The organism is Sphingomonas sp. Root720, assembly GCF_001428605.1.
Lineage (GTDB): Bacteria > Pseudomonadota > Alphaproteobacteria > Sphingomonadales > Sphingomonadaceae > Rhizorhabdus.
The window spans coordinates 290,001-344,529 of record NZ_LMID01000015.1; the positions used below are offsets into that span (position 1 = coordinate 290,001).

The 54,529-nt window shown below is 67.2% G+C and carries 60 protein-coding genes, 3 tRNA genes and 1 pseudogene; 37 read left to right on the forward strand and 27 right to left on the reverse strand.

The genetic code is table 11. From position 1 onward, the window contains the following. Positions 1-36 precede the first annotated feature (36 nt). The 4 genes from ASE22_RS23525 to hisS form a co-directional block, all read right to left on the reverse strand. Entirely contained in the window at positions 37-846 is an 810-nt protein-coding gene (locus tag ASE22_RS23525) for a DUF4167 domain-containing protein (RefSeq protein WP_056365478.1), read from the reverse strand. Positions 847-1,144: 298 nt separating this feature from the next. Beyond that, positions 1,145-1,969, reverse strand: coding sequence for a peptide chain release factor N(5)-glutamine methyltransferase (gene prmC / locus ASE22_RS23530; protein ID WP_056365480.1), 825 nt, complete (start codon positions 1,967-1,969; stop codon positions 1,145-1,147). Further along, the gene (gene prfA / locus ASE22_RS23535) at positions 1,962-3,047 is read right to left on the reverse strand and encodes a peptide chain release factor 1 (protein ID WP_056365483.1); all 1,086 of its coding nucleotides are present in this window, start codon (positions 3,045-3,047) and stop codon (positions 1,962-1,964) included. Before prfA ends, prmC begins: the two co-directional genes overlap by 8 nt. A gap of 5 nt (positions 3,048-3,052) precedes the next feature. After that, positions 3,053-4,300: a histidine--tRNA ligase gene (hisS, locus tag ASE22_RS23540; protein WP_056365486.1), complete on the reverse strand. Its 1,248-nt coding sequence runs from the start codon at positions 4,298-4,300 to the stop codon at positions 3,053-3,055. Between the two features lie 208 nt (positions 4,301-4,508). Between hisS and ppa the strand changes: the two genes are divergently transcribed. The 6 genes from ppa to ASE22_RS27000 all read left to right on the forward strand — a co-directional run bounded on the left by ppa (position 4,509) and on the right by ASE22_RS27000 (position 8,805). Further along, positions 4,509-5,048 carry an inorganic diphosphatase gene (ppa, locus tag ASE22_RS23545; protein WP_056365490.1) on the forward strand — a complete coding sequence of 180 codons (540 nt, stop codon included), beginning with the start codon at positions 4,509-4,511 and terminating at the stop codon, positions 5,046-5,048. A gap of 184 nt (positions 5,049-5,232) precedes the next feature. Next, positions 5,233-6,489, forward strand: coding sequence for an MFS transporter (locus tag ASE22_RS23550; RefSeq protein WP_056365493.1), 1,257 nt, complete (start codon positions 5,233-5,235; stop codon positions 6,487-6,489). A gap of 141 nt (positions 6,490-6,630) precedes the next feature. Beyond that, a tRNA-Pro gene (locus ASE22_RS23555) sits at positions 6,631-6,707 on the forward strand. A 71-nt stretch (positions 6,708-6,778) separates the two neighbouring features. Beyond that, positions 6,779-7,561 (forward strand): DUF4145 domain-containing protein, encoded by a 783-nt coding sequence (locus tag ASE22_RS23560; protein WP_235536008.1) that lies wholly within the window; start codon positions 6,779-6,781, stop codon positions 7,559-7,561. A 30-nt stretch (positions 7,562-7,591) separates the two neighbouring features. Next, the gene (locus ASE22_RS23565; protein WP_156397273.1) at positions 7,592-8,560 is read left to right on the forward strand and encodes a hypothetical protein; all 969 of its coding nucleotides are present in this window, start codon (positions 7,592-7,594) and stop codon (positions 8,558-8,560) included. A gap of 41 nt (positions 8,561-8,601) precedes the next feature. Continuing rightward, on the forward strand, positions 8,602-8,805 hold the full coding sequence (locus ASE22_RS27000) for a hypothetical protein (RefSeq protein ID WP_056550173.1): 204 nt from the start codon (positions 8,602-8,604) through the stop codon (positions 8,803-8,805). Positions 8,806-8,823: 18 nt separating this feature from the next. On the opposite strand, the gene ASE22_RS27005 is transcribed toward ASE22_RS27000, so the two are convergent. After that, positions 8,824-8,967, reverse strand: coding sequence for a hypothetical protein (locus ASE22_RS27005; RefSeq protein WP_156397272.1), 144 nt, complete (start codon positions 8,965-8,967; stop codon positions 8,824-8,826). A 46-nt stretch (positions 8,968-9,013) separates the two neighbouring features. Between ASE22_RS27005 and ASE22_RS27010 the strand changes: the two genes are divergently transcribed. Beyond that, entirely contained in the window at positions 9,014-9,181 is a 168-nt protein-coding gene (locus ASE22_RS27010; protein ID WP_156397271.1) for a hypothetical protein, read from the forward strand. Positions 9,182-9,220: 39 nt separating this feature from the next. Here the strand turns inward: ASE22_RS27010 and ASE22_RS23570 are convergent, their stop codons facing one another. Together ASE22_RS23570 and ASE22_RS23575 are read right to left on the reverse strand one after the other, a co-directional pair. Beyond that, positions 9,221-9,646: a hypothetical protein gene (locus tag ASE22_RS23570; protein WP_056365500.1), complete on the reverse strand. Its 426-nt coding sequence runs from the start codon at positions 9,644-9,646 to the stop codon at positions 9,221-9,223. 1 nt (position 9,647) lies between these two features. Then, positions 9,648-9,947, reverse strand: a complete 300-nt coding sequence (locus ASE22_RS23575) for a PadR family transcriptional regulator (protein ID WP_162248239.1) — start codon at positions 9,945-9,947, stop codon at positions 9,648-9,650. Positions 9,948-10,129: 182 nt separating this feature from the next. Between ASE22_RS23575 and ASE22_RS23580 the strand changes: the two genes are divergently transcribed. Then, positions 10,130-10,846: an AraC family transcriptional regulator gene (locus ASE22_RS23580; protein WP_235536007.1), complete on the forward strand. Its 717-nt coding sequence runs from the start codon at positions 10,130-10,132 to the stop codon at positions 10,844-10,846. Between the two features lie 21 nt (positions 10,847-10,867). On the opposite strand, the gene ASE22_RS23585 is transcribed toward ASE22_RS23580, so the two are convergent. Together ASE22_RS23585 and maiA are read right to left on the reverse strand one after the other, a co-directional pair. Beyond that, positions 10,868-11,788 carry a DNA-methyltransferase gene (locus ASE22_RS23585; RefSeq protein ID WP_082545571.1) on the reverse strand — a complete coding sequence of 307 codons (921 nt, stop codon included), beginning with the start codon at positions 11,786-11,788 and terminating at the stop codon, positions 10,868-10,870. Further along, entirely contained in the window at positions 11,785-12,423 is a 639-nt protein-coding gene (gene maiA / locus ASE22_RS23590; RefSeq protein ID WP_056365507.1) for a maleylacetoacetate isomerase, read from the reverse strand. The genes ASE22_RS23585 and maiA overlap by 4 nt, the downstream gene beginning before the upstream one ends. 144 nt (positions 12,424-12,567) lie before the next feature. Here maiA and ASE22_RS23595 point away from each other — a divergent pair. Together ASE22_RS23595 and ASE22_RS23600 are read left to right on the forward strand one after the other, a co-directional pair. After that, positions 12,568-12,644 (forward strand) — tRNA-Pro (locus ASE22_RS23595). A gap of 194 nt (positions 12,645-12,838) precedes the next feature. Further along, positions 12,839-13,186, forward strand: a complete 348-nt coding sequence (locus ASE22_RS23600) for a response regulator (RefSeq protein WP_056365511.1) — start codon at positions 12,839-12,841, stop codon at positions 13,184-13,186. 67 nt (positions 13,187-13,253) lie between these two features. Here ASE22_RS23600 and ASE22_RS23605 read toward each other — a convergent pair whose 3' ends face one another. The 8 genes from ASE22_RS23605 to ASE22_RS23640 form a co-directional block, all read right to left on the reverse strand. Next, positions 13,254-14,177 (reverse strand): HNH endonuclease, encoded by a 924-nt coding sequence (locus ASE22_RS23605; protein ID WP_056365514.1) that lies wholly within the window; start codon positions 14,175-14,177, stop codon positions 13,254-13,256. Between the two features lie 74 nt (positions 14,178-14,251). Continuing rightward, positions 14,252-15,583: an alkaline phosphatase family protein gene (locus ASE22_RS23610; RefSeq protein WP_056365516.1), complete on the reverse strand. Its 1,332-nt coding sequence runs from the start codon at positions 15,581-15,583 to the stop codon at positions 14,252-14,254. Positions 15,584-15,585: 2 nt separating this feature from the next. Beyond that, entirely contained in the window at positions 15,586-17,853 is a 2,268-nt protein-coding gene (locus ASE22_RS23615; protein WP_056365521.1) for a TonB-dependent receptor, read from the reverse strand. 381 nt (positions 17,854-18,234) lie between these two features. Beyond that, positions 18,235-18,843, reverse strand: coding sequence for a LolA family protein (locus ASE22_RS23620; protein ID WP_056365524.1), 609 nt, complete (start codon positions 18,841-18,843; stop codon positions 18,235-18,237). 115 nt (positions 18,844-18,958) lie between these two features. Continuing rightward, complete coding sequence (locus ASE22_RS23625; protein WP_162248238.1) at positions 18,959-20,233, reverse strand: FG-GAP repeat domain-containing protein; 1,275 nt, start codon at positions 20,231-20,233, stop codon at positions 18,959-18,961. Positions 20,234-20,326: 93 nt separating this feature from the next. Further along, positions 20,327-23,356 (reverse strand): TonB-dependent receptor, encoded by a 3,030-nt coding sequence (locus tag ASE22_RS23630; RefSeq protein WP_082545570.1) that lies wholly within the window; start codon positions 23,354-23,356, stop codon positions 20,327-20,329. A 92-nt stretch (positions 23,357-23,448) separates the two neighbouring features. Then, entirely contained in the window at positions 23,449-24,498 is a 1,050-nt protein-coding gene (locus ASE22_RS23635; protein ID WP_056365529.1) for a FecR family protein, read from the reverse strand. After that, entirely contained in the window at positions 24,476-25,069 is a 594-nt protein-coding gene (locus tag ASE22_RS23640; protein ID WP_056365532.1) for an RNA polymerase sigma factor, read from the reverse strand. The genes ASE22_RS23635 and ASE22_RS23640 overlap by 23 nt, the downstream gene beginning before the upstream one ends. A 121-nt stretch (positions 25,070-25,190) precedes the next feature. On the opposite strand from ASE22_RS23640, the gene ASE22_RS23645 reads away from it, so the two are divergent. From ASE22_RS23645 to aat, 11 genes are all read left to right on the forward strand, one after another. Then, positions 25,191-25,673, forward strand: coding sequence for a hypothetical protein (locus tag ASE22_RS23645; RefSeq protein WP_056365535.1), 483 nt, complete (start codon positions 25,191-25,193; stop codon positions 25,671-25,673). Positions 25,674-26,027: 354 nt separating this feature from the next. After that, the gene (locus tag ASE22_RS23650; RefSeq protein ID WP_056365538.1) at positions 26,028-26,657 is read left to right on the forward strand and encodes a nicotinate-nucleotide adenylyltransferase; all 630 of its coding nucleotides are present in this window, start codon (positions 26,028-26,030) and stop codon (positions 26,655-26,657) included. A 26-nt stretch (positions 26,658-26,683) separates the two neighbouring features. Next, a complete protein-coding gene (gene rsfS, locus ASE22_RS23655) occupies positions 26,684-27,076 on the forward strand; it encodes a ribosome silencing factor (RefSeq protein ID WP_414885954.1) in 393 nt (130 codons plus the stop codon). Positions 27,077-27,169: 93 nt separating this feature from the next. After that, positions 27,170-27,592 (forward strand): 23S rRNA (pseudouridine(1915)-N(3))-methyltransferase RlmH, encoded by a 423-nt coding sequence (locus ASE22_RS23660; RefSeq protein ID WP_056365543.1) that lies wholly within the window; start codon positions 27,170-27,172, stop codon positions 27,590-27,592. Continuing rightward, positions 27,592-28,821: a murein hydrolase activator EnvC family protein gene (locus tag ASE22_RS23665; protein WP_082545569.1), complete on the forward strand. Its 1,230-nt coding sequence runs from the start codon at positions 27,592-27,594 to the stop codon at positions 28,819-28,821. Before ASE22_RS23660 ends, ASE22_RS23665 begins: the two co-directional genes overlap by 1 nt. Positions 28,822-29,003: 182 nt before the next feature. Further along, the gene (locus tag ASE22_RS23670) at positions 29,004-30,308 is read left to right on the forward strand and encodes a S41 family peptidase (RefSeq protein ID WP_235536013.1); all 1,305 of its coding nucleotides are present in this window, start codon (positions 29,004-29,006) and stop codon (positions 30,306-30,308) included. Positions 30,309-30,395: 87 nt separating this feature from the next. After that, positions 30,396-30,869, forward strand: a complete 474-nt coding sequence (locus ASE22_RS23675) for a disulfide bond formation protein B (protein ID WP_056365550.1) — start codon at positions 30,396-30,398, stop codon at positions 30,867-30,869. A 134-nt stretch (positions 30,870-31,003) separates the two neighbouring features. Next, positions 31,004-31,495, forward strand: a complete 492-nt coding sequence (locus tag ASE22_RS23680) for a demethoxyubiquinone hydroxylase family protein (protein ID WP_056366166.1) — start codon at positions 31,004-31,006, stop codon at positions 31,493-31,495. Positions 31,496-31,523: 28 nt separating this feature from the next. After that, positions 31,524-31,922, forward strand: a complete 399-nt coding sequence (locus tag ASE22_RS23685) for a hypothetical protein (protein ID WP_056365553.1) — start codon at positions 31,524-31,526, stop codon at positions 31,920-31,922. A gap of 168 nt (positions 31,923-32,090) precedes the next feature. Continuing rightward, positions 32,091-32,477 (forward strand): hypothetical protein, encoded by a 387-nt coding sequence (locus tag ASE22_RS23690; RefSeq protein WP_056365556.1) that lies wholly within the window; start codon positions 32,091-32,093, stop codon positions 32,475-32,477. A gap of 61 nt (positions 32,478-32,538) precedes the next feature. Continuing rightward, positions 32,539-33,282 carry a leucyl/phenylalanyl-tRNA--protein transferase gene (aat, locus tag ASE22_RS23695; RefSeq protein WP_056365559.1) on the forward strand — a complete coding sequence of 248 codons (744 nt, stop codon included), beginning with the start codon at positions 32,539-32,541 and terminating at the stop codon, positions 33,280-33,282. A 35-nt stretch (positions 33,283-33,317) separates the two neighbouring features. Here aat and ASE22_RS27790 read toward each other — a convergent pair. The 6 genes and pseudogenes from ASE22_RS27790 to ASE22_RS23720 form a co-directional block, all read right to left on the reverse strand. Continuing rightward, positions 33,318-33,551: pseudogene (locus tag ASE22_RS27790) on the reverse strand (DUF2155 domain-containing protein); the annotation flags it as partial. Between the two features lie 248 nt (positions 33,552-33,799). After that, on the reverse strand, positions 33,800-34,297 hold the full coding sequence (mlaD, locus tag ASE22_RS23700; protein ID WP_056365561.1) for an outer membrane lipid asymmetry maintenance protein MlaD: 498 nt from the start codon (positions 34,295-34,297) through the stop codon (positions 33,800-33,802). A gap of 3 nt (positions 34,298-34,300) precedes the next feature. After that, the gene (locus ASE22_RS23705) at positions 34,301-34,684 is read right to left on the reverse strand and encodes an NADH:ubiquinone oxidoreductase subunit NDUFA12 (RefSeq protein ID WP_056365564.1); all 384 of its coding nucleotides are present in this window, start codon (positions 34,682-34,684) and stop codon (positions 34,301-34,303) included. Between the two features lie 357 nt (positions 34,685-35,041). Further along, entirely contained in the window at positions 35,042-35,518 is a 477-nt protein-coding gene (locus ASE22_RS23710) for a DUF192 domain-containing protein (protein ID WP_056365567.1), read from the reverse strand. A gap of 2 nt (positions 35,519-35,520) precedes the next feature. Then, on the reverse strand, positions 35,521-36,045 hold the full coding sequence (locus ASE22_RS23715) for a cold-shock protein (protein ID WP_200933200.1): 525 nt from the start codon (positions 36,043-36,045) through the stop codon (positions 35,521-35,523). A 308-nt stretch (positions 36,046-36,353) separates the two neighbouring features. After that, a complete protein-coding gene (locus tag ASE22_RS23720) occupies positions 36,354-36,899 on the reverse strand; it encodes a regulatory protein RecX (RefSeq protein ID WP_056365573.1) in 546 nt (181 codons plus the stop codon). 156 nt (positions 36,900-37,055) lie between these two features. Between ASE22_RS23720 and ASE22_RS23725 the strand changes: the two genes are divergently transcribed. From ASE22_RS23725 to ASE22_RS23770, 10 genes are all read left to right on the forward strand, one after another. Continuing rightward, entirely contained in the window at positions 37,056-38,780 is a 1,725-nt protein-coding gene (locus tag ASE22_RS23725; RefSeq protein WP_056365576.1) for a fatty acyl-AMP ligase, read from the forward strand. 37 nt (positions 38,781-38,817) lie between these two features. Continuing rightward, entirely contained in the window at positions 38,818-39,537 is a 720-nt protein-coding gene (locus ASE22_RS23730; RefSeq protein ID WP_056365579.1) for a hypothetical protein, read from the forward strand. Positions 39,538-39,619: 82 nt separating this feature from the next. Next, positions 39,620-39,695: transfer RNA gene (locus tag ASE22_RS23735), tRNA-Trp, on the forward strand. Between the two features lie 145 nt (positions 39,696-39,840). Beyond that, positions 39,841-40,038: a preprotein translocase subunit SecE gene (gene secE, locus ASE22_RS23740; RefSeq protein ID WP_056365583.1), complete on the forward strand. Its 198-nt coding sequence runs from the start codon at positions 39,841-39,843 to the stop codon at positions 40,036-40,038. 20 nt (positions 40,039-40,058) lie between these two features. Then, entirely contained in the window at positions 40,059-40,598 is a 540-nt protein-coding gene (nusG, locus tag ASE22_RS23745) for a transcription termination/antitermination protein NusG (protein WP_056365586.1), read from the forward strand. A gap of 247 nt (positions 40,599-40,845) precedes the next feature. Then, positions 40,846-41,277, forward strand: a complete 432-nt coding sequence (rplK, locus tag ASE22_RS23750; protein ID WP_056365589.1) for a 50S ribosomal protein L11 — start codon at positions 40,846-40,848, stop codon at positions 41,275-41,277. Between the two features lie 4 nt (positions 41,278-41,281). Continuing rightward, positions 41,282-41,980 carry a 50S ribosomal protein L1 gene (rplA, locus tag ASE22_RS23755; RefSeq protein WP_056365591.1) on the forward strand — a complete coding sequence of 233 codons (699 nt, stop codon included), beginning with the start codon at positions 41,282-41,284 and terminating at the stop codon, positions 41,978-41,980. Between the two features lie 280 nt (positions 41,981-42,260). After that, positions 42,261-42,458: a PEP-CTERM sorting domain-containing protein gene (locus tag ASE22_RS23760; RefSeq protein ID WP_056365593.1), complete on the forward strand. Its 198-nt coding sequence runs from the start codon at positions 42,261-42,263 to the stop codon at positions 42,456-42,458. Between the two features lie 186 nt (positions 42,459-42,644). Further along, complete coding sequence (locus ASE22_RS23765) at positions 42,645-42,959, forward strand: phosphoribosyl-ATP diphosphatase (RefSeq protein ID WP_056365594.1); 315 nt, start codon at positions 42,645-42,647, stop codon at positions 42,957-42,959. A 114-nt stretch (positions 42,960-43,073) separates the two neighbouring features. Beyond that, a complete protein-coding gene (locus ASE22_RS23770; protein ID WP_056365596.1) occupies positions 43,074-43,460 on the forward strand; it encodes a histidine triad nucleotide-binding protein in 387 nt (128 codons plus the stop codon). A gap of 15 nt (positions 43,461-43,475) precedes the next feature. On the opposite strand, the gene ASE22_RS23775 is transcribed toward ASE22_RS23770, so the two are convergent. Continuing rightward, the gene (locus ASE22_RS23775) at positions 43,476-44,174 is read right to left on the reverse strand and encodes a hypothetical protein (RefSeq protein ID WP_156397270.1); all 699 of its coding nucleotides are present in this window, start codon (positions 44,172-44,174) and stop codon (positions 43,476-43,478) included. A gap of 167 nt (positions 44,175-44,341) precedes the next feature. On the opposite strand from ASE22_RS23775, the gene ASE22_RS23780 reads away from it, so the two are divergent. After that, positions 44,342-45,865, forward strand: a complete 1,524-nt coding sequence (locus ASE22_RS23780; RefSeq protein ID WP_056365603.1) for an amino acid permease — start codon at positions 44,342-44,344, stop codon at positions 45,863-45,865. 67 nt (positions 45,866-45,932) lie between these two features. Here the strand turns inward: ASE22_RS23780 and ASE22_RS23785 are convergent, their stop codons facing one another. Further along, entirely contained in the window at positions 45,933-46,934 is a 1,002-nt protein-coding gene (locus tag ASE22_RS23785) for an adenosine kinase (RefSeq protein WP_056365606.1), read from the reverse strand. A gap of 90 nt (positions 46,935-47,024) precedes the next feature. Between ASE22_RS23785 and ASE22_RS23790 the strand changes: the two genes are divergently transcribed. After that, complete coding sequence (locus tag ASE22_RS23790; protein WP_056366169.1) at positions 47,025-47,405, forward strand: hypothetical protein; 381 nt, start codon at positions 47,025-47,027, stop codon at positions 47,403-47,405. Between the two features lie 48 nt (positions 47,406-47,453). On the opposite strand, the gene ASE22_RS23795 is transcribed toward ASE22_RS23790, so the two are convergent. Beyond that, the gene (locus tag ASE22_RS23795; RefSeq protein ID WP_414885939.1) at positions 47,454-48,101 is read right to left on the reverse strand and encodes a glutathione S-transferase family protein; all 648 of its coding nucleotides are present in this window, start codon (positions 48,099-48,101) and stop codon (positions 47,454-47,456) included. A 10-nt stretch (positions 48,102-48,111) separates the two neighbouring features. After that, on the reverse strand, positions 48,112-48,756 hold the full coding sequence (locus tag ASE22_RS23800; protein WP_056365612.1) for a dihydrofolate reductase family protein: 645 nt from the start codon (positions 48,754-48,756) through the stop codon (positions 48,112-48,114). Between the two features lie 74 nt (positions 48,757-48,830). Here ASE22_RS23800 and ASE22_RS23805 point away from each other — a divergent pair, with 74 nt between their 5' ends. The 4 genes from ASE22_RS23805 to ASE22_RS23820 all read left to right on the forward strand — a co-directional run bounded on the left by ASE22_RS23805 (position 48,831) and on the right by ASE22_RS23820 (position 54,519). Next, positions 48,831-49,349 (forward strand): winged helix-turn-helix transcriptional regulator, encoded by a 519-nt coding sequence (locus ASE22_RS23805; protein ID WP_082545568.1) that lies wholly within the window; start codon positions 48,831-48,833, stop codon positions 49,347-49,349. 92 nt (positions 49,350-49,441) lie between these two features. After that, the gene (locus tag ASE22_RS23810; RefSeq protein ID WP_056365615.1) at positions 49,442-50,080 is read left to right on the forward strand and encodes a prolyl hydroxylase family protein; all 639 of its coding nucleotides are present in this window, start codon (positions 49,442-49,444) and stop codon (positions 50,078-50,080) included. Between the two features lie 127 nt (positions 50,081-50,207). Continuing rightward, positions 50,208-51,737 carry a hypothetical protein gene (locus tag ASE22_RS23815; RefSeq protein ID WP_056365618.1) on the forward strand — a complete coding sequence of 510 codons (1,530 nt, stop codon included), beginning with the start codon at positions 50,208-50,210 and terminating at the stop codon, positions 51,735-51,737. Between the two features lie 79 nt (positions 51,738-51,816). Continuing rightward, a complete protein-coding gene (locus tag ASE22_RS23820; RefSeq protein WP_056365620.1) occupies positions 51,817-54,519 on the forward strand; it encodes a TonB-dependent receptor domain-containing protein in 2,703 nt (900 codons plus the stop codon). The last annotated feature ends 10 nt before the right edge of the window (positions 54,520-54,529 follow it).

Below are 54,529 nucleotides of genomic sequence, written 5' to 3' on the forward strand. Positions count from 1 at the left end.
ACCGCCCTTTCCTCGTTTCTTCGCGAACGCCGGCGATCAGGCCGCCGCGCTCTCTCCGCGCGGCTTGCGGGTTCGCGTGCGCGGGCGGGGTGCTTCCTCGTCGCCGTCATTGACCGGCGCCTGCAGGGTCAGCGCCGGCGGCAGGCGATCGGCCTCGATCTGCTCGGCCTGTTCGACGGGCTTGGCCTTGGGCGGGCGGCCACGGCGCCGAGCCGGGGCGGCTTCCTCCTGGACCGGAGCGGCCACCGGTGCCGGGCTTTCGGCCAGCGGCAGCTCGGGAGTCGCGGCGGCCGGCGCCTCATAGCGACGGTCGGTCCGCGGCGGACGTCCGCGGCGCGGACGCTGCTCCTCGGCTTCGCTGGCCTGCGCCTCGGCAGGTGGTTCGGGCGCATAATCGCGCTCGCGGCGCGGTTCCTGCTCGCGGCGGGATTCCTGCTCGCGGCGGGGTTCGCGCTCGCGACGATTGTAATTCTGCTCGGGGGCGGAGGGCTGGTCGTCGCTCCCGCTCCGCTCGCCCTCGTCGCCATAGTCCTCGTCGGACTGGCCGGAGAACTCGTCGCGGCGCGGACGCGGTTGCTGGTCCTCGAAGCGCGACCTGCTTTCGCTCAGCACCCGGAAATAATGGTCCGCGAACTGCAGATAATATTCGGTGTTGACCCGATCGCCCTGCATCTGGGCGTCGCGTGCCAGCGCCTTGTACTTCTCGAGAAGCTGGGCCGCGTTGCCGCGCGCGCGATTGTCGATGCGGTTGCCGCGATCCTGACCACCGCTGGAACCGTTCGGCCGGGGCGCACCCGACCCACCGCCACGACCGCGACGGCGGCCGTTCTGCCGATTATTTATCAACTTTCCGATGTCCTCGTCACTGGTGGTATCGGTTCACCACTCCCACTTCCGGGACCACCCCGGAAACCGTCGGGGCCATGGCCCCAAAGCGTTAAAGATGCACGCCGCCCCAAGGCGCGGGTGCCGAAGAACCCGCATCCGCCATGTGACATGGCCGCCGACTTCAAAGGCGCCCGTGACATTGGAGGTCGTAGCATCGGGCCGGTGCGCAATGGCATCCAGAACCCTGTCTATATCCGAGATGTAAGGGCTTGCGCGGCATTTTCCAAGCGGAATATGCCGGCTTTCGACAAAAGGTTCAGCCCCGGACGAGGATCGCCCGGTCGCGACCCGCCAGATCGCGGCGCACCGATCCGGCCAGGCCATGGCGGGCGAACAGCGCGATCACCGCATCCGCTTGATCCGCACCGATTTCCACAGCCGCGAGGCCGCCGGGGGCGAGCAGCCCGCCGATCCGGGGCGCCAGCCGCCGATAGTCGTCGAGGCCGTCGGGACCCGCGAACAGTGCCGAAGCCGGCTCGTGCCCGACGACATCGGGCGCCAGGATCGCCCCGCTTTCGACATAGGGCGGGTTGCACAGCAGCAGGTCGAACCGCTCCGCGATTCCCGCCGCCCAGTCGCCCGGACGGATCTCGGCACGGTCGGCCAGCCCGAGCCGCGCGGCATTGTCCCGCGCGATCGAGACGGCAGCCTCCGAGGCATCGACCCCGATCCCGCTCGCGTCCGGCCAATGGGCGAGCGCCGCCAGCAGCAGCGCCCCCGATCCGACCCCGAGGTCGAGGATGCGGCGCGGTCCCCGAGCGCCGAAATGCTCGACCGCCGCCTCGATCAGCGTCTCGCTGTCGGGACGCGGGATGAGGACGCCGGGGGCGACGGCGAGGGCGATCGTCCAGAAATCGCGCTCGCCGACGATGTAGGCGACCGGCTCGCGCGCCAGGCGCCGCGCCAGCAGCGGTTCGAACGCCGCCGGGGCCGGCGCGTCGAGCCGCCCGAGCAGCATCGCGTCGCGGCTCGTCCCCAGCGCATGCGCCATCAGCAGCTCGGCATCGAGCCGGGCGGTATCGCTCGTCGCGGACAGGCCGGCCGCCGCCCGGACGAGCGCCGCCCGGACCGCCTCAGCCATCCAGCTGCGCCAGCCGCTCGGCCTCGTCCTCGGCGATCAGCGCGCCGATCAGCTCGTCGAGGCCCGGTCCCTCGAGGATCTCGGACAGGCGGTGGAGGGTCAGGTTGATGCGGTGATCGGTCACCCGCCCCTGCGGGAAATTATAGGTGCGGATGCGTTCGGAGCGATCGCCCGACCCGACCATCGACTTGCGCGCGCCCGCGCGCGCGCTCGCCAGCCGCTCGCGCTCGATCTCGTAGAGGCGGGTACGCAATACCTTGAGCGCCTTGGCCTTGTTCTTGTGCTGCGACTTCTCGTCCTGCTGGATCACCACCAGCCCCGAGGGGAGGTGGGTTATCCGCACCGCGCTGTCGGTGGTGTTGACCGACTGCCCGCCCGGCCCCGACGACCGGTAGACGTCGATCCGCAGGTCCTTCGCCTCGTCGATATGGACGTCGACGTCCTCGGCCTCGGGCAGCACCGCGACGGTCGCCGCCGAGGTGTGGATGCGCCCGCCCGATTCGGTGACGGGCACGCGCTGCACCCGGTGGACGCCGCTCTCGAACTTCAGCCGCGCGAACACGCCCGCGCCGGTGACGCCCGCCACCACCTCCTTGTAACCGCCCATGTCGGCGGTGCTGGCCGAGATCAGCTCGACCCGCCAGCCGCGATCCTCGGCATAGCGCTGGTACATGCGGAACAGGTCGCCCGCGAACAGCGCCGCCTCGTCGCCGCCGGTGCCCGCGCGAATCTCGAGCATCGCCGAGCGTTCGTCGGCCGCGTCGCGCGGCAGCAGCTTGAGCGCCAGCGCGCGCTCGGCCTCGGGCAGCTTGCCGCGGATCTCCTCGGCTTCCTCGACCGCCATGGCGCGTAGCTCGGCATCGCCCGCCTCGTCCTCGGCCATGCCCTTGAGCACGTCGAGCTCGGCACGCAGCCGCCGCACCTCGCCCGCCGCCTGCGCGACCGGCTCGATCTCGGCATAGTCCTTCGACAATTGGACGAACTGGTCGGACGGCAGGTCGCCGCGCGACATCAGCGCCTGCAGCTCGTCGCGACGAGCCTCGATCTGCGCGATCCGCGCCGAAGTGATCCCTGCCACCGCCGTCAGCCCCGGATCGCCGCCACGAGCCCGTCGATCGCCACCGGCGCCTGGCTCTGCTCGGCCAGGTTCTTGAGCGCCACCTCGCCGCGTGCGACCTCGTCGTCGCCGATGATCGCCGCGAAGCGGGCGCCGCTCGCATCGGCCTTCTGCATCCGGCGCTTCATATTGCCCTTATAGGCCATGTCGGCGGCGATCCCCGCGCGGCGCAGATCGGCCAGCACCCGGGCGGCGAAGGCCTGTGCGCCCTCGCCCATCGGCACCACCGCGACCTCGATCCGCTCGGGCGCGGGCAGCTCGATCAGCATCGCCAGCCGTTCGATCCCCGCCGCCCAGCCGACCGCCGGGGTGGGCGGGCCGCCCAGCGCCTCGATCAGCCCGTCATAGCGGCCGCCGCCGAGCACGGTGCCCTGCGCGCCGAGCCGGTCGGTGACGAACTCGAACGCGGTGTGGCGATAATAATCGAGCCCGCGCACCAGCCGCGCGTTGCGCGTCCAGGCGACTCCGGCGGCGTCGAGCCCCTTGGTCACCGCCGCGAAGAAGGCGCCCGCCTCGGCCGACAGATAGGCGTCGATCTCAGGGGCGGCATCGGCGATCGGGCGATCGCGCGGATCCTTCGAATCGAGGATGCGCAGCGGATTCTTGTCGAGCCGGGCGATGCTGTCCTCTGACAGTTCGCCGCGATATTTGTCGAAATGCGCGATCAGCGCGGCGCGCCACGCCTCGCGCGTCTCGCCGTCGCCCAGCGTGTTGAGCGTCAGGACGACCCCGTCCGACACGCCCAGCTCGCGCAGCAGCTGGTCGGCCAGGCACAGCAGCTCGATGTCGGCCTGCGGCTCGCCCGCGCCGATCACCTCGGCGTCGAGCTGGTGGAACTGGCGGTAGCGGCCCTTCTGCGGACGCTCGTAGCGGAACAGCGGCCCATGGGTCGCGACCTTGAGCGGCGCGTGCTGCTGCCAGCCCTCGGTCAGATAGGCGCGGGCGATGCCGGCGGTGAACTCGGGCCGCAGGGTCACCGAATCGCCGCCGCGATCCTCGAAGCTGTACATCTCCTTGGAGACGACGTCGGTGGTCTCGCCCAGCGAGCGCGCGAACACGGCGGTCGGCTCGAACACCGGCACCTCGACCCGGCCGAAGCCGTAGAGGCGGCGCACCCGGTCGAAGGTCTCGACGACATGGCCGAAGCGCAGCGCCTGTTCGCCCAGCATGTCCTGCGTGCCCCGGATCGGGCGCGGTGTTTCGATCCTGCTCATGCCGCGCCCTTATCGTCACATCGCGCGGGGTGGAAGCGCTTTGCGCTTTGGGGTGCCCGCCGGGATCGGCAGGCGGGGTGCCGAAAACCACGGCAAAAGCGGGTCTTGCGGGGGCTCGGCGCACGCGAGCCGGCTTCCGTCGCGGAAAACCGCCATATCGCCCCCATTGCCGCTTGGAATTCGATGCGGTGCAGCATAAAGGCGCGCCATGAACATCGACCTCATCCCCGTGGGCGACGATCCGCCCAACAGCCTCAACGTCGTCATCGAAGTGCCGGTGGGCGGTGAACCCGTGAAATATGAGTTCGACAAGAAGTCGGGCGCATTGTTCGTCGACCGCATCCTGCACACGCCGATGCGCTATCCGGCGAATTACGGCTTCGTGCCGCACACGCTTTCGCCCGACGGCGATCCGCTCGACGCGCTGGTCGTCGCGCGCTCGCCCTTCGTGCCGGGCTGCGTGGTGCGCGCCCGCCCGATCGCGGTGCTGAACCTCGAGGACGAACATGGCGGCGACGAAAAGCTCGTCTGCGTGCCCGTCAACAGCACCTTCCCTTATTATACCGACGTCAACGAGCGCGAGGATCTGCCGCAGATCGTGCTCCAGCAGATCGAGCATTTCTTCACCCACTACAAGGATCTCGAAGCCGAGAAGTGGGTGCGGGTGGGCACCTGGGGCGGCGCCGACGATGCGCGCCAGATCGTGCTGGAAGCGATCGAACGGGCGAAGCAGGCCAAGGCGGCCTGAGCTTCCCCAGCGGAATTGACGTCATGCCGGCGATGGCCGGTGTCCGGGAGATCGGCGACAGGCCCCTCCCGGATGCCAGCCACCGCCGGCATGATGCGTCTTGGGGACCGCCGATCCGACCCGACCGTTGGAAGAAGCCCACTTCCCGCTTGCACCATATCGTACCGATCGGTACGCTCCCGCTATGCTCCACCGTCGCGCCACCGGACAGCGCTATGCCTTCGTCGTCATAGCGGTCACCTTCGTCACGCTGCTCGTCGCGGCGGCGCTGCGATCGGCGCCGAGCGTGCTGATCCTGCCGCTCGAGGCGCAGTTCGGCTGGGACCGGGCGACGATCTCCTTCGCCGCCGCGGTCGGCATCTTCCTCTATGGCCTGACCGGCCCCTTCGCGGCGGCGCTCATGCAGTCGATCGGCATCCGCCGGACGATGATCGGCGGCCTGGCGCTGATGGCGGCCTCCAGCCTCGCCAGCCTGTGGATGACCGAGAGCTGGCATTATGTGCTGAGCTGGGGAGTGGTTTCGGGCATCGGCACCGGCGCGATCGCCCCTGTCCTCGGCGCGACCGTGGTCAACCGATGGTTCGCGGTGCGGCGCGGTCTGATGATGGGACTGCTGACCGCCAGCACCGCGACGGGGGCGCTGCTGTTCCTGCCGGCCATGGCGTGGCTCACCCGCAACGGCGCCTGGACGCCGGTGGCGATCGCGGTCGGGCTGGGCGCCGCCGCGCTGATCCCGCTGGTCTGGCTGCTGATGCCCGACGGCCCCGCGGCGATCGGCACCGAACGCTATGGCGAGGCGCCGGGCACAGCGCCCCCGCCCGAGAACCGGCGCGGGGCGATGCTGGCGTTCACCGCCCTGGTCGACGGCGCGCGCAACCCGGTCTTCTGGCTGCTGTTCGGCACCTTCTTCGTCTGCGGGCTGACGACCAACGGCCTCGTCGGCACCCATCTGATCGCCTATTGCGGCGACAACGGCATCTCCCCCGTCCAGGCGGCCGGGCTGCTGTCGCTGATGGGGCTGTTCGATCTGGTCGGCACCACCGCCTCGGGCTGGCTCACCGACCGCTACGACCCGCGCAAGCTGCTGTTCGTCTATTATGCCCTGCGCGGCCTGTCGCTGATGGCGCTGCCGGCGATCGACTTCCAGCCGACCGGCCTGCTGCTGTTCGCGGTCTTCTACGGGCTCGACTGGATCGCGACGGTGCCGCCGACGGTGGCGCTGGCCAACCGCCATTTCGGCGAGGCGAAGGCGCCGATCATCTTCGGCTGGGTAATGACCGGCCACCAGATCGGCGCCGCGACCGCCGCGTTCGGCGCGGGCCTGATCCGCGAGCAGACGGGCAGCTACCTGCTCGCCTTCACCATCGCCGGCGCCTTCGGCGTGCTGGCCGCCTTCGCCGCGATGGGCTTCGCCCGCAAGGCCCCCGTCTTCGCGCATTGAGGGCGCGCATCGCGGTGGTTGGCGCCAAGCCGAAAAACTCGAAATCTGCCCCTTGCATGGAATCGGGGCGCCCCGTATAGCGCCCCGACTTGGCTCAATCCGGTCGGCTCCCGAGGCCGAAAAAAACGACCGGATCTCCGTCGGGGAGTAGCTCAGCCTGGTAGAGCACTGTCTTCGGGAGGCAGGGGCCGGAGGTTCGAATCCTCTCTCCCCGACCATTACTTTTACGGACTTTTCAAAGCACCGCGCCTCCCCTTATTCCGGTGCCAGTCCGGTGAAGGGGGAAAATATGGCGATAAAGCCGTTTAATTGGACCTGCCCGCATTGCGATCGAGCGCAGGTAGTCACATCCATAAACTTCAGTACGGGCGAATCTAAGATTTGGGCCGGGACTATCGTTGAAGGCGACCTTGCCGTTTGTCACATGGCGGTCGGCTGCTCTAACTTTGAATGCAACAAGGTTAGCGTGCAGCTGTCTATTCGGCCCGAGCGTAATCGAGGCCTTCACGGCAGTTATATTGATTTGGTCGCTCCTCCCTTGTTCGAACGCTGGGTCCTGCCGAATAGCATCGCTAAGTCGCAGCCGGACTACATTCCCGCCGCACTTCGCGAGGACTACTTTGAGGCCTGCCTTATTAAAGATGACAGTCCAAAAGCTGCTGCGACACTGGCTCGGCGATGCATTCAAGGAATGATCCGCGATTTCGCCGAGATTAGCAAAGGCCGCCTGATAGACGAAATCGTCGCACTCCGAGCGGCAGTGGAAGCTGGAACTGCCCCGAGAGGAGTAACGGCGGAATCTGTTGAGGCCATCGACCATGTGCGCTCGATCGGGAACATTGGCGCGCACATGGAGAAAGACATCGACCTGATCGTGCCTGTCGATCCTGATGAAGCGCAGACTTTAATAGAACTCATCGAAATGCTGTTTGAGGAATGGTATGTCGCCCGCGACGCGCGCCAGAAGCGGCTCGACAGGGTGTCGGCAATCGGCGCTGATAAGAAGCAGCTGATAGCCGATGGTCGGTCGAGGGCCGCCCTGCCAGCGCCTGAAGTCAAGGCTGCGAGCTAAGGGCCCTTTGGTAGGATGATGGAGGGCCGATTGTCGTTCGATGAACTAAAGAACCGCCTGTCGAATGCGAGGGTAAAAAACGCCCGTTCGGTCGCTCGGGCAAGTTGGTGGATCAAAGGCGCCGCGGTACTGGGCGGGGCAGCGATTGCGGGTATATGCCAGTTCACCACATGGGGGTCAGGCACTCCGTCATCCAGCAGTATTCTGGGTATCGCGGCGTGCGTGGTCGTATTTGCTGGCGGCATCTACGTGCTGGCTACCGAGCAGGATGCTGCTCAAGCCATCGAAGTTGCCGACTCGGCCGTCGAAGAGGTGCGAGCGGCCTCAGCTCGGTTTGATGAACTGGATGAATTTTTTGAAGCCTATGGCCGGCTGATTGAGATTTATCAAATTTGTCTGAGCATGCGCGGCGGCATTGAGCAGGCCGTGATCGGCTCACCAAATATCGATCAACTCGTCGTCACGTTGTTCGACTTGGTGTCTCGACAAATCTCGATCGCGGCGGGGTTCCAACAGGCAGACCGTTGGACCATCGGCGTTTATAAGGCCGTTCCCTCGGCCAACCCCGACCGCGCGGATCTTAAATGCATCGCGCAAGAGCGCGCCCTCAAATGTGAGTTGTACGAGGCCAGGATGTGGCCAGAGGGAGTTGGCATCGCGGGTATTGCGTATTCCAACGCGCGAGAGATCGTCCTACCCGATTTGCAGGCAGAAGGGATGCAGGGCGTGTTCGGACCGAAAGGGCATCAGCGGACCTACGACGCGGAACGCTACGTTTCCATGGTCGCAGTTCCTATTCAAGTCGCCGGACATGCAAAGCCTTGGGGTGTTGTAACGGCGACGAGCGATAGAGCGGGTCACTTTGCCGCAGCGAGTAACCCAGGTATCAAGACGGATGAGCCCATTCGGGCCGTTGCCGCGTTCATCGGGCTGGCCGTCGCAATGTGGGACGGAATCCAACGAACTCATACTCCAGTTGCATTGGTAGGTAGACCGTGATTCATTATAGGTTCAAAGGGCGCGAGGTAGGGGTGCGCACTATGGATGCTATTCAATCGCCGGAAGCCGATCTCGATCGTGAGTTGGAAGAGCTGATTGGTGAGAAGGTGCGAGGCACCATCACACCGATCCAGTCCGTGCGCATCGTTGAGCTTCAAAACCAACGGTCAAAGCTCATGCGGCCAGCGACGCTCTTGGGGCGTCCAGGTGGCATTTACAGTCGGCGGTTTTCCTTCTCGAAGTGATCCAAGGCCTCCGGCTGATCAGATTGCCTCTTTCACGTAGGCTGGGCTGAACGCGCCCGGCTTCAGCTTCTCGATCGCGTCGATGATCTCCTCGGTGACGCGCAGCGCCCGGCCCGTGACCTTCAGGAAATCGCCCGACTGATTCGCGTCATCGCTTCTCAAGCGAAATGATCAGAACCGCGGCGCCCGATGCCGGTTGCCGCCGGTCATGTCGAAAAAGCACCCCGATCTCTATGAGAATGTCACCCCGCTGCCGCCGGTCTGGCTGGTCGCGCCGTTCCTCCGCCCCAAGATCGAAGCCATGAATGAGCAACGTCAGCGAGAGGCGTTCGTCGCAACCCGCGACATCGACGCCTTGCTGCCCGCTCGGGACTGATCGGAAGGTGGGCTGCCGCACTAAGTCGCGGCAGGTCGCTCAAATGAACTTTCGGACCTGCTCCCACAACACCAGAACTGGCGTCATCAGGTGTAGCAATACGGCAACGACGATCTCGCGCCTGCGAAGCCATTCAGCCTTGCGCCGTCCGTGGGCGCGCTTCCAGATCGGCGCGATCTCGTCCAGATTGGCGTGAAAGTCGCGCGACTTCTTCGTGGACAGCAGCAGATCGACCATAAACGACCGGCGATTGACCTTACCCTTTGGTTGACTTTTCATCTTCGCAATCAACCAATCAAGGACCGACGGCGTCAGGCCGCCATCACCCCGCTGTACCGATGTGATCGCCAGCAAGAAGATGAAGATTCCCGCGAGGAATAGTCCCGCACTAGCCCATCCGCTTGCAGCAGCCTCTACCACAGCGCCGATCGGCGGATGAGGCGGGGGAGTACTGCCGCCGCTCATCTTAAACCCCCGCCCAGGCAATGCCCGCAATGCGGGTCGACGCACCTACCGACTCGTTGAGAGCTGCGCGACCACTCACGGTGATCGAAAAGCTTCGCCGTTCCCTGCCCTGCGCATCCGTCACCGATCGTTCGCGAAGGAGCCCCTTTTTCGCAAGCCGACCGAGTGTCGTATAAACTGCACCAAATCCGGCAATCGGCTGCCCGACCACCATCATCACCTCGTAGATCGCGCTGGGCACAGCATCTTCGCCCGCGCGTATGCAGGCGAGGAGCGTCAGTTCTTCGAGCTTACCAATCATGTCTACGCTGTAGACGTCTACAATGTAGACGTCAACCTTCCCTCCCATGGCGAACTGGCGAGCTCGAAGTGGAAGACGATGGGCTGATCGCTAACGGTGATGATGCCGAATCGCTCACCAGCTCGGAACGTCGAGGTCTGCTTCCGAATGATCTCGGCCGAGCGTTGCAGGTAGGCCCGCCATTGCTCGATCGCGTCCTGCGCTACGACCCGGCCTGTTCCTTCATCGCCTCGCTCGACCTGCCGGCATCGGGCTGCGTGATCGAGGCGTCGCCCGAGAAACCCTTCGTCGCGGTCAGCCTGACGCTCGATCGCGACGCGCTGGCGGCGCTGATTCCCGAGACGCCCCACCCGGCCGACGGCGACCCGGCCGGCTTCGCCGTCACCCCGGTGACGCCCGAGATGCTGGAGGCTTGGGATCATCTGATCGCGCTGCTCGATGCGCCGCGCGACGTACCCGTGCTCGCCCCCTTGCGCGAGCGCGAGATCCTCTACCGGCTGCTGCAGGGGCCGCAGGGCGGGATGCTGCGCCAGATCGCCCGCGACGACAGCCGCCTGTCGCAGGTCCGCCGCGCGATCCAGTGGCTCCAGGCCCATTTCGACCGCAAGATGCGGATCGACATGCTGGCCGAGATCGCGGGGATGAGCGTCCCCTCCTTCCACCGCCATTTCAAGGCGGCGACGGCGATGAGCCCGCTCCAGTTCCAGAAGAGCCTGCGCCTCCAGGCCGCGCGCCGCCTGCTGGCCATCCATGCCGAGGCGAGCCGGGCCGCCTATGCCGTCGGCTATGAGAGCGCGTCGCAGTTCAGCCGCGAATATGCCCGGATGTTCGGCGCCCCGCCCTCGCGCGACATCGAGCGACTGCGGGGAACCGACGAGGGCGCGGTGGCGGTGATCTGATCCAGCTCCTAAGGCGCGCGATTATTCCACCCCGCCGATCCGCGTCCGCGCCATCGCGCAATAATCGGGGTTGAGCTCCACGCCGACGAATCGCCGGCCGAGCGCGCGCGCCGCGAGCCCCGTCGTTCCCGCGCCGAAGAAGGGATCGAGGACGATCCCGCCCTCGGGGCTTCCCGCACGGATGCACGGTTCGATCAGCGCCGGCGGAAAGACCGCGAAATGCGCGTCGCGATATTTGCCCAGCGGCACCGACCAGACGGTGCGGCGGTTGCGCCCGAGCGGATGGAAGGCCTGGTCCCAGCGGCTGGTGTGGAGATTGGCGTTGCCGGCATTCTTGCCCTGCTCCGGGGTTCCGCCGCGCCGGCCGAAATGGCCGCGTCCGCCGCGCATCCGGCTGTCCTCGCCGAAGGTGCGGTGCGGTTCGCGGATCGCGTCGCCGTCGTAGCGATAGCCGGCGGTGGCGGAGAGCAGGAAGATATATTCATGGTCGGGGGTCGGCCGTCGCTTGGCCGAATGCGGCATGGCGTTGGGCTTGTGCCAGACGATATCCGAGCGCAGCTGCCAGCCGTCCGCGACCAGCGCCAGCGCCACCCGCCACGGCATGCCGAGCAGCACGCCGTCCGCATATTTGTCGCCGAGATTGAGCCAGAGCGTGCCGTCGTCGCGCAGCACCCGGCGCAGCGAGCGGAAGACCGCGACCAGCGCCGCGACATAGGCCTCGGGACTATCCTCGATCCCAATCTGCCCGGCCGCGCCATAGTCGCGCTGGCCGTAATAAGGCGGGCTGGTCACCGCCACCTGGGCGATCCCCGCCGGCATGGCGTCGAGCGCGTCGGCCGCCGATCCGTTGACGATAAGGTCCGCCGCCGCCCAGTCGGCCCGCCCCAGCCCCGCCACGTCGAGGATCGGAACGGCGGACGGGCCCGCCGGTCCTTCGCTCATTCGGCGTCGGGCTGGACGGACGGATGCGCCTGCCGGAACGCCTCCAGCTCCGCGCACCGGGCGTCGATCGCGACCAGCGCCGGGAAGGCGTCGATCGCGCAATTCAGCCGCCGCGCGTTGAACATCTGCGGCACCAGGCAGCAATCGGCGATCGTCGGCGCGTCGCCGTCGATGAAGCGGCCGCTCCGTCCGCTGCCGGCGACGAACGCCTCGAGCCGGCCGAGCCCGTCCTCGACCCAATGGCGATACCAGCCGTCGACCTCGGCCTGGCTGTGGCCGAGATCATGCTTGAGGTAGCGCAGCACCCGCAGGTTCGCGAGCGGATGGATTTCGCAGGCGATCAGCTGCGCGGCCGCGCGGACATAGGCCCGCGCGGCGAAGCCCTGCGGCAGCAGCGCCGGATCGGGATAGCGCTCCTCCAGATATTCCATGATCGCGATCGACTGGACCATCAGCCCGTCCTCGCCCTCGATCGCCGGGATCAGGCCCTGCGGGCTGACGTCGCGGCGGAAGGCGGGCAACGGATCGGGCTTGACCAGATGCACCGCCTGTTGCTCGGCCGCGATCCCCTTCAGGTTGAGCGCGATGCGCACCCGATAGGCGGCGGACGAGCGGAAATAGCTGTAAAGTTTCATGCGATACCTTCCCGTCGCGATCCTTAATCGGCGCGCGGCGCGCTGTCATCGCCCGAAGGACGTGGCCGCACGGAATATCGGCGCACCGGCCCGACCGGACAAAGGATTGTGCCGCCGCCGCTATCTGCTATGGCGACGCGGCGTCGGGGAGTGGCGCAGGCTGGTAGCGCACCTGGTTTGGGACCAGGGGGTCGCAGGTTCGAATCCTGTCTCCCCGACCATCATGCTCTCGTTGGATCGAATCGGCGCGCGGCTCGCCCCTGCGGCTGCGCGGTGAGGACGCGGCGCTTCGCTCGACGCCCTGTGACCGATCGGACACGCCTCCCCCTGAAACGGTACCGGGAGCCGGATTTGCGCCGGGCCGCGGACCTCCGTGCACTGGCGAGCGTTCGGCATTCGACCAATCGGAGGTGCTATGGGCCGGGCTGCAGGGCGTATTCTCGTCGTCGAGAATGATCTCATGCTCAACCACATGTTCCGGCAGATGCTGGAGGATCTGGGATTCTTCGTCGTGACCGCCGCCTCCGTAGAGGCGGCGCGCCACGCCATCGACACTGTCAACCTCGACGTCCTCCTCGCCGACCTCGCCCTGGGCGCCGGCCCGGACGGGCTAGCCGTCGCGCGCGAGGCGCTGGAGAAGAACGAACGGCTGCGGGTCGTGATCGCCTCGGGCCATCCCCAGCCGTCCGACCTGAGCCAGGGCATGGCCTTCCTGCAGAAACCCTTCACCATCGCCCAGCTCGCCCGGATGGTGCAGGGCTAGGATCGAGGCGGACGGATCGTCGGCCGGGTCCATGCTGCCGAAACGGAAGATGCTTTAGGCATGGCCGTCACTGCTTGAAGCAATTTTCCCGGTGCCATGCGAGGAAATGCGGATGCGGGCGGTCCGACGGTCGTTTCGGCTGGAAAGCGACGCGGCTTCTGTTGACCATATTCAATATGCCGTCACGATCATTTGTTTGTCGGCTGACCAATATTTCCAGCTCGTCCGACAGACTGATCAGCCCGCGATCGAACATCCAGTGCGCGGTACCGGACAGGGCGAGTCCGTTGCTGACGATGTCGGGGCCGCCGGCTTCGACGGAACGGATATGAGCCGCCTCGACCTCGGCTCGTCCACCACCATTGACAAGTTTCAATCCGGTAACGGCGCAGCGGGCATCATACGCATTAACGATCAAGCGCCGGAAGATTCGATCCCGCACGATGCGGGAGCTCAGATAGCTGACGCGCTCGCGCGCTTCTTCATATCGGAACGGCGACGCTTCCTCATGAAGGATATCTGCCACGGGCCCGGCGGGCGCGATGCCCGGTGCCGGTTCGCCAAGCCGCGGAAGGACCGCCTTCTCCTCGGCGAGACCCAGGTCGATGATGTGATTGAAGTCCGCCGGGGATAAGGGCCGGACCGCGGATTGAGCGCGACCCGAAACACGGCCATCCTCGTTCAATATCCCGCGCTCGATGATCCCAAGCGGCCCGCTGAACGGCACAGGCTGCGTAAAATCCAAATAGCTCCCCGGCTCGATCAGCGCCAAATACATGTCCCGATGCGCAGGGTCGGGGATCACCTGTTCCACCTTGGCCACGGCAAAATAGCCTTTGGTGTCGCGCACCTTGCTGGGCTCATAATAGATGATCCAGTCGCCGATGCACGCGCTGGCGCGGCTAAGATACTGGCGGGGAAACTGATACCGTTCGGCGGGTGTATCGTCGTAGATCGAGTCCGATCTGTGAATGAAGACGCCAAAGGCCATGGCCCGGTTGTAACGGGTCCGACCTCGACCGCTACTCCGAAGTTCTTCTGATCAAGGACCGACTCGGATGTCTTTCACTTCAGCCCCAGCACATCGGCGGTCGGCAGGGTGCCGCCCATCAGCTTCGCCAGGGTGGGCGCGATCGCGCGCATGTCGATTTCGCCGAGGTCGCCCTTCCACGGCAGGCCCCTGCCCCACAGCAGCAGCGTCGAGCGCATCTCGGGCAGGCTCGGGTCGTAGCCGTGCATCCCCTTCGACGCCGATGGCGAGGTGAGCGGTGCGGCCGGGTTGCGGCCGGTCTCGGTGCCGGGCTTGAACGAGATCCAGAAATCGGCGGTCGGGGCACCGCCCCGCTTCGCGATTTCGGGGCGCTCGATGATGCTGGCGATCCCCGTCGCGGGATTGGCCTGCAATCCGGCGAGCAGCTTCGCCACCTTCGCCTTGAGCGCCGCGTCGGCGGGGCGGGCCAGCACCACCGCCGCACTGCCGCCCGCGAACCAGGGCATCGCCTCCCAGCTCTTCACCTTCGTACCGCCGTCGTCGAGGGTGATCAGACCCGCCGCGATGAAGGCGCCGAACAGGTTCACGTCGGTCGTGACCGCGGCGAAGCCATGGTCGGAGACCAGCGCGACGATCGTGTCGGGATCGGCCGCCGTCGCCGCCGCGACCAGCGTGCCCAGCATCGCGTCGATCCGCTCGAGCGCGGCCTTCGCCTCGGGCGTGTCGGGGCCGTGCTCATGCTCGATATGGTCGAGCCCGGCCAGGTAGACCGTGGTGAAGCCGGGCTTCAGCACGCCGATCAGCGTCGCCGCCGCATCGACCCGGTTGGCGTCGGCATCGACACTCTCGTCGATGCCCTGGGCGAAGCGGACGCCGCCCTGCTCGACCCGGTCGACCAGCCCCGGCGTCGCGAGCGCGCGGAGCAGCTTGCGGTCGTCGTCATGCCCGGTGCGCCAGATCTGCGGCAGATTGTCGTCGACGGGCGCGCCGACGCTGACCGGCCAGTGAACGTTGAGCGTCTTCAGCCCGGCCTTGCGCGCCGCGTCCCACAGGGTCGGCACCCGGATGTCCGACGCATACCAGTACCAGCCGGTCTGGTTGATCCCCATCGGGTCGAAGGTCAGGTTGTTGACCACGCCGTGCCGCGCCGGGGTGACGCCGGTGATCAGCGTGGTGTGGCTCGGATAGGTCAGGGTCGGCAGCACGCCGACGACCCCGCCGGCATGGGCGCCCTCCGCCGCCAGCCGGCGCAGGGTCGGGATCTTCAGCCCGCGCCGGTCGGCGTCGAGCACGTCGCCGGGCCGCAGCCCGTCGACCGAGACCAGCAGCACGGGGGCGGCCGCCACCCCGGCCGGAACGATGGCGGTGGCCGCGACCAGGCCCAGCCAGGGCAGCAGCGCCTTCATGGTCAGAACGCCTTCTTGACGGTGAAGAAGAAGCTCTGCGGCGCGCCGGCAAGCAGGGTCTGGTTGTCGCCCTTGTCGCCGAAGCCGTTCGAGCCGATCGTCGCGATATATTTCTTGTCGAGCAGGTTGGTCGCGCTCGCCCGCACCTCGACCCCGTCGAGGATGCCGTCGTGGAAGGCATAGCCGATCGAGGCGTCGACCAGCACCCGGCTCGGCACCGACCGGTCGTTGGTGTAGGTGAAGTAGCGGCGGCTCATATAGTCGGCGCCGACCCGGGCCGACAGCGCACCGTCGTCATAGACGACCTCGCCCTTGATCAGGTGCTTCGGCGAGTCGACCAGCGTCTTGCCCTCGATCGCCGACCGGACGGTACCGTCGGCGTTGAGGACGTCGTCCTCATAGGTCGAGTGGTTGTAGCTGTAGGAGGCGTAGAGGCTGACCGCGTTCATCACGCGATATTGCCCGGCGGCTTCGAAGCCGTAGGATTCGACCCCGCCGACATTCTGCAGGATCGCCGGGTTGCCGATGATGCCCGCGCCGTTGGCGAAGGCGAGCTGGCGATCCTTGAACTTCGAGTAGAAGCCGCCGGCCGTGCCCGACAGCGGCCCCTGGCGGAAGCGAACGCCCGCTTCATAGGTGTCCGACTTCTCGGGCTTCAGGTCGAGCGCGTCGAAGCCCGCCTGGGTGGTGGCGAAGGGGCCCGAGGTCGAGGCACCGGTGAAGGCGCGGGTCACCTGGCTGTAGCCGGCATAGATCTCCGCATTGCCGAGCCTGTAGGTGGCGCCGGCCGAGGGCTGCAGCCAGTCGCGCGAGACGATGCTGCCCGAGGCGAGCCGGCCGGCGACGATCGGGTCGGCCTCGATCGAGACGCGGAAGCCCTTGGCGCCCGCCGTCAGGGTCAGGTCGCCCAGTTCGACCCGGTCCTCGACGAAATATTGGTAGCTGTGGGTGACGAAGCGGAAATCCCAGTCGGTGCGGAACGGATGGGACGGGAACTTCAGATGGTCGGTCTGGTCGGCAGTGGCCGGGCTGACCGCATAATAGCGGCGCGCCTGGTGGAAATGGTTGTTCTCCCACCAGCCGCCGGCGGTCAGCGTGTTGGGGCCGCGCTTCCAGCTCAGCTGGCCGAACAGGCCGCCGCGGCGAATGTCGTACTCGGTCGTGCGCTCGGAGATCGGGCTGCCGCCGGGGCTCGCCACATAGGGGGTCCACCACAGGCCCATGCCGTGGTTGCTGTGATAATAGGTCGACAGCCGGCCGTTGACCGACTCGCTGAACGGCATGTCGAGGTGGAGCGCGGCCAGATAGTCCTGCCGCAAACCGGCGGCGTCGTAATAGGCGTCGTCCAGCGACCCGTAGGGCGCGGGATAGGTGGTGCCCGCCGCCGGATTGGTGGGCGCGACGCCGCTATAGCCGCTGTTGGCGCCGACCTGTGCCAGCAGCAGCGCCAGCGGGAAGTTGTTGCCGATATTGTCGTTGCGCAGGCCGAGCCGGCTGATGATGTCCAGCGACAGGTCCTGATAGTCGGTCTCGCGCCGGTCGGAGAAGCTGAAGGTACCGGTCAGGATCGGGCCGCCCATGTCGGCGACGATCTTGGCGTTGACCATATGCTGGGTCTGGTCGCCGTAGCCCTTCCACTTGTCGAGGCCGAGATAGCCGTAGCTCAGATAGCCGCGCACCTTGTCGCCGCCGGTGTCGAAGCGGACGAAGCCGCGCTTGGTGTCGTCGCTGCCATAGGTCGCCTCGACGTCGACCGCGGTCTCTGCCGACGGATCGCGCGAGACGAATTCGAGCGTGCCGCCGAGATTGTTGGTCGCGTTGGTGCCCAGCGATCCGGCGCCTTGGGTGACGCGGGTCGTGCCGATATTCTCGGGGCTGATCGCGCGGCTGATGTGCAGGCCGTTGACGTTGCCGTAGCTGAAGTCGCCGAGCGGAATGCCGTCGAGCGTGTAGCCGAGCTGGTTCTGGTTGAAGCCGCGGATCGAGATGCGCTGCGACCATTCATAATTGCCGAAGGGATCGGCCGACTGGAAATTGACGCCGGGCAGCTTGGCGATCGCCTTGAGCGGGCTGGTGCCGGGGGCCTGGACCTTGATGTCGACCTGGCTGATCTCCTGCACCTGGCGGGCCTCGCCCTTGCCGAACACGACGATCTCCGCCTCTTCGGCGCCGGAGTCGGCGGCATCGGGCAGCACGTCGGCCGCGAAGGCGGAAGCGGGCGCGAGGGCGAAGAATGCGGTCGCGAGCAGCAACCGGGCGCGAATCGTCATGACAGTCCCCTTTGGCATGGCGGACGGGCCGTTCGCCCATCCCATGCGCTGGCCAATTAGGGGCGACCCGCGTCAGATTCGTGCCGGCGTCGTTACGGTAATGTTGCGATTGCGAAGGGATTGCGCGGGGGTGCGGGAAGGCCCGTCGCCGACCACGGTCCCCCGTGGTCGCCGGGGAGCGGGGGCGCGATCACGCGAAGAGCATGTTCCATGAAAAGGAATGGCCCCCGCTCCGGGGGCGGGGAGCGAGGGCCAACCTAGCGTTCGTCACGCAGGCGGGGCGTGATGGCTTCTCGAGCAACAGGGGGGAATCCCGAGAAGATCACGTCCGCTGGGAGGACTTTTAGGGGCACCAACCTGTCGCCTTTATGAACAGGGCGGTCAATTCCGGGGGCCTTTGGGGCGTGGGTCGTCCCATTTGAACGCTTTGTCGGATATCGCCACGCCGAAGCGCTGATTCGCCAGCCGGACGGTCGAGCGGCCATTCTGCGCGTCGAGCACGGTCCAGCCCTGGAGGGTGAGGCCGCCCGGCCCCGCACCCTTGGCGAAGACGATCGTGATCGTACCGAACTCGGGATGCTTGGGATCGCGGGCCTCGACGGTGACGGCGCCCGGGATCGTCGACGGCACCATCTTGGCGAAGCGGCTCATGTCCTTGCGCGGATCAATCAGGACAGACAGCGGCGAATTGCCGACCGGCCAGCGCGACACCTGACGCACCGAATAGTCGATCATCGTCAGCGCCTTGCCGTCGCCGACGATCAGCAGCGGGACGCCCTTCTGATATTCGAAGCGGATCTTGCCCGGCTGGCGCAGGGTCAGCTTGCCGGACAGCGACTTGCCGTTGCGATCGGTCTGGACGAAGTCCGCCGTCATCGTGCTGATCCCGCGCAGATGCGCGGCGACCTGGTCAAGCGTGGCGGTCTGCGCGGCGGCCGGGGCGGCCACGGCGATCGCGGCGGGGATCAGGGTGAGGAAAAGCGGGCGCATGCGGCTCCTGTCTTATGGTCTGTCGTTCGCGGGCGCTTATGCCCAAGCGCCGCTGAATTGGGAATGAAGCGCGCAACGCCGCGCGAGCGGCGATGTTTCCTCGCTTGGGGCCGCCTTATCGCCCGCCGCCCGTCCGGTCCGGCAAGGGAAGGATCGCCAATTCGCTCGAATTGTAGAAGATCACCGCGAGCGCATTCGGCAACCGCGTGATCCCGCGGGGTCCCTTGCCGGGAAACTCCGCCACGCGCCTGTCGGTGAACGCCTTGCCATAGGCGGCGTCTCCGGTTCCCCGCCACAGCACGACCTTCCCCGATATCCGGCCGGTTGCCGCCAGGTCGGCTTTCCCGTCGCCGTCCATGTCGGTCAGATAGACGTCCCGTATCTCGTCGGCCGTGGTTTCGCCCGCCTTGGCCGTCTTCGGCCGGAAGGAGCCGGCATAGTCGAAGCGATCCTTGCCGTTGTGAAGGACGACGACATTGTCGCTCGTGGACCGGTTGCCCACGACGATGTCCGGGCGGCCGTCGCCATCCAGATCGCCCGCCTTGAGATGATAGGGCGTCTTGCCGAACGACGACGACCGCCGCCACGGCGCAAAGCCCCCTTTGCCGTCGCCCTTCCACACCTCGACGAGATTGGACTCGTACATCGAGAAGGCGAGGTCGGGCTTTCCATCGCGATCGAAGTCCGCGACGGCGATGTCGCGCGGCCCGCCGAGCAGGAAATCATAGGGTGCGGCCTGCTGCGGATAGCGGACCTGCCTGAACCTGCGATGGCCCTCGTTCAGCAGGACGAAGAACAGGTTGGTCTGATAGGCCACCGTGACGATGTCCTTGCGTCCGTCGCCGTTCAGGTCGACGACCACCGTCGAGGTGAGGCCGGGGGTCGGATATATCGGTTCGCCCGCTTCGGTCAGGCCATATTCGTTGTGGAAGTCCTTGCCTTCGATCGTGATGTAGCTGGTCGGCTCGAACAGCTTCTTCCTGTCCTTCGCACCGTAGAGAATGGCGATGTCGCGGCCGTCATTGGACTGGAAATTGGGAACGACGACATCCGGCAGGCCATCTCCGTCGAGGTCGCCGATCGCCGAATGATAGGGGCCGAAACCCACCGGGAAATCGAGTCGCTGCCATGGGCCGGCGGCGCTCCCGGGATTGAGGTAGACGGTCAGTTGGTCGTTGGCCGGACGCGCGAGCCTGGGCGAGAGAAGCTCGCCCCGGCAGGGTATCGTCAGGTCGGGATTGCCGTCCCCGTTCAGATCGCCCGATTCGACCTGATAGGGGCCGGTGCATGTCGGAAGGAAGGACGCGTTCTGCGCCGCCGTTTCGACGTTCCAGCCATTCCAGGCGTCCGGCTTCGCTTCCCCGGCCGGAAGGGAGGCCGGGCACAGCATCAGCGCCCAAAGCGAAAGCGTGCCAAATTTCGATCGGATTTTCATGACTGTCCTGCCATCTGGATTCGGGGAAGCGAAAAGGCGGTTCGAGGCTCAGAACTTGAACCTGAGACCGGACCGGAAGCGCCTGCCGAGGATGTCGTAGAATGTGGGGCTGGAACCCGGGATGGCCCCGCCGATATAGTTGACCGTCGCCGCCTTCGCGGGGTCCTTGTTGAACAGATTGTCGACCGACAGATACAGTTCGACGTCGTGCCAGATCTTCACGGCGACTGACGTATCGACGTAGAATGCTCCCGCCACGTGATTGTCGTTGATCGTCCGATGCGCCGCGCTCGACACGGGGCAATTGGATGAACATTCGATATAGCTCGCGTCGTAGACGCTCGAACTGATGCCGCGCCCGGCGACCGATACCGTGACGGGCCCGCCAGTATAGACGGCCTCCAGGAGATAGCGCCATTTCGGCAATCCCCCCACTTCGCCAAGCGCGGAATTGGGAAGCCCGATGCCGTCCTCGGCAAGGCTCTTGATGTTCCTGGTGGCGAGCGCCCTCAGCGTCAGCGCCTCGGAGCCCGAACCCATGAACAGGTTCGATATCGGAAGCCGGTAGGTGACGTCGAAATCGACGCCGCGCGTGGTCGCCTTGGCTATGTTGACCGGCTGCGAATACACATATTTGATGTACCCGGTCGCGTCCCTCTCGACATATTGACAGTAGCTCTCGATGCCTTCGTAGCAACGATTGATGAATGTCGCATATCCAGGCGTCGAAATGGCGTCCCTTATCTTTATGTCCCAGTAATCGACCGATGCTGAGAGACCTGCAACGAAGCGGGGCTGGAGCACGACGCCGACGTTGAGTGTATCCGCCTTTTCCGGCTTGACCGATGGATTGCCCGACGTGAGCTGGATGAATTGATAGGATTCATTCTTCTGCGGGTCGAGGAACAGATAGGTGCCGGCCGTGCCCGCCTGGAACAGCTCCGCCAGGTTGGCCGCGCGAATATCGCGCGATCGCGTGATGCGGAAGCGGATATCGTCGATGGGCGCGTAGCTGGCCCCGACCTTCCACGTGGTGACATAGCCCGAGGTGCTGTAATGGGTGGCGCGCACGGCGGCGTTCAAATCCAGCGACTTGGCCCATCTCGCATCCTTGGCGAGGGGAACGGCGACCTCGAGAAACCCCTCGTCGACCGTATAGGAGCCCTTGATCGGCTTGAAATTGCCTGCCCAATAGCCGTTCTTCAGCGACAGGCGGTCGGCGGTGCCGGTTTCCTTTTCCCGGCGATGCTCGAAACCGGCCGCGAGGGAGACCGGCCCGGCCCAGGTCGAAAAGGCGTCGCCCCTGACCGTGGCGGAGAACACGTCCTGGGTGAGGGTCGCGTCCACATAGCTCTTGCCCTGCACATAATTCTTGCCAGCGTCGGATGCGACCCCGACGCCGAAGATGTTGTAGGGAACACATCCGTCGGCCGGATTGGTCAGGGTCGAACGGCAGACGATCGCGCCGTTGGGCCCGACCACCGCATCGATCGCCCGCCTGTAGTTCGCCGTTATCGGGGAAATCGCATAGTCGTAGAAATTGCTGACGTTCCTGTTCGCGGTCACGTCCCACTTCCAGCTGGAGCCGAACGCTCCGAACGCGCCGCTGGCGCCTGCGACATAGCGGTACATCTTGTGGACGTTGACGGTCAGGATACCGCCCAGATCCTTGTTCCATGTGCCGACGGTCAGGGAAGGAAGGTTGAGATCGGTCATTTTCTGCACGATCTCGGCCGGCAGGAACGCATTATCCCTGCCGATGCTGAGACTGCCGAAATTATAATAGGGTGTCGCCACGCTCGTTCCCTTGGAACGGCTGTAGGAAAACTGGCCGAAGACCTGGACAGTATCGGTCAGGTCATAGCTCAGGCGGCCGAAGGCGTTCTGCCGGGAAACCTTCGGGTCGAAGGTCTGGACGTCGGTATCGAAATGCGTCGATCGCCAGTCGCCCCCGATCATATAGGGATCCCTGACGACCGATCCGTAGGTGAGCTGGGCGGTCGTGCCGCCGGGGCCGAAATATAGGCCGCGGAGGGGACCGGCGGTGACGATCGCTCCCGGCCCCGCGGTGGTCAGGCCGACATGCTCGGAAACGATGATCTCCGGCTGACCGTTGGCCGCGGCATAGGCGGGGTTGTTGAAGCCCTTGATACCGACATACCAGTCGCGCTTGCCGATCCCGACGATCCCCTCGTTATACGCATCCTCGACGCTGAGGAGGACATGCCCGCGTTCGTCCGCGAAATTGGCGCCGGCCGTCAGGGAAACCCGGAAATTCTTGTCGTCGCCATAGGTCGTGACGCCGCCCTGCACATCGCCCTTGATGCCCGTGAAGCTCTTGTCGAGAACGAAGTTCACGACGCCGGCGACCGCATCGGAGCCCCAGGCCGCCGACGCGCCGCCCGTCACGATGTCGACGCGCTTGATCAGCGCGTTGGGGATCGTGTTGACGTCGACCAGCCCCGACAGCGAGGCGGCGGGCATCCTTTGGCCGTCGAACAGGACCAGCGTGCGCGTCTGGCCGATTCCGCGCAGATTGAGGGCATTGATGCCGGTGACGCCGGAACTGATGTTGTTGGCGCCCATTTGCGGATTTTGACTTCCCGCAAGGGCCGGCAGCTGGTTCACCAGTTCGGCGACATTGTGCGGAGCCCTTCTCGCGATCTCCGCTGCCCCGAGCACGGTTACGGGCGTCGGCGCCTGATAGCCGTCCCGGACGATGCGCGTACCGGTCACGACGATGCCCCCGCCACCTTCCGCGACGTCCTTCTGCATGCCGAGAATGGCGATCTTGCCGTCGAAGGACCGGACGACCAGTCCCGTTCCCGACAGGAGTCGATCGAGCGCGTCGCGTATGTCGAGATTGCCCTGGACGGCGTTGGTCGTGCGCCCTTCGCCGTCGCGACCCGCGAGCGTGACCTGGATCCCGGCCTGCCGGGCAAACTCGCGAACGCCGCTCGATGCCGGGTGCGCCGGGATGTCGAAGCTGCGCTCCTGAGCCTGCACCGCGGCCGGAAGGCATATCGCCGCCGCGACCGCCGCCATCGACGCAGTGCGTCGCGTGAAGAAAGAATACATTATGATCACCCCTCGTCTTGAAGCCTCAAAGCTAATGACGAGGGGGAATAATTTTTGGGTCAGTCCGAGAAATATTAATTTTCAAGGCATTTCTATTTAGGTTTTATTACGATTTTTCCATCCTCATGTACGACGATACTATCGGCGATGGTCGCTGCGGATTGCGCGAACTGCTCGGGATCGCTGGCCTTGTACAATCCTATGATCGCGACGTTTCCGATGGCCGGATCGGCGAGGACGATCTTGGTGCTGTTGACGCGGTTGAAGCGCGCGACGGCCGCCTTGATCGGCACGTTGTCGAGCGAAATCTGCGCCAGGTCGGGCGGGGGCAAACGTGGCGCGGCAGCCGCCGTCGATGCCGGCTTGGGCGCGATCGGTCCGGGATCGAGCGTCACCATGCCGCCGGCATGGACCAGGACCGCCTGGTCGCGCTCGTCGCGGGGCCAGACCAGCACGCTACCTTCCGTCACCTTCACGGTCCCGCCGGTCCGACCCATCCGGCGAACGGAATAGACGGTCCCGGTGGCCTGGGCATAGACGTCGCCGGACCGGACCACGAAGGGCCGCGCCCTGTCCTTCGCAACCTCGAACCTGGCTTCCCCGCTGAACAGCGTGATCCGGCGATAGTCGTCGGAAAGCGCGACATGGATTCGCGCGTCCTGGCTCAGCGTGGCGACCGACCCGTCCTTGAGCTTCACCACCTCTTCGGTGGCGGCGAACCGGGGTGGTTCGAAAAGCGACAGGATCGGCGCGCCCGCAGAAATCAGCACGACCACGCACGCCGCCATCGCGGCGGCGGCCACGGCAGCCCTGCCGCTCCATCGGAAAATGGCATGGCGCACCGGAGCAGCCGCCGGCGCGCCATCGTCGGCGTCATCGTCCACCCCATTGTCGTTGCCCGAGGGAGGCGCCGGATGGACCGGCGCGGGGGACACCGACGCGCGATGCGCCTCGATCACCGCATCCTCGGTGGCGCGCATCCACGCCCGGGCGCGCACGAAGGCGCCGCGGTGACGCGTATCCGCCGCCAGCCAGGCTTCCAGCGCCTCATGGCTTTCCGGCGTCATCTCGCCATAGGCTTGCTCGACCGCCCAGCGGACAGCCTGATCGCTGATGCCGTTAGTGGGGGCGGTGCTTGCCAATCACTTCCACCTTCTGTTCGACAACCCCTCGTTCGTCGCCGTCGATCCGGGCGTCCTGCTCCGCCATCGCCTTGATGACCTGATGCATTCCGCGTTCGACATGCTTCTTCAGCGCGTCCTCGCTCACGCCCAGCCGCTCGGCCGTTTCGCGCCGCGACAACCCTTCTATCCGCCGCAGCTCGATCGCTCGGCGATAGGTGTCGGGCAATTGGGAAAGCAGTCGGTTCACGCGTTCGAGTTCCTGGCTGGCCTCCAGCACCCGATCAGCCAAGGGCGCACCATCCATGACGTTCGACCAGTCGATTTGGGTCAGGGCGTTGAAATTTATTATTCCGGCACGGCGCATCAGGTCCGTCACCACCGTGTGGGCGGTCCGGAAGAAATAGGATCGGGCGTTTTCGATATGATCGACCGACGCCAGATTGGCGATGCGGCAATAGGCTTCCTGAACGACATCCTCGACATCGACGACATGATGCCAGCGGCGGGACAGCCAGCTGCGGACGGAGCGTTCGTGGGGAACGATCTCCCGGGCGATCCACGCCGAAATGATGTCGTGCTCATCGTCCATCCGATGTAGCCATTCACGCCTTGATGGAAGCTGCTCGCCGAATCGCCGGTGACAGGCGAGTGTCGCTCTAGGACGCCGCTCATGACATGATCGTGACGCGAGCCTGGGACAGCGGGATTAGATGGACGATATAGCGGAGAGCCGTTTCCTGACCGAGCCCGAACGCGCGCTGGCGCGCAGCATGTTCGGCGATGCGATCGATCTCGATGCCGTCCGCCTCAACCGGCGGAAATGGTGGCCGTTTCAACCGAAGACCGTGCTGATGGCGCCCGACGGCGATCTCTGGTGCCATCCGGACGGGCCGCTGTGGCGCCCCTGCTACGCGACCGCATCGCTGGCGCTGCAGGCGCTGTTCGTCCATGAGATGACCCATGTCTGGCAGGCGCAGCGCGGCGGTCGCTGGTATCTGCCGCTGATGCGCCACCCCTTCTGCCGTTATGTCTATACATTGAGGCCGGACAAGCCCTTCGCCCGCTACGGGATCGAGCAACAGGCCGAAATCGTCGCCGACGCCTTTCTCCTCGCACGGGGGGTCGCGCGGCCGGGCAAGCCTGGGCTGGCGGATTATCGGGCGGTCCTGCCGTTTCCGATGGAAAAGACCTGAGGTCGCCTCCGACCCAAACCGTCACCCCAGCGAAGCGGGACTTTGCGTAAACGCCGTCCCCTTCCGTCATCCCGGCGAAAGCCGGGATCTCCCTTCTTCTTCGTCTTTCGTCCCAAAGGGCGGAAAGGCAGAGAGATCCCGGCTTTCGCCGGGATGACGATGAAGAGAGTGGGATGGGCTCTTACGCAAAGGTCCCACGAAGGCTGGGTCTCGTGAGGTCGAACGCAATGCTCCTCTCCTGAGACCCCAGCCTGCGCTGGGGTGACGGATAAGGAGCGGGGGCGGGGCGGGGGTGACGATGATGGGAAGCCGGAAAATCTTCCCCATCCTCCCCGCACCCGCTAGAGCGGCGCGATGACCCCCACCGGCCTGCTCGGCGGCAGCTTCAACCCGGCGCATCGCAGCCATCGCCATATCAGCCTGTTCGCGATCCGCGCGCTCGGGCTGGAGGAGGTCTGGTGGCTGGTGTCGCCCGGCAATCCGCTCAAGGGCGCCTCCGACATGGCGCCGCTGTCCGCCCGCCACGCCTCGGCCCGGAAAATGGCGCGCCGCGCGCCGATCCGGCCGACCGCGATCGAGGCGCGGCTGGGCACGCGCTACACCGCCGATACCTTGCGCAAGCTGGTCCGCCGCTACCCGAAGCGCCGCTTCATCTGGATCATGGGGGCCGACAACCTCGCCCAGTTCGACCGGTGGCACGACTGGCGCGGCATAGCGCGCAGGGTCGCCATTGCCGTCATCGCCCGTCCGGGTTATGATGGGGGTGCTCGCGCCTCCAGGGCGATGGGCTGGCTGCGGCAGTTCGTCCGGCCCGCGGCCAAGGCGAAAGACTGGACGAACTGGAGACCGCCGGCCCTCGTGCTGTTGCACTTCTATCCTGATCGCGGTTCCGCAACGCGGCTCCGGGCCAAGGACCCAGGCTGGCACCTTTCCCACAGCAACACAGGCTTGCGCGACAGGTTGACGCGCAGGCCGCTACCCTAGGAGGTACATTGACCGCCACCGACAGCATCAGGCCCAGAGACGACGCCTCTGCCGCCACGGATGCCGACCCTTCGGACAAGCTGCACCAGCTTGTTCTGAAATCGCTCGACGACGACCAGGCGATCGAGACCGTCTCGATCCCGCTCGCGGGCAAATCCTCGATCGCCGACTATATGGTGATCACCTCGGGCCGGTCGACCCGACAGGTCGCCTCGATGGCGGCCAAGCTCGCCGACCGGATCAAGAGCGAGACGGGCCGCGCGGTCCGGATCGAGGGTCTGCCCACGGCCGACTGGGTGCTGATCGACGCGGGCGACATCATCGTCCACCTGTTCCGCCCCGAGGTGCGCAGCTTCTACAATCTCGAGCGGATGTGGAACTTCGGCGACGCGCCTGCGCCGGTCGCGATCCAGGGCTGACGTCATAGGGTTGGGACCTTGATTCGCGCTTCAGGCTGGTTCAGCCTGGAACGATCGAGGACCGGAGCAGCGGCAGGGAGGCCCTGAACCACAGTGCTGCTGCACATCGTCGCGCGGGGCAGGATCGGCCGGGGTCCCGAGGCCGAGCTGGTCGACCGCTACATGAAGCGGATCGCCTGGCCGACGCGCATCACCGAACTGCCCGACGCAGGCGGCCGCGTGCCGCCGCGCGATCCCGGCACCGTCCTCGTCATGCTCGACGAGAAGGGCGAGCAGCTCGGATCGATGGCCTTCGCCGAGAAACTCGGCCGCTGGCGTGACGACGGTCGGCGCGAGACCCGCTTCCTGATCGGCGCCGCCGACGGCTTCGACGAGGCGCAGCGCCGCGACGCCGACCTGCTCTTCGCCTTCGGCAAGGCGACCTGGCCCCATCTCCTCGCCCGCGCGATGCTCGCCGAACAATTGTGGCGCGCGACGAGCATCCTCGCCGGCCATCCCTATCACAGGGAAGGCTGATGGGCCGAGTTTACGACATTTCTCCCCGAGGAATTGCTTTTGTAGCGGCCGCTATCCTCTGCACCACGCCTCTGCTTGCCCTGTCGCGCGATCCCGAGGTGGCGAACCAGCAGCGTTCACTCGGCGCCGCCAGGCGCGATGCCGCCGCCGCCGAACGCCGCGCCGCGCGGCTCGAACATCAGGCGAAGGCGATGAGCCGCGCCGCCGACCGCGCCCGCGCCGAGCAGGCCGCCGCCGCCGCCGCGATCCAGGCGGCGGAAGCGCGCATCGCCGCCGCCGAGGCGCGGGTCGGGATCGTCGACCGTCTCCGCGCCCGACAGCGCGCGCGCCTCGCCGAGCGGCAGGGGCCGATCGTGCGGCTGACCGCGGCACTGCAGACCATGGCGCGCCGCCCCGCCGCGCTCGCGCTCGTCCAGCCCGGATCGGTCGACGACATGGTCCATGTCCGCGCCCTGCTCGGATCGGCGATGCCCGAGATCCGCGTCCGCACCGCCGGCCTGCGGGCCGAGGTCGCGCGCGGCGACGCGTTGCGCCGCTCGGCCGAGCGCGCGGTCGCCGACCTGCGCCGCGAGCAGGGCCAGCTCCGCGTGCGCCGCACCGCGCTCGCCCGGCTCGAAGCCGACCAGCGCCGCCGCTCGCAGGGGCTCGTCGACGATGCGATGGCCCAGCAGGACCGGATGATCGCGATGGGCGAAAAGGCGAAGGACATCGCCCAGCTGATCGAGGAGCTCGGCGAGCAATCCGACGTCCGCACGCGCCTGGCCAGCCTGCCCGGCCCGCGCCTGCGTCCCGCGCTGCCGGGCCGCGCCGCGCCGCCGCCGCCGTCCGAACTGGCGCGGCTGGCGGCGATCGCGCAGGCGCCGCCGCCCTACCGGCTACCGGTGCGGGGGCGACTCGTCTCGGGCATGGGCGAGCTCTCCGACTCGGGCGTCCGAGCCCGCGGCCTGACCCTCGCCGCGGCGCGCGGCGCCCAGGTGGTTTCGCCCGCGAACGGCCGGATCGCCTTCGCCGGCCCGTTCCGCAGCTATGCCGGGATCGTCATCATCGACCATGACAATGGCTGGGCGAGCCTGATCACCGGCTTCGGCCGGATCGGCGTCAAGGTCGGCGCGGAGGTGATCCAGGGCAGTCCGCTCGGCGTCACGGGCGGCGGCGACCCGCGCGTGACGGTCGAGCTGCGCCACGACAGCCGGCCGGTCGACATCCTGCCGTTGCTGGCACGCGGCTGAACGCGCCGTCGACGACGGCATTGACCCGCGATGCATTGCTAACCATCTTATCCCATGGTCGAAGCCGGGCGGGCGCCTATTTCCCGCCCCCGCAAAAGCTTGTACGACAGGTTGCTTATTTGGAGCGGGCGAAGTTGATGACGAAGACCCTGTTGCGTTCCGCCGGCCTGTTCGGCGCCGGCATGCTGGCCGCCACCCTCGCCCCGGCGATCGGCGCGGTCGACGTCAGCACCTACAAGGAACTCGACCAGTTCATGAGCGTGTTCGAGCGGGTCCGCTCGGACTATGTCGACAAGGTCGACGACCGCACCCTGATCAAGGGCGCGATCGACGGCATGCTCGCCAGCCTCGATCCCCACAGCTCCTACCTCGACGCGCGCGACCGCCAGAACATGCGCACCCAGACGCAGGGCGCCTATGGCGGCCTCGGCCTTTCGGTCACGCTGGAGGACGGCGCCGTCAAGATCATGACCGCGCAGGAGGATACCCCCGCGTCCAAGGCCGGGCTCAAGACCGGCGACTTCATCACCCATCTCGACGGCAAGCTGCTCTATGGCGGCACGCTCGACGAAGCGGTCGATCAGATGCGCGGCAAGCCCGGTACCAAGCTGCTGGTCACGATCGTGCGCCCCGGCCGCGACAAGCCGTTCGACGTCAGCCTGACCCGCGAACTGATCCAGCTCAAGCCGGTCAAGTGGGAGGTCAAGGACCAGGTCGGCATCATCAACATCAACACCTTCGTCAACGCCAACACCGGCGATTCGGTGCGCGCGGCGATCGCCGGCGTCCAGAAGTCGCTCGGCCATGATCCGCTCGGCTATGTGATCGACCTGCGGTCGAACCCCGGCGGCCTGCTCGACCAGGCGATCGACGTGTCCGACATCTTCCTCGACCGCGGCGAGATCGTCTCGCAGCGCGGCCGCGAGAAGAACGACATCGAGCGCCGCTACGCCACCGCCTCCCCCGCCGACCTTGCGCATGGCCTGCCGATCATCGTGCTGGTCGACGCCGGCTCCGCCTCGGCGGCCGAGATCGTCGCGGGTGCGCTGCAGGACCAGAAGCGCGCGCTGGTGATGGGCGAGCGGACCTTCGGCAAGGGCTCGGTCCAGACCGTGCTCGAACTGTCGGACGACACCGCGCTCAAGCTCACCACGGCGCGCTATTTCACGCCGTCGGGCAAGTCAGTGCAGGAAGGCGGGATCAAGCCGGACATCATCGTGCCGCAGCTCAGCGATCCCGATTACAAGGACCGGCCGCGCCTGCGCGAGGCCGACCTGCGCCGCCACCTGATCAACGAGGCGAAGATCGACGACAAGGTGCTCGAGGACGACGGCAAGCCCGATCCGCGCTTCCAGCTGACCGCCGAAGCGCTGAAGAAGCAGGGCGTCGACGACTTCCAGCTCGACTATGCGATCAAGACGATCTCGCGCATGGCCCAGCCGCCGCTGCGTACCGCCCTCACCGGCGCCAAGCGCGGCGCGCTGTAATCTCGGTGCTTCCCGTCGCCGCAGGGGCGGGGAGAGAGAAGCGGGGGGGGGCTTATCTCCCTCCCTCCGCCTCGCTATACCGGCGGCATGACCGGTTTCGCCCAGGCACGGCTCGCCGCGCTGCTTCTTCCCTCCGCCCTGATGCTGGGGGCGCTCGGCTCGCAATATATCGGCGGGCTCTTCCCCTGCGAGATGTGCCATTGGCAGCGCTGGCCGCATGAGGTGGCGATCGCGCTCGCGCTGTTCGCCTTCCCGCTCGGCGACAAGCGGTCGGGGCGGATCGTCCTTGCCCTTGCCATCGCCGCGATCCTGCTGAGCGGGGCGATCGGGGTCTTCCATGCCGGGGTCGAATATCGCTGGTGGACCGGAATCACCCGCTGCTCGGCGCCGCCATCGGGCGGGTCGGACGCCGATCTCCTCGCCCAGATCATGGCGACACCGATGATCCAGTGCGACGTTCCGCAATGGACCTTGTTCGGCATCTCGCTCGCCGGCTTCAACGCGATCGCCTCGATCCTCGGCGGGCTCGGCATCGTCGCGCTGTGGCGGCGCAAGCCATGAACGCCGACGAGCAGCAGAACGCGGCACCCTCCGTGGTCGCCACCGCGCAACAGCGCGCGACACCCTCCGTAGTCGCCACCGCGCAACAGCGCGCGGCACCCTCCGTAGTCGCCACCGCGCAACAGCGCGCGGCGATGCTCCGGGTCGACCAGGCGGGCGAATATGGCGCGACCCGCATCTATGCGGGCCAGCTGGCGGTGATGGGCCAGCGCGCGGCCGATGCCCGCATGATCGCGCGGATGGCCGAGCAGGAGGCGCGCCACCGCGCGATCTTCGACCGGATGACCGCCGAGCGCGGGGTGCGGCCGACCGCGCTGCAGCCCTTGTGGAACGTCGCCGGCTTCGCGCTGGGCGCGGCGACGGCGCTGATCGGCCCCAAGGCGGCGATGGCCTGCACCGCCGCGATCGAGACCGAGATCGACAAGCATTATCGCGAGCAGCTCGAGGCGATCGGCGACGGCGATCCCGAGCTCAGCGCGACGATCGGGGAATTCCAGGCCGAGGAGGTCGAGCACCGCGACGCCGCGATCGCCGCGGGAGCCGAGCAGGCGCCGGCCTACCCGTTGCTTTCGGGTGCGATTCGACTCGGCTGCCGCATTGCCATTGGCCTGTCCCGCCACATATAAGAAGCCTCAATCGCAAGGGACCGCGCCGATGACGACTCACCGTTTCCTCCCGCCGGCGCTGGGGATCCTTGCCGCCATCGCCGCCGCCGCGCCGTTCGCCATGCCGGCGCAGGCGCAGCGCAGCGAGCGGGTTCTCACCATCTTCGGCAGCGATCCCTGCCCGACGAGCGGCGGCGACGAGATCGTCGTCTGTCAGCGCATGCCCGAATCGGAGCGCTACCGGATCCCCGAGCAGCTGCGCCGCACCGAACCGCGCAACGACAATTGGGGCGATCGCGCGGCGAGCCTCGAATATGTCGGGCGCAGCGGCGTTCAGAGCTGCTCGACCAGCGGCGTCGGGGGTGCTTCCGGCTGCTTCCGCGAGCTGGCCCGCAAGGCCTGCGACGAGGACAAGGCCGACGGCAAGAAGTGCGGGATCAAGTTCTGACGCGGGGGTGAGTGCCGGGGCATCGGTGCCGCGTCCCCGGCGCAGGCTGGGGTATCGTGCCGCAGCGACGGATGGGCGCTTTCGAGCCACGCCTGAGAAGCCGGCCTTCGCGGGGATGATGCCCTTTTATTCAGCACCCCGAAAGCGTCCCGGGCGTTATCTCCCTGTATGAAGGTCCTGCTCCCGATCCTGCTGCTCGTCGCGGCCCCCGCCATCGCCGCACCGGAGGCTGCCGACGCACCGGCGCCGCGCATGAGCACGCTGGTCGTCTTCGGCGACGATCCCTGCCCGCGCAGTTCGGACGACGAGATCATCGTCTGCGCCCGCCAGCCCGAGAGCGAGCGCTATCGCATCCCCAAGGCGCTGCGGAAGAAGCCCAAGGCCGACGAGGTGACGCAGAGCTGGGTGGAACGCACCCGGACCTTCGACATGGTCAGCAAACAGGGCTTGCCCAACAGTTGCTCGCCCAACGGCAGCAATGGCCAGACAGGCTGCATGCGCCAGTTCCTGGAGGCCGCGCGCGCCGAGCGCGAGGCGATGAAACGGGAACAGTGACGCCGTCGCACCTTCCGCTTCCCCACCGATCCGCTATACTCCCGGGATCAGGGGGTAGGCGATGAAATCGATCGATCCGGACCTGCTGCTGCGCGCCTATTCGATCGGGGTCTTCCCGATGGCCGACAGCCGTGCCGCCGACGACGTCTACTGGGTCGAGCCCAAGAAGCGCGGCATCCTTCCCCTCGATCAATTCCGCCTGTCGCGCTCGCTGGCCAAGACGATTCGCTCGGACCGCTTCACCATGACGGCGGACCAGGCCTTCGGCCGGGTCGTATCCGAATGCGCCGCCGTCACCAGCGACCGGCCCGATACCTGGATCAACCCCGCGATAGAGGCGGCCTATGCCGATCTCCACCGGCGCGGCCACGCCCATTCGATCGAGTGCTGGCGCGGCGACCGGCTGGTCGGCGGACTCTATGGCGTGCGGCTGGGCGGGGCGTTTTTCGGCGAGAGCATGTTCAGCCGGGAGAGCAACGCCTCCAAGGTCGCGCTCGCCTGGCTGGTCGCGCGGCTCCGGATCGGCGGGTTCCGGTTGCTCGATTGCCAGTTCATCACCGATCACCTCCAGTCGCTCGGCGCGATCGAGGTGACGCGCGACGATTATGTCGCGCTGTTGGACGCGGCGCTGGGCGTGGTTGGCGGCGCGGGCGCGGGCGGTACCGCGGTCGCCGGCGCTGCGGCGGGCTGGTCGGCGCCCGACTTCTTCGCGCTCGACCGCGGCGCAACCGCGCCCGACACGCGCACCGTGTCCGGGCCGATATCGGGATGCACCATCGTGCAGCTCTTGGGCCAGACGTCGTAGACGGGGTCCTCGACCGCGTTGAGCGACGGGGACTCCTTGAACAGCCAGCCCGAGAAGACCCGCCGCCAGGCGCCGTCGCGGCCGCGCACGTCGGTCTGGACGAAGGCGCCGGTCAGCTTCTGATCCTCCCACGCGGCGGTCGTCTCGCAGGCCCGCAGGCGCAGGACGACGTCCCCGATCCGGATCGCCTGTCCCGGCCGCAGGCTGACGTCACGCGATTCGCCGTTGCGCTTGTTGAGCAGGCCGAGCACCGCCACCCGCTCGCCCATCGGCGTTCCCTCGGTGACGAGCGGCTTGTCCGGGATCTTCTCGACGACCGCCTTGGGTGCTTCGGGGGCGCTGCCATCGGCGTCGGACGGACGTTCCGAATCGCCGGTCGGCGCCAGGGCGGGCACCGGCGCGACCGCCTGCTCGTCCGCCGGGATGGCCTCGACCGGAACCTGCTGCTGGCTGACCGCCTGCCAGGCGCCAAAGGCCGCGAGGCCGCCGAGCGCGACGGCGCCCAGCAGGATGCGCTTCACGGCTTCGGCGCCTCTCCGGCCGGGGCGGATCCGGCTGAGTCGCCCGACTTGTTGATGAACTGGCCGACCATCCCCATCAGGTCCATCGCGCCCTGCGTGTCGGCGATGGTGTCGCCGTCCTTGAGCGGGACGGTGTCGCCGCCCGGGATCAGCGATATGAAGGTCGCACCGAGAAAGCCCTCGGAGGTGATTGCCGCGCTGCTGTCGGCCGGCAGCTTGATCGCCGGATCGAGCGCGAGGGTCGCCTTGACCTGGAAGCTCTGCGAATCGAGCGCCTGGCTGGTGACGGTCCCGACCTTCATGCCGGCGACGCGGACGTCGCTGCCGATATTGATTCCCGTGCTGTTCGGGAAAAGCGCGGTGACGTGGATCGCGCCGGCCTTGGCGCCGCCGCCGGTGGCACCCCAGGCGAACCACACGAACCAGGCCGCGAACAGGATGACGAACAGACCGACGAGCGCCTCGCCGATATTCTCACGTAGCAGCGACTTCATGGCTCAGTTCGGGCTCCATGCCTCGTAATCGCCGGTCGCGGCGGCACGCACGCCGCCACGCTCCAGCGCACCTGACGGACGATAGGCCGCTTCGGTTCCCGTCAGGTTCGGTTCGGCCGCCTTCTGCCAGACGCGCGGCGCGGGCAGCTGGTCGGGGGTAAGGTCGGTGCTGTGGTGCAGCCAGCCATGCCATTCGGCCGGAACCCGGCTGGCGTCGTTGGGCCCGGAATAGATGACCCAGCGGCGCGGCCGGCCGTCGGTGGCGGTGCCGCCCTCATAATAGACGTTGCCCAGCGCATCCTCGCCGATCCGCGTGCCGTTGAGCTTGCTGAACAGCAGCGTGCCGATCGTGGCGCCGTCCCACCAGGTGAAGATCTTCTTGAGCATGGTTTCCGCTTAGCCCTTGCGCCCTAGGTGGCGCAAGTGATTGTAGCCCTCAGCTGCCAGCGGTCACATCCGTGACCTTGGCTATTTTCGCATACGCGACGGCGCAGCCAGCGCGGGGCGCTGGCGAGCAGGGAGCTCGGGCGGCCGCCACGGCTCGCTTTGCGAGCCGATCTCCGCCTACGGACTGCCCCCGGCAGTCCGCGGACCGGCTACGATCCTTGCGGGACACTGGCGTGTCCCGACGCAGAGCTGATCGTCGGAGCCTGCCAAAGGCTCCGCAAGCGCGAACGCGCGCCCGAGCTTATGCGAGGACAGCCAAGCGGGCGGATGCCCGCGCCGGCGCCCGAGGCCGAAAAATCAGCGATTTTTCCATTCAACGACGTCGCCCTCGGCGATCCCGTCGGCGGCGGCGCCGCCGCCGACGATCTCGAGCACCGCCGCGACCGGCTCGCCCGACGGCACCGGAGTCAGGTCCTCGGGCACGGTATTGGCGGCGATCCGCGCGATCGTCCCGTCGGCGCGGATGAAGATCATGTCGAGCGGGATGTAGGTGTTCTTCATCCAGAAGCTCGCGTCGCGTGGCGGGACCATCGGGAAGATCATGCCGCCATGGTCGGGCAGGCTCGTGCGGTACATCAGCCCGCGCGCCTGCTCCTGCGGGGTCGACGCGACCTCGACGGCATAGCTGCGCGTGCCGCTCGCGGTCCGGATCGTGAGCGGGACGGTGGCCTGCATCCCGGCCCCCGGCGGCGGGCCGGCCGACGTCGGCGCGCAGCCGGCGAGCGCGATCGAGACGGACGCGAGGATAGCGAGCAGCCGCAACGGCGTGACCATCGTCAGTCGGTGATCAGTTCGACGGCCAGCGGGCCCTTGCGGCCATCGGCGATCCGCGCCTTCATGCGTGTCTCGGGCAGCAGGTCGGGCAATCCCGCGCGGCGGACCGTCTCCATATGGATGAAGATGTCCTGCGTCTCGCCCTCGCGGACGAGGAAACCATAGCCTTTGAGCCGGTTGAACCATTTGACGACGACCGCCTCGGGCTCGCCGGCCTGGTCGACGAGCTGGACCGGATCGACCCGGTCGGCGTTGCGCTTCGCGATCAGGTCGGGATCCGGGCCGGTCGCGGTCGAGAGGTCGATCGCGAGGATGCGGCGCGCCTGCAGGCCGCGGTCGCGGGCCACAACCTCGCATGCGATGCGCGCGCCTTCGGGAAGGGTGCGGCGGCCATGATCGCGCAGCACCGAGAAATGGACGAGGACGTCTCCACGATCACCATCGGTCGAGATGAAGCCGAAGCCCCGCGTGGCGTCGAACCATTTGACCGCCCCCACAACGGTTTCGGCGGGTTCGCCTGTAACCATCGATACGCGTTCCTGCCCGCTGTCCAAGCTGACGTCGCGCAACGTTACAGACGCAACAGACTTTTCATTCATCGCCTAGTCACCCGCAGCCCTGGGGTAAGCTTCTACCATAGCGCGCCGCTGAAACGAAGTGCTTCCGCATCCGGCGCCAGCCCCCGGACCTCGATCGTTCAAGGCTGAATCGGCCTGAAACGGGAATCGAGGTCTCAACCATCCGAAGGAAGCCTTATGCACGACTCCGATGGAGGCGCATAGCGCTTCCGCCTCGGACGATCAGGCCCCGCCGGCGCCTTTTCGCGCGTTCCGCGTCAGGGTTCAACCATCAGGTCGTCGGGGTCGATCCGGAGCAGCTTCAGGACCAGGTCCATCGGATGGCCCGCCCGCGCCATCGCCGCGATCCAGCGGCGCTTCTCGGCGGGATCGGGGGTCCGGCCGGCGAAGGGCCCGATCCGCTTGCGCCGGGCGTAGCGCAGCGCCGCCGCCTCGGCATCTTCGCCGATCCGCTCGCGCAGCCCGTCGGCGGTTTCGGCGTCGATCCCCGCCGCCCGCAGCGCGGCGTCGATCCTGCGCGCGCCATAGCCGCGCCGCAGCAGCGCCTCGGCGCGCGCCGAGGCGAAGGCGCCGTCGTCGACATAGCCGCGCTCGGCGAAGCTCCGGACGAGCGTCTCGACCGGGGCGTCGCCGGGCCCGTCCCAGCCGCGTTCGCGCAGCTTGCGCCGCAGATAGGCGGCCAGCTTCGCCCGGGTCGTGGCATAGCGCGCGGCATAGTCGAGCGCGGCCCGCTCGAGCGTCGCGGGGTCGTAGGGCGGCAAGGCTCTGGCAACGGATCGTGGCATGCGCCATGATTGTGCCACAGTCGGGCCGGATTTTGAACGCGCCGTTCGGCAAGATGTGGCGGCATGAACGAGGCTGCCCGGCGGCTGGCCGCCGCGGCCTGTGGATATGGCCCTGTGTATATGGCGATTGGATCGGGTGGTCATTGCCGCGATGAACGAAGGAACGAGACGATAATGGCATTGGTGCCGACGCCGACAGTGGATGCGCTGCCGCGCCGTTTCTCCGATTTCGAGACTCTGGGAGCCGCCCTCGACTATGCCGCGACGGGCGTGCGGGGCCTCAACTTCCACGATGCCCGCGGCGCGCTGTCGCGCCCCTATCCCTTTTCCGAACTGCGCGGCGAAGCGCTGGCCAATGCCGGCCGGCTGGTGGCGATGGGCGTGCGCCCGGGCGACCGCATCGCCCTGATCGCCGAGACAGGCCCCCATTTCGCCGCGCTGTTCTTCGGTGCCGTCTATGCCGGCGCCTGGCCAGTGCCGCTGCCGCTGCCGACTTCGTTCGGCGGCAAGGACAGCTATATCGACCAGCTCGTCGTCCAGCTGTCGAGCTCGGACCCGCGGCTGCTGTTCTTCCCCAGGGAGCTGGGGGAGATGGCGACCGCCGCGGCCGCGCTGCGCGGGGTCGAGGCGCTGAGCTACGAGGCGTTCGAGGCGCGCGAGGCGATCGACGCGATCCTGCCGCAACCGTCCCCCGACGACATCTGCTATCTGCAATATTCGAGTGGATCGACGCGCTTCCCGCACGGCGTCGCGGTCACGCACCGCGCGCTACTCAACAATCTCGCCGCGCATTCGCACGGCATGCTGGTCGAGCCGCTGGACCGCTGCATCAGCTGGCTGCCCTGGTATCACGACATGGGCCTGGTCGGCTGCCTGCTGTCGCCGATCGCCAACCAGGTATCGGCCGACTATCTGAAGACCGAGGATTTCGCCCGCCGCCCGCTCGCCTGGCTCGACCTGATCAGCCGCAACGAGGGCACCTCGATCAGCTATTCGCCGACCTTCGGCTACGACATCTGCGCGCGCCGCATGTCAAGCCAGACCAAGGCGTCCGAGCGATTCGACCTGTCGCGCTGGCGCCTCGCCGGCAACGGCGCCGACATGATCCGCCCCGACGTGATGCAAAGCTTCGTCGACGCCTTCGCCGAGGCCGGCTTCAGGGCGACCGCCTTCCTGCCGAGCTACGGCCTGGCCGAGGCGACGCTGGCGGTCTCGATCATGCCGCCGGGCGAGGGCATCGTCGTCGAGCTGGTCGAGGAGACCCAGCTGTCGGGCGGCGACCACAGCCAGGACCGGCCGCGCCGCTTCCGCGCGATCGTCAATTGCGGCAAGCCGGTGCGCGACATGGCGGTCGAGATCCGCGACGACGACGGATCGGTGCTGCCCGAGAAGATGATCGGTAAGCTGTGGGCCAAGGGCCCGTCGATCATGACAGGCTATTTCCGCGACCAGGAGGCGACCGACGCCTGCATGGTCGACGGCTGGCTCGACACCGGCGACATGGCCTATATGTCCGATGGCTACATCTACATCGTCGGTCGTGCCAAGGACATGATCATCATCAACGGCAAGAACCACTGGCCGCAGGACATCGAATGGGCGGTCGAGCAGCTGCCCGGCTTCAAGGCCGGCGACATCGCCGCCTTCGCGATCACCACCCCGGGCGGCGAGGAGACCCCCGCCGTCCTCGTCCAGTGCCGCACCTCGGACCCCGAGGAGCGCGCCCGGCTGCGCGACCAGATCCGCGACAAGGTCCGCGCGATCACCGGCATGCACTGCGTCGTCGAACTGGTGCCGCCGCGCACGCTGCCCAAGACCAGCTCGGGCAAGCTGAGCCGCGCCAAGGCCCGCAACCTCTATCTGTCGGGCGAGATCCAGGGCTACGACATCGCGGCCTAGGCCCACCCGCGCCACGCCGCCGGGGAGCGCCGGAACGATGAGCTTCTGTCGATGGATCGTCCTCGTCTGCGGGCTGGTCGCGGCGCCGGCCGCCGCGCTGCCGCTCGACCCGCTCGGCGATCCCGACCAGTTCCGCCGCGACGTCGAGGAGATCAACCGCGCGCCGCTGCCCGATGGCGAGCCGCTGGCGCGCGCCATCGGCGATGCGGTGATGGTCGACGCCCGGGTGCGCGGCCGCTGCCAGCCGAAGAAGATCAGCATCGGCAAGCTCGATCCGGTGACGCTCGACGGGATGATCACCGGCATGATCGTCGCCGGGCAGGTCGAGAATGGCTGGATCGTCCCGGTCAAGCTCGACGATTGCCCGCCGGCCGATCCGATCCACGTGCTGCTGCTGCGCATGGCCGACGGCAAGACGCTCAACGGCATCTTCGCGGGACAGGGCGAGAGCCTGGCCTGGCCCACGCTGTCGCGCGAGGCGCTGCGCGCCACCGTCGGCGCGGCGTCGCAGCGGCTGCGCGCCGACGACCCGCAATGCGCGCCGAGGGAGCTCACGCCGACCGCCGTGCGCGTCACCGGCACCAGCCCCGATCTCGGGCCCAGCCAATATGGCATCCGCCTGAAGGGCTCGTGGAACGAGCTGTGGACCTTCGAGCCCTGCGGCCATCGGCTGAGCATCCCGATCGCCTTCCGCACCAACGGCGCCGGCGGCGCCTATTGGGATATCGACCAGGGCGGCATATTGTTCGTGAAGTGAGCGCCGGCCGATATGGGCCGGCAGGCACCAACCCCTTGCGCTCGTACGCACCCACCGCTATGTGCCCGCCTCTCGGTCCCGTAGGAGTGTAGCTCAGTTGGTAGAGCATCGGTCTCCAAAACCGAGGGCCGTGGGTTCGAGTCCCTCCACTCCTGCCATCTGAAGATGGTCGGTAGGCCAACGGGATCGGGAAACGAGACGAGGTCAGGTCCGCCGGCCGAAAGGCTGAAGAGCGGACCCCGGCCTCGTGTCGTCGTTTGATTGGATTTCCGGGTTTGGGCCCGGCAGGATAGGCTGAGAACGTTGGCGAAGACTTCACCGGGCGAGTTCATCCGGCAGGTAAAGGCCGAAACGGCGAAGGTCGTCTGGCCGAGCCGCAAGGAGACGATCACGACCACGATCATGGTCGGGATCATGACCCTCATGCTGGGTGTCTTCTTCTTCGGAATCGACCAGATGTTCGCGGCGATCGTGAAATTCCTGCTGTCCCTCCTGGGCTAAAGACGGAGACGTTGGCGTACATGGCGCGCTGGTACATCATTCACGCCTATTCGGGCTTCGAGAACAAGGTCCGGGAAGCGATCCTGGCCGATGCCGCGCGCCTGGGCCTCGAGCAACTCGTCGAGGCGGTCGAGGTCCCCACCGAGAAGGTGACCGAAGTCCGCCGCGGCAAGAAGATCACGTCGGACCGCAAGTTCTTCCCCGGCTATGTGCTGGCGAAGCTCAGCATGAACGACGACGTCTATCACCTGGTGAAGAACACGCCGAAGGTGACGGGCTTCCTCGGTTCGTCGGGCAAGCCGCAGCCGATCAGCGAGGCCGAGGCCGCGCGCATCCTCAACACCAAGGAGGAGGCCGCTACCGCCGCGCCCAAGACCAAGCTCAAGGTCGATTACGAGATCGGCGACCAGGTCAAGGTCCTCGACGGTCCGTTCGCCAGCTTCAACGGCGTCGTCGAGGAACTCGACTTCGACCGCAGCCGCGTCAAGGTGTCGGTGTCGATCTTCGGCCGCGCCACCCCGGTGGAGCTCGAGTTCGAGCAGGTCGAGCGCGTCAAGTAAGGATTTTTCGTCATCCCAGCGAAGGCTGGGATCTCATGAGGCGGGGACGGACCGACCGTTTCGATCCTCTCCCGAGATGCCAGCCTTCGCTGGCATGACGGATTTGGAAGTTCCGACCAAAATCGGAACAGGCACCTTCGAGGTGTCGCACAGTGCGGGAGAAGGCTTCGGCCTTCGCATGGACCGCTAAACTTGAACCGGGAGGATCGCGGTCTCGCGATCCGACCAACTACAGAGTGAGTGAAACATGGCAAAGAAGATCACGGGCTATATCAAGCTCCAGGTGCCCGCCGGAAAGGCGAATCCGTCGCCGCCGATCGGCCCCGCGCTCGGTCAGCGCGGCGTCAACATCATGGACTTCTGCAAGGCGTTCAATGCGCAGACCGGTGACCAGGAGGTCGGCACGCCGCTGCCCACCGTCATCACCGTCTATGCCGACCGCTCGTTCAGCTTCGTCACCAAGACGCCCCCGGCCAGCTATCTGATCAAGAAGGCGGTCGGCCTCAAGTCGGGCTCGAAGGAGCCGGGCAAGGTCGTCGCGGCGAAGATCAAGCGGTCGCAGCTGACCCAGATCGCCGAGACGAAGATGAAGGATCTCAACGCCAACGACATCGAGGCGGCGACCCGCATCATCGAAGGCAGTGCCCGCGCGATGGGCCTCGAAGTGGTGGAGGGCTAAGATCATGGCCAAGCTCAGCAAGAAGCAGAAGAACCAGGCGACCTCGGTCGATCGCGACAAGCTCTACGACATCGATGCCGCGATCGCCCTCGCCAAGACCAACGCCACCTCGAAGTTCGACGAGACGATCGAAGTCGCGCTGAACCTCGGTGTCGATCCGCGCCACGCCGACCAGATGGTCCGCGGCGTCGTGACCCTGCCCAAGGGCACCGGCAAGGACGTCCGCGTCGGCGTGTTCGCGCGCGGCGCCAAGGCCGACGAAGCCAAGGCCGCCGGTGCCGAGGTCGTCGGTGCCGAGGACCTGCTCGAGACGATCCAGGGCGGCACGGTCGATTTCGACCGCTGCATCGCGACCCCGGACATGATGGGTCTGGTCGGTCGTCTCGGCAAGATCCTGGGTCCGAAGGGCCTGATGCCGAACCCGAAGCTCGGCACCGTGACGATGAACGTCGCCGAAGCCGTCAAGGCGGCCAAGGGCGGCCAGGTGGAGTTCCGCGTCGAGAAGGCCGGCATCATCCATTCGGGCATCGGCAAGGCCAGCTTCCCGGCCGAGGACCTGCGCGCCAATTTCGACGCCTTCGTCGATGCGATCGTCAAGGCGAAGCCGACCGGCGCCAAGGGCAAGTACCTCAAGAAGGCCGCGGTCAGCTCGACCATGGGCCCGGGCGTCAAGATCGACGTGGCGGACGTCGCCGGCGCCTGATCGCCCGACCAGCGCAAGCTCCGAAGGGGGCCGGGAGCGATCCCGGCCCCCTTTTTCGTGGCCGCCCTTCTCGCCACCCACCGTCACCCCGGCGAGCCACGCCGCCGGAGCGCCCGCCGATCGTCGGGTTTCTTTACACCGCCCCATCGCCCCCTCGCGCATCCCGGTCTCGAATCCCTTCGAATCCAGCCTTTCTGCAAACTGGCACGATTCTGGCTTTGATATCCTGTGAACCCGTAATTCCTCTCGCCTGGGGGCGGAGGCGGGGGAGGATGGTCCGATGGTGAGTTCCGCATTCCGGGGGGTTGTTGCGTTGACCACCGCCGTCGTGATCGCCTCTCCCGCCTGGGCGCAGCTCGATAGGGTGACGGCGTGGTTGCAGGACGTTCCGCAGCCGAGTGCGCTGGTGCTGTTTCTGGTTGCGGTCGCGGGGGTGCTGATCGGCCGCTTCGCGAGTCGCAGGCGCCGTGAACCATGAGGCGCCTGTGGCGTTTGAGTGCGTGGTGTTGAGTTTCTAGCGTTCGAGTTTGCTTTTCCCCTGTAGCGTTGCTCTGCTTATCCAGCCCCCGCCCGCCCTCCGCCGTCTCTCCGACGGCGCAGGACGGGCGGGGGTTCGGCGTTTCGGCGATTGACCTTGCCGCGCCGGCACGCTTGAAGCGGCAGCATGACCGCTACCCTCGAACAGCTCGAATCGACCATCGCCGCGCGACGCGCCGCCGATCCGTCGACATCCTATGTCGCCTCGCTGTTCGCGAAGGGCATGCCCAAGATCGCGCAGAAGCTGGGCGAGGAAGCCGTCGAGACGGTGATCGCCGCAATGGCCGGCGACCCGAAGGGCGTGACCGGCGAGGCCGCCGATCTCCTCTTCCACCTGATGGTGCTGCTCGCCCAGGCAGGCGTGCCGCTGGCCAACGTGCTGGCCGAGCTCGACCGCCGCGAGGGCGTGTCGGGGCTGGCCGAAAAGGCGGGGCGCAAATGATCCGCGTCGTCCCAGCGCAGGCTGGGACCTCATGAGGCAAGGCGGCCATGACGTCGCGAGCCTCGCCCGAGACTCCAGCCTACGCTCGCGTGACGACCATCCATAGGAGTGCACATGCCGATCGACGCCACCCAGCCCTATGACGACGGCAATGTCTTCGCGCGTATCCTGCGCGGCGAACTGCCGTCGAAGAAGGTCTATGAGGACGACTGGGCGATCGCCTTCCACGACATCAACCCGCAGGCGCCCGTCCACCTGCTGGTGATCCCCAAGGGCCGCTACGTCTCCTGGGACGATTTCGCCGCCGAGGCGAGCGACGCCGAGATCGCCGGCTTCGTCCGCGCGGTCGGCCATGTCGCGCGCGAGGCGGGGCTGCCCGCGCCCGGCTACCGGCTGCTCGCCAATATCGGCGGCCATGGCCACCAGGAGGTTCCCCACCTCCACGTCCACATCTTCGGCGGGCGTCAGTTCCGCGAGATGATCCCCGCACCGCGCGGCTAGGCTAGGGCCGGGAGCTCAGCTGCTCTCGTCCATTATCCGGAGCATCTGCTCCAGCCGGTCCTCGGGGGCGCCGGTCGCGCGGATGAACTGGCTGATGAAGCGGCCCGAACGGTAGTTGAAGATCGGGTCGCGCTCGATCAGCAGGCCCGCCTTGAGCGCCTCGTCGTCGCGCAGCACCATCTGCAGCAGATGCTGGTCGTCGGGAAAGTCGCGGCCGTCGGGCAGGCGACCCCAGGGCTCGACCATGGCCTCGAGCATCTCGTCCGACACCGCCTGCCCGACGGCGGTGATCCAGCGCTGCGCGATGGTCCGGCCGCGCTCGTCGCCGAGGTTGAGGAAGAGCACGCCGGCGTTGATGTTCCAGTCCTGCTCGCCCCCCGGCGCGGCGATCAGCGCATGCTGCGCGCGCTTGCCCAGATAGCGGCGGATGTCGAACATGGTCTGGCGGATCACCGCGTCGGCGTCGACATAGAGGAACCAGCCTTCCCAGCCCTCGGCCAGCCGGTCGGCGAGCATGTGGACCCGGTTGAAGGTCGCCTGCCACGGATGGAAGCCGCGGCGGATGCCGACATGGCTCCAGAAGTCGATCCCGTTCGCCGCGCAATAGGCGCGGTGGCGTGCGTCGGTCGCCGCCAGCATCGTTTCGTAGAGCGGTCCGCTCGCCGTCTGGACGAACAGCATCGGGCCTTCAAAGCGCGGGATGACGGCATTCATGCCGGCCGTGTAGCAGCGCGCCCGCATTTTTCCACCCGATGCCGGACCGGCGTCCCAGGGCCGTGGCGGGGGCCGGCGCAATTCTGTTGCGCGCGAAGAATTAGCGGCTAGGCTCCGCATCCCATGACCGGCCGCGCATAAAAGCCCGGCATGAAAGGGACATCCGCATGATATTCGGGCGCGTAAAGCCTCTCGACGCCATTCTCGCCACCGCAGCGAAGAAGTCGCTGCACCGATCGCTCGGCCCATTCCAGCTGACCATGCTCGGCATCGGCGGCATCATCGGGACCGGCATCTTCGTTCTCACCGCCGAGGCCGCGCAGAAGGCGGGCCCCGGCATGATGCTCGCCTTCGTGATCGCGGGCTTCGTCTGCGCGGTCGCCGCGCTCTGCTATGCCGAGATGGCGGCGATGGTCCCGGTCTCGGGCTCCGCCTATACCTACAGCTACGCCGTGATGGGCGAACTGGTCGCCTGGATGGTCGGCTGGGCGCTGGTCCTCGAATATGCGATCGCGGCGGGGGCCGTGTCGGTCGGCTGGTCGGGCTATGTCGTCGGCCTGTTCCAGGCGATGAGCGGGATAACCCTGCCCAAGGCGCTGATCCTCGGTCCGATCGACGGCGGCCTCGTCAACATCCCGGCGGCGATCATCGCATTGCTCGTCACTTGGCTGCTGGTGCTCGGCACCAAGGAGAGCGCCACCGTCAACGCGGTGCTGGTCGGCATCAAGGTCGCCGCGCTTACGGTGTTCGTCGTGCTGGCGCTGCCGGTGATGAACATGGACAATTTCGATCCCTTCGCGCCGCTCGGCTTCGCCGGCATCTCGGCGGCGGCGGCATCGATCTTCTTCGCCTATGTCGGCTTCGACGCGGTCTCGACCGCCGCCGAGGAAACCAAGAATCCACAGCGCAACATGCCGATCGGCCTGATCGGTTCGCTCGCCATCTGCACCATCTTCTACATGCTGGTCGCGGCCGGCGTGATCGGCGGCGTCGGCGCACAGCCGATGCTCGACGCATCGGGCGCCGCCATCCCCACCGGCTCGCCCGCGCTGGCGCAGGCCTGCTCGGCGATCGGCGACGCGAAGGTGGTCTGCTCGAAGGAGGCGCTGGCCTGGACTCTGCGCGAGATCGGCTGGCCGCAGATCGGCAATCTGCTCGGCCTCGCCGCCGGCCTGGCGCTGCCCTCGGTCATCCTGATGATGATGTTCGGCCAGACCCGCATCTTCTTCGTGATGAGCCGCGACGGCCTGCTGCCTGCGGTCTTCTCGCGCGTCCATCCGCGCTACCGGACCCCGCATGTCGTGACGATGATGACCGGCGTCTTCGTCTCGATCTTCGCGGCGCTGTTCCCGGTCGGCGCGCTCGCCGACATCTCCAACTCGGGCACGCTGTTCGCCTTCGCCGCCGTCTCGATCGCGGTGCTGGTGCTGCGCCGGACCGATCCGGACCGCAAGCGCCCCTTCCGCACCCCGGCGGTGACGATCGTCGCGCCGATCGCGACGCTGGGCTGCCTCTATCTGTTCTTCAGCCTGTCGGTCTACACCGTCTCGCTGTTCTTCGGCTGGGCCGCGATCGGCCTGGTCGTCTATTATCTGTACGGCTACCGGAAGAGCCATCTCGGCCAGGGCCTCGTCGAGACGCACGAGACCGATCCGGACATTCCGCCGCAGCCGGTGCCGCCGATCGACTAGGATCCGGCATCGCCACGGCCCGTTCGGGGCAGGCATCGGGCCCGGCGCGAGCCGGGCCCTTTCCTTTTCAGGCAGCGGCGAGCCTCGCGGCGATCAGCGCGGCGAGATCCTCGTTGCCGGGCAGCCGCGGCCCCATCTCGGCGATGATCCGCCCGGCCGCGATCGACCCCATCCGCAGCACCGCCGGCAGGTCGCGATCGCGCGCCAGCCCGGCCAGCACCCCCGCCGCGAACAGGTCGCCCGCGCCGGTGGTGTCGACGATCGGCCCGAAGGGTTCGGCGGGGGCCTCGAAGCGCTGGTCGCCGGCGATCGCGACCGCCCCGTCGGGCCCGCGCGTCGCGATCAGCAGCGGTACCCGCGCCGCCGCCCAGGCGACGCCGGCCTCGAAGCCGCTCCGGCCGCTGAGCTCGGCCAGCTCGCCCTCGTTGGCGAAGAGGATATCGATCAACCCGGCGTCGAGCAGGCCGACGAAATCGTCATGATGCTGCTGCACGCAATATTCGGACGACAGGGTGAAGGCGGTGCGGCGGCGATTGGCGCGGGCGACCTCGAGCGCGGCGCGGGCGGCCGCGCGCGGCTGGTCGGTCCGCCACATATAGCCCTCGACGTAGAGGATCGCCGCATCGGCCGCGATCGCGCTGTCGAAGGCGGCCGGCGGCAGATATTCGGAGGCGCCGATCGCGGTGTTCATCGTCCGGTGCCCGTCGGGGCTGACGATGATCAGGCAGCGCCCGGTCGGCGCGTCGATCGGCGGCAGCGGGAAGGCAATCCCGCTGGCCGCCATGTCGTCCGCAAACAGGCGGCCGAGCCGGTCGTCGCCGACCTGGCCGACGAAGGCCAGCCGCAGGCCGAGCCGGGCGAGTGCCGCCATCGTATTGGCCGCCGATCCGCCGCACACCTCCTCGCACCGTCCCATCGCCGCGTGCAGGGTTACCGCGCGGTCGGGCGCGATCGGCTGCATCAGCCCGCGCCGGAGCCCCTGCGCGGCGACGAAATCGTCGTCCTTGTGGCACAGCACGTCGACGAGCGCGTTGCCGATCGCGAGGACATCATAGCGGGGGGGAATCATGCGCTCCCCCTATCGAAGCTGATCGTCCGCGCCAAGCGGCCCGCCGCCCGGCGCTTGCGCGCGGGCGGATATGATGCTGTGCCGGGCGCCATGAAGATGCTTCGTCCCGCCCGCCTCGTCCCGCTCGCCCCCCTCGCCCTGCTCGCGGCCTGCGGGCCGGGCGGCCATATCCCCGTCGTCTCCGCCCCGCCGCCGCCGACGCGGGCCGAGGCCGGGCTCGACCGTGTGCTGGGCCGCGATGCCCGCGCGCTGATCAGCCTGTTCGGCACCCCCGATCAGGACATCCGCGAGGATCCGGCGCGCAAGCTGCAATATGCCAGCGGCGTCTGCGTGCTCGATGCCTATCTCTATCCGCCGGCGCCGGGGCGCGAGCCCGTCGTCACCCATGTCGATGCGCGCCTGCCGACCGGCGAGGACATCGACCGCGCCTCGTGCATCGCCGCGCTCAGCCGGCGCAAGGAAGCACGGTAGGCTCTTCGGTTCCTCCCCGGCACAGGGAGAGGGAGGAACGAGCGCGGCTCAGTCGCGCCCCTCTGGCGCGCCGAGCGGAAAATAATGGCGGAACGGCCGCGCCTCGCCGAGCGCGCGGGCATAGCTCGGCCGGGCGAGCAGCCGGGCGCGATAGGCCCGCAGCGCCGCATATCGCTCCGGGATCGCATGGCTCCAGTCGGCATAGAGCAGCTGCGGTGCCGCCGCGCAGTCGGCCAGGCTGAAATCGCCCGCCGCCCATTCGCGGTCCTTCATCCGCTCGTCGAGCAGCGCATAGGCGGTGTCGAGCGCCGCGCGCCACCGGTCGCCGCCATCGTCATGCTCGCGACCGATGGCGCTATAGACGAGGCGCTGCTGCGGATAGGCGACATGGTTGTCGAAGAAGCGGTCCCACATCCGCACCTCGGCCGCGGCCAGCGGATCGGCGGGAATCAGGCGCGGCGCGTCCGGGAAGCGCGCCTCGATATGCTCGATGATTCCGGTCGCCTCGAATATCAGCCGTCCGTCGTCGACCGCGACCGGGAATTTCCCGATCGGCCAGAGCGCGGCGAACGCGCTCGCCACCGGTTCGCTGCCGTCGAGCATCATCTCCTCGAAGGCGATGCCCTTCTCGTAGAAGGCGGCCTTCGCCTTCTGGCAGTAGGAGGAAAAGGGATGCGCATAGAGCTGGATCGCCATGGTCGCGTTCCTATCGTCCGATGGTGACATGCCGGGCGCCCTCGCCCGCTTCGCTCGACACCACCCTGTAGCCGAGCGCCGGCAGATCGAGCCCCGCGAACAGCGACTCGCCCCGGCCCAGCAGCACCGGCGACACCGCCAGATGCAGGTCGTCGACCAGCCCGGCCGTCAGATATTGGCGCAGGGTCGAGACGCCGCCGCCGATCTTGACGTCGAGCGGACCGGCCGCCGCCCTGGCCTGCTCGAGCGCCGCCTCGATCCCCTCGGTGACGAAATGGAAGACGGTGCCGCCCTCCATCACGATCGGATCGCGGGGATGATGGGTCAGGACGAAGGTCGGCGCATGATAGGGCGGGTTGTCGCCCCACCAGCCCTTCCAGTCGCCGCCGCCCCAGGGCCCGCGCACCGGGCCGAACATGTTGCGACCGAGGATGAACGCCCCGAAGCCCTCCATCGACCGGCGCGCATAGCCCTCGTCGACACTGTCGGTATCGCCGCCGTCCCGGCCGATCATCGCCTGGAAGCTGCGCGTGCCGAAAAACCATTGATGGAGTTCGGGCCCGCGCTTGCCGAGCGGATCGTCGAGGCTCTGGTCGGGCCCGGCGCCGTAACCGTCGAGCGAGATCGAGAAAGCCGCCCCGCGAACCTTGTTCATGATCCATCTCCAGACTGATTTCGATCTGCAAGCAGTTGCGATCTACCCAAACCGGTTGTACTTCGCAAGCGGTCATGGCGATGGATATCTCTCCCGGCCGATCCGGCTGCCCGATCAACCTGACCCTGGAAGTGATCGGCGATCGCTGGAGCCTGATCATCATCCGCGACATCATGTTCGGCAATCGCCGCCATTATCGCGAGCTGCTGTCGGCCTCGGAGGAGCGCATCGCCTCGAACATCCTCGCCAACCGGCTGAAGCGGCTGGTCGCGCTCGGGATATTGTCGAGGCGCGACGATCCCAGCCACAGGCAGAAGGCGGTCTACAGCCTGACCGACAGGGGCATCGATCTGGTGCCGCTGCTGGTCGAGATGGGCGCCTGGGGCCGCCGCCACCTGCCGACCACCCCCGCGCTGGCGATCCGCCAGCAGGTCATGGAGGAAGGCGGCCCGGCGCTGGTCGGGGATTTCATGGCCGAGCTGCGCCACCTCCACCTCGGCGCGCCGCTCCCGCCTGGCCATTGCCCGGTGCTGCCGCGCCTGACCGCCGCGTTCGAGCGGGTGGCGGCACGGAGCGTCCGGCCCGCGCCGTGATGGAAAAGTGGCGGATTCGTCACGCTCATATTGCAGGACGATGACGACGGCCATGGCGCGACAGGGCCGGCCCGCGCTAGGCAGGCTTTGCCATGACCGATCCGATCTCCTCCGTCGCCGATCATTTGAAGTCCCGCGGCGCACAAAAGCTGCCCGGCACCAGGGCCGAGCTGTTCGTGATCCGCGACTTCCTGCCGGCCGAAACCTGCGCCGAGCTGGTCGCGCTGATCGACCGCGACAACCGGCCGTCGACGATCGCCGACGACCAGGGCGTCGCCGCCTTCCGGACCAGCAAGACCTGCGACCTCGACCCGCGCAGCGCGCTGGCGCAGGCGATCGACGCCAGGATCGCCGAATCGCTCGGCATCGACCCGCGACTCGGGGAGCCGATCCAGGGCCAGAAATATGACATCGGCGACGAATTCCGCGACCATACCGATTATTTCGAGCCGACCGGCTTCGATTATCTCACCCATTGCGGGCAGACCGGCCAGCGCAGCTGGACCGCGATGATCTATCTGAACGAGCCCGGCGCCGGCGGGGCCACCCGCTTCCGCCGGCTCGAGAAGATCATTCCGCCCGAACAAGGAAAACTGGTGGTTTGGGCCAATATCGACCGGTCCGGCCGGCCCAACGACTGGACGTTGCACTGCGGGATGAAGGTTCGGCGGGGCGCCAAATACGTCATCACCAAATGGTATCGCGAACGCCCCTGGCCCGATCATGCCTGACCGCCGGGCAGCTGTCGCCGAACTGTCACAAGGACGTAATCGAGCCGCCATTCAGCCTCTCTAGGAGCGGGATCCGAAGGGCGTGACCGACAGTCGGGCGCCCCTTGGTCCAACAAGAGGGGCAATCATGAAGAAGTTTCGCACCATCCTGATGCTCGGCTGTGCGCTGGCGGTCACCGCCTGCGGCGGTGCCGACGACGTCGCTTCGCCGGGTGAAGGCACGATCATCACGCCGACGCCCACCCCCACGCCGACGCCCACCCCGACCCCGACGCCGACCCCCACCCCGGGCCAGGCCGCCGCAAGCTGCCCGACCGGCACGATCGACCGCGGCACCGTCACCACCGCCTTCCGCAACTGCGAGATCTCGGGCCGGCTGACCGCCGACTACACGCTGCAGAAGCTGCCGGGCGTGATCTACTCGCTCTCGGGTCCGGTCAATGTCGGCACCGACATCGGCGGCGACGGCGCGGCCGCCGGCGGCCAGCGCGTCACCCTCACCGTCCAGCCGGGCGTCACCATCTTCGCCTCGTCGGGCAACGACTATCTGGTCGTCAACCGCGGCTCGCGCCTGAACGCGATCGGCACCGCTTCCTCGCCGATCGTCTTCACCGCCCGCGACAACGTCCTGGGAACGACCACCGACAGCAGCCAGGGCCTGTGGGGCGGCATCATCATGCTCGGCCGCGCACCGATCTCGGATTGCAACACCGCAGTCGCCGGCGGCTCGGCCCAGTGCCAGCAGGTCATCGAAGGCACCACCAGCTCGCTCTACGGCGGCGACCAGGCGGCCGACAACAGCGGCACGCTGCAATATGTCCAGATCCGCTATTCGGGCTTCGCGATCGCGCCGGGCAACGAGCTCCAGGGCCTGACCCTCGGTGGCGTGGGCAGCGGCACCACCCTCGACCATATCCAGATCCACAACAGCTCGGACGACGGCATCGAGATCTTCGGCGGCCGCGCCAACCTGAAATATCTGGTGATCACCGGCGCCGACGACGACGGGCTCGACACCGACCTGGGCTATAAGGGCTTCATCCAGTTCGTGATCGGCGTGCAGCGCGACAGCTCGAACGGCGACTCGATGATCGAGGCCGACTCGAACGGCAACGAGGACGCCACCCCGCGCCAGAACACCCGCCTCGCCAACTTCACCTTCGTCCAGCGCTCGACCGTGCAGGGCGGCAACGTGATGCTGCTGCGCGGCGGCACCGACTATACGATGGTCAACGGCGTCGTCACCGGCACCGGCGCCTGCCTCGACATCGACGAGACCGCCGGCACCACGACGCGCGCCGCCGATGCGGCACTCGACGATGTCGGCCCGCCGAAGTTCAACTCGGTCGCCTTCGCCTGCTCGGGCGGCAACTACCGCGCCGACGGCAACGAAGCGGCGGTCCAGACGATCTTCACCTCCGGCACCAACAACAAGCCGGGCTTCACCGCCTCGCTCACCGGCACCTTCATCAACGGCGCCAACGAGGCCGCGGTGCCGGCGTTCGACGCCAAGACGCTCGGCAGCTTCTTCGCCACCACGTCGTATATCGGCGCGGTGCGGGACGCGACCGACACCTGGTATGCCGGCTGGACCTGCAACTCCTCGACCGCGTCGTTCGGCAGCACCAGCGGGGCCTGCACCGCGATCCCGAACTGACCGGCGCTTAGACGATGATACGGGCGGCGGTCGCGGAAGCGTTCGCCGCCCGTTCGCACATTGTGAACGGGGACCCACCATGAAGAACCCTCTCGCCTTCGGGCGTCTTCTCCTTCTTTCGACGGCGTTGATGTCGCCGGCGGCGCTGCTCGCGCAGGCGACCGCCCCGTCCGCGCCGGCACCCGCCAGCCCGCCCGCCGCCCAGCTACCGACCGACGAGCCCGAAGAGCAGGTCGAGATCTCGACGCTCGGCGCGCCGTCGGCGCGCGACATCATCGTCACCGGCCGGCGGCAGCAGAACACGATCCGCGCGACCCCGCAGGTCGTCTCGGTCCTCTCCTCGGCCGACATCGCCCGCACCGGCGACGGCGACATCGCCGGCGCGCTCCAGCGCGTCACCGGCCTGTCGGTGGTCGGCAACGGCTTCGTCTATGTCCGCGGCCTCGGCGACCGCTACTCGCTGGCGCTGCTCAACGGCTCGCCGCTGCCCAGCCCCGAGCCGCTCAAGCGGGTCGTGCCGCTCGACCTGTTCCCCACCAGCATCCTCGCCTCCTCGCTCGTCCAGAAGAGCTATTCGGCCAATTATCCGGGCGAGTTCGGCGGCGGCGTGATCAACCTGACCACCAAGGCGATCCCGACCGAGCCTTTCCTGTCGATCGGCGGCTCGATCGCGGGCGACAGCGAGACGACCGGCAATCTCGGCTACACCTATTATGGCTCGGACTATGACTGGTTCGGCTTCGACGACGGCACCCGCGACATTCCCAAGGGCCTGAAGACCGCGATCAAGAATTCGGGCACGATCCCGATCGTCCAGGGCTCGACCTACAGCGCGCAGGACCTGCAGGGTTTCGCCGCCAGCCTCAACAATGCGGACACCGCGCTGCTCCAGCGCAACAAGAACATCCCCGCGAATTTCTCGGCCGACCTGACCGGCGGCACCTCGGTAGAGACCGACAGCGGCCGGGTCGGCGTGCTCGCCGCCTTCGGCTACAACAACAGCTGGCGGACGCGCGACGTGCTCCAGCAGTCGTCGATCGACCCCGGCCTCGCGGGCATCCCGCAGACCCAGTTCCAGACCGTCATCACCGACAATCACGTCACCGTGAACGGTCTGCTCGGCCTCGGCGCCGAGGTGAACGACCACAAGTTCCGCTGGACCAACCTGTTCATCCGCGACACCGTCAAGCAGGGCCGCCTGTCGGCCGGCTACAACCGCAGCGTCGAGGACCAGGATCCGACCCTGCCGGCGTCGGTGATCAAGCAGAACACCTACTGGTTCGAGCGCCAGCTGATCGATACCCAGGGCGTCGCCGAGCTACGCTTCGACAAGCTCAGCATCGACCTGCGCGGCACCTATGCCAATTCGCAGCGCGAGAGCCCGTATGAGCGCAGCTTCTCCTACAACTACAACGCCGCCATCGGCGACTATATCAACAACCTGGCGTCGGGCGGCCAGTCGGCCGACATCGCGTTCAGCGATCTGAACGAGGACGTCTACGCCGGCAGCGCCGACGTGGGCTACAAGCTGGACGGCGCGCTCAAGGGCACGCTGACCGCCGGCTACGCCTACAACAAGACCAAGCGCCAGTCCGAACGCTACCAGTTCCAGTTCTTCCGCCCGGCGGGGGCGCTGGGCCAGGGTGTCGCGCAGGAACGGCCCGACTATCTGCTGTCCGACTATAATATCTACGCCTACAACATTCAGCTGCGCGACGTGTCGGGCGCCGAGGGATCGCGGGCCTATGACGCCGGACTCGAGATCCACGCGGGCTATGGCCAGGCGGAGATCGAGTTCGACAACGGCCTGCGCGTGCAGGGCGGCGTGCGCTACGAGGACGCCAAGCAGACGGTCACCCCCGACGCCGGCGCGGCCACCAACCTCTCGAAGAGCTACTTCCTGCCGGCGCTGACGCTGACCTATAATTTCAACGACGACATGCAGTTCCGCATCGCCGCCTCGAAGACCGTCGCCCGTCCGCAGTTCCGCGAGCTGGCGCGCCAGATCTACCAGGACTTCGACAGCGACCGCCAGTTCACCGGCAACCCTTTCCTGGTCGACTCGCGGCTCACCAATGCCGAGGCGCGCTACGAATGGTATTTCGACCGGAACCAGCGCCTGTCGCTGGCCGGCTTCTACAAGAAGATCGACAATCCGATCGAGGCGGCCGCCTTCTTCGCCGGCGGCGGCGTGCTCCGCACCGGCTTCGCCAACGCGCCGGAAGCGCAGCTCTACGGCGCCGAGATCGAGGCCGAGAAGCATTTCGCCCTCGACACGCTCGGCGGGGCGTTCTTCGCCTCCAAGCGGCTGGTCCTGATCGCCAACTATACCTGGACCCAGTCGAAGCTGAAGGTCGACGACTCGATCGTGATCGGTCCGGACCTGTCCCCGGTGGCGGCCGACACGCTGTTCCGCGACGGCGCGCCGCTGACCGGCCAGTCCGATCACATCGCCAACGTGCAGATGAGCTTCGAGGACACCGAGCGCCTGTCGCAGGTCACGGTGCTGCTCAACTATGCGAGCGAGCGCGTGACCAACCGCGGCCCGATCCAGGGTACGCTGCGTCAGCCCGACATCAAGGAAAAGCCGGGTTTCCGGCTCGACCTCGTCGGCCGCCAGGGCTTCAAGCTGCTGAACACCGACATGGAGCTGAAGATCGAGGCCCGCAACCTGACCGGAACCCCCTATAAGGAGTTCCAGAAGGCCGGCGCCAACACGATCTACCTGAACCGCTACAAGGTCGGCCGCAGCTTCTCGCTGGGCCTGACCGCCAACTTCTGATCGCCCGCGA

Bases quoted from the DNA above. Each gene is read 5' to 3' on its own strand.
- prmC (WP_056365480.1), bottom strand. From the start codon at position 1,969: ATGGCTGAGGCGGTCCGGGCGGCGCTCGTCCGGGCGGCGGCCGGCCTG.
- hisS (WP_056365486.1), bottom strand. From the start codon at position 4,300: ATGAGCAGGATCGAAACACCGCGCCCGATCCGGGGCACGCAGGACATG.
- ppa (WP_056365490.1), top strand. From the start codon at position 4,509: ATGAACATCGACCTCATCCCCGTGGGCGACGATCCGCCCAACAGCCTC.
- ASE22_RS23550 (WP_056365493.1), top strand. From the start codon at position 5,233: ATGCTCCACCGTCGCGCCACCGGACAGCGCTATGCCTTCGTCGTCATA.
- ASE22_RS23560 (WP_235536008.1), top strand. From the start codon at position 6,779: ATGGCGATAAAGCCGTTTAATTGGACCTGCCCGCATTGCGATCGAGCG.
- ASE22_RS27000 (WP_056550173.1), top strand. From the start codon at position 8,602: ATGGATGCTATTCAATCGCCGGAAGCCGATCTCGATCGTGAGTTGGAA.
- ASE22_RS27010 (WP_156397271.1), top strand. From the start codon at position 9,014: ATGTCGAAAAAGCACCCCGATCTCTATGAGAATGTCACCCCGCTGCCG.
- ASE22_RS23570 (WP_056365500.1), bottom strand. From the start codon at position 9,646: ATGAGCGGCGGCAGTACTCCCCCGCCTCATCCGCCGATCGGCGCTGTG.
- ASE22_RS23575 (WP_162248239.1), bottom strand. From the start codon at position 9,947: ATGATTGGTAAGCTCGAAGAACTGACGCTCCTCGCCTGCATACGCGCG.
- ASE22_RS23585 (WP_082545571.1), bottom strand. From the start codon at position 11,788: ATGAGCGAAGGACCGGCGGGCCCGTCCGCCGTTCCGATCCTCGACGTG.
- maiA (WP_056365507.1), bottom strand. From the start codon at position 12,423: ATGAAACTTTACAGCTATTTCCGCTCGTCCGCCGCCTATCGGGTGCGC.
- ASE22_RS23600 (WP_056365511.1), top strand. From the start codon at position 12,839: ATGGGCCGGGCTGCAGGGCGTATTCTCGTCGTCGAGAATGATCTCATG.
- ASE22_RS23605 (WP_056365514.1), bottom strand. From the start codon at position 14,177: ATGGCCTTTGGCGTCTTCATTCACAGATCGGACTCGATCTACGACGAT.
- ASE22_RS23610 (WP_056365516.1), bottom strand. From the start codon at position 15,583: ATGAAGGCGCTGCTGCCCTGGCTGGGCCTGGTCGCGGCCACCGCCATC.
- ASE22_RS23615 (WP_056365521.1), bottom strand. From the start codon at position 17,853: ATGACGATTCGCGCCCGGTTGCTGCTCGCGACCGCATTCTTCGCCCTC.
- ASE22_RS23620 (WP_056365524.1), bottom strand. From the start codon at position 18,843: ATGCGCCCGCTTTTCCTCACCCTGATCCCCGCCGCGATCGCCGTGGCC.
- ASE22_RS23625 (WP_162248238.1), bottom strand. From the start codon at position 20,233: ATGCTGTGCCCGGCCTCCCTTCCGGCCGGGGAAGCGAAGCCGGACGCC.
- ASE22_RS23630 (WP_082545570.1), bottom strand. From the start codon at position 23,356: ATGTATTCTTTCTTCACGCGACGCACTGCGTCGATGGCGGCGGTCGCG.
- ASE22_RS23640 (WP_056365532.1), bottom strand. From the start codon at position 25,069: ATGGACGATGAGCACGACATCATTTCGGCGTGGATCGCCCGGGAGATC.
- ASE22_RS23645 (WP_056365535.1), top strand. From the start codon at position 25,191: ATGGACGATATAGCGGAGAGCCGTTTCCTGACCGAGCCCGAACGCGCG.
- ASE22_RS23650 (WP_056365538.1), top strand. From the start codon at position 26,028: ATGACCCCCACCGGCCTGCTCGGCGGCAGCTTCAACCCGGCGCATCGC.
- ASE22_RS23665 (WP_082545569.1), top strand. From the start codon at position 27,592: ATGGGCCGAGTTTACGACATTTCTCCCCGAGGAATTGCTTTTGTAGCG.
- ASE22_RS23670 (WP_235536013.1), top strand. From the start codon at position 29,004: ATGCTGGCCGCCACCCTCGCCCCGGCGATCGGCGCGGTCGACGTCAGC.
- ASE22_RS23675 (WP_056365550.1), top strand. From the start codon at position 30,396: ATGACCGGTTTCGCCCAGGCACGGCTCGCCGCGCTGCTTCTTCCCTCC.
- ASE22_RS23680 (WP_056366166.1), top strand. From the start codon at position 31,004: ATGCTCCGGGTCGACCAGGCGGGCGAATATGGCGCGACCCGCATCTAT.
- ASE22_RS23685 (WP_056365553.1), top strand. From the start codon at position 31,524: ATGACGACTCACCGTTTCCTCCCGCCGGCGCTGGGGATCCTTGCCGCC.
- ASE22_RS23690 (WP_056365556.1), top strand. From the start codon at position 32,091: ATGAAGGTCCTGCTCCCGATCCTGCTGCTCGTCGCGGCCCCCGCCATC.
- aat (WP_056365559.1), top strand. From the start codon at position 32,539: ATGAAATCGATCGATCCGGACCTGCTGCTGCGCGCCTATTCGATCGGG.
- mlaD (WP_056365561.1), bottom strand. From the start codon at position 34,297: ATGAAGTCGCTGCTACGTGAGAATATCGGCGAGGCGCTCGTCGGTCTG.
- ASE22_RS23705 (WP_056365564.1), bottom strand. From the start codon at position 34,684: ATGCTCAAGAAGATCTTCACCTGGTGGGACGGCGCCACGATCGGCACG.
- ASE22_RS23710 (WP_056365567.1), bottom strand. From the start codon at position 35,518: ATGGTCACGCCGTTGCGGCTGCTCGCTATCCTCGCGTCCGTCTCGATC.
- ASE22_RS23715 (WP_200933200.1), bottom strand. From the start codon at position 36,045: ATGGTTACAGGCGAACCCGCCGAAACCGTTGTGGGGGCGGTCAAATGG.
- ASE22_RS23725 (WP_056365576.1), top strand. From the start codon at position 37,056: ATGGCATTGGTGCCGACGCCGACAGTGGATGCGCTGCCGCGCCGTTTC.
- ASE22_RS23730 (WP_056365579.1), top strand. From the start codon at position 38,818: ATGAGCTTCTGTCGATGGATCGTCCTCGTCTGCGGGCTGGTCGCGGCG.
- nusG (WP_056365586.1), top strand. From the start codon at position 40,059: ATGGCGCGCTGGTACATCATTCACGCCTATTCGGGCTTCGAGAACAAG.
- rplK (WP_056365589.1), top strand. From the start codon at position 40,846: ATGGCAAAGAAGATCACGGGCTATATCAAGCTCCAGGTGCCCGCCGGA.
- rplA (WP_056365591.1), top strand. From the start codon at position 41,282: ATGGCCAAGCTCAGCAAGAAGCAGAAGAACCAGGCGACCTCGGTCGAT.
- ASE22_RS23760 (WP_056365593.1), top strand. From the start codon at position 42,261: ATGGTGAGTTCCGCATTCCGGGGGGTTGTTGCGTTGACCACCGCCGTC.
- ASE22_RS23765 (WP_056365594.1), top strand. From the start codon at position 42,645: ATGACCGCTACCCTCGAACAGCTCGAATCGACCATCGCCGCGCGACGC.
- ASE22_RS23770 (WP_056365596.1), top strand. From the start codon at position 43,074: ATGCCGATCGACGCCACCCAGCCCTATGACGACGGCAATGTCTTCGCG.
- ASE22_RS23775 (WP_156397270.1), bottom strand. From the start codon at position 44,174: ATGAATGCCGTCATCCCGCGCTTTGAAGGCCCGATGCTGTTCGTCCAG.
- ASE22_RS23780 (WP_056365603.1), top strand. From the start codon at position 44,342: ATGATATTCGGGCGCGTAAAGCCTCTCGACGCCATTCTCGCCACCGCA.
- ASE22_RS23785 (WP_056365606.1), bottom strand. From the start codon at position 46,934: ATGATTCCCCCCCGCTATGATGTCCTCGCGATCGGCAACGCGCTCGTC.
- ASE22_RS23790 (WP_056366169.1), top strand. From the start codon at position 47,025: ATGAAGATGCTTCGTCCCGCCCGCCTCGTCCCGCTCGCCCCCCTCGCC.
- ASE22_RS23795 (WP_414885939.1), bottom strand. From the start codon at position 48,101: ATGGCGATCCAGCTCTATGCGCATCCCTTTTCCTCCTACTGCCAGAAG.
- ASE22_RS23800 (WP_056365612.1), bottom strand. From the start codon at position 48,756: ATGAACAAGGTTCGCGGGGCGGCTTTCTCGATCTCGCTCGACGGTTAC.
- ASE22_RS23805 (WP_082545568.1), top strand. From the start codon at position 48,831: ATGGCGATGGATATCTCTCCCGGCCGATCCGGCTGCCCGATCAACCTG.
- ASE22_RS23810 (WP_056365615.1), top strand. From the start codon at position 49,442: ATGACCGATCCGATCTCCTCCGTCGCCGATCATTTGAAGTCCCGCGGC.
- ASE22_RS23815 (WP_056365618.1), top strand. From the start codon at position 50,208: ATGAAGAAGTTTCGCACCATCCTGATGCTCGGCTGTGCGCTGGCGGTC.
- ASE22_RS23820 (WP_056365620.1), top strand. From the start codon at position 51,817: ATGAAGAACCCTCTCGCCTTCGGGCGTCTTCTCCTTCTTTCGACGGCG.